The following is a 44,755-nucleotide window of genomic DNA, read 5'->3' as shown; positions in this document are numbered from 1 at the left end:
CTGAAGGTCGCAGGTTCAAATCCTGCTCCCGCAACCAGAAAAACCAAAGGCCGTCCATCAGGGCGGCCTTTGGTTTTTCTGCGCGCGGGGTCGAGGAGTTGATCCTGACGGGGTCCCCGGAAGCACAGCTATGCCCGACGCAACGGGGCAGAAAACATCAAATCCTGCTCCCGCAACCAATAAAAAAAACCCGGCCCCGCGCCGGGTTTTTTGTTGGCCAAAAGCCAAACAGCACAAAAAATACAAAATCATCGCGATACAAACAAAACCCCCGGCAGCGAAAGCTCCTGGGGGTTTTGTCGTTCTGGGCTCGGCACGGAAAGCGGCGATCGAATCCGTGCGCGCTCATGCCGCGTTCCAGTCCATTCGCATAAAGCTCCCGTCAGGATGTATCGGAGGTCGACCCCGAAATATCAAAACAATGTGCATCGGCGGCGGACAGAGGATCGCCCTGGAGGTGGAAATCTGGCGGCGGTTCACTCGCATACAGGGCCGAAAGTTAGCGAACTCTATTCAGAATATGAATTTTCTCAGGCTGCAATATCATAGACAGCTATATTCCAACCCGCCGGCAACTGCCCTAGCCTTTGTCTTCAATCATCTGGAGACTGTTTATGGGCGCTCTCGACGGCATTCGTGTGCTGAGCTTCAATCATTTCTTGTCCGGACCCGCGGCCGCCCAGCATCTGGGGGATCTGGGTGCGGATGTCATCGCTGTCGAGCCGCTGACCGGTGCTTTCCAGCGGAACTGGGCCGTCGCGAACCGGTATGTCGATGACACCTCCGTCAATCACATCACGACCGGCCGCAACAAACGTTCCATCGCGATCGATCTGAAGTCGCCGGAAGGCATTGCCGTCGCCAAACGCCTGATCGCGGGCGCCGATGTCCTGATGGAAAACTTCCGCCCTGGAACGCTCGACAAGCTCGGTCTCTCCGAGCCTGAAATGCGCAGGATCAACCCGGGGATCATTTATGCGGCAACGACGGGATACGGTGCGGACGGACCCTATGCCAAACGCCCGGGACAGGACGTGCTGCTGCAGGCAATGGCAGGCCTAGCCGCTCACTCGGGGAGCATGGAACATGGCCCCGTCGCTGTTGGCTCCGTGCCGATCGATCATCACGCGGCGGCTCTCACGGTTGCCGGGATCATCGCCGCCCTCTTCGAGCGCGAGCGCAAGGGCGTTGCCCGGCGTGTCGAGGTCAACATGCTGCAGGCCGCCATGGATCTGCAGGGCGAGTCCATCACGGCCTGGATGAACGGTGCCGACCACGCCGGTCCGCGCGGATCGGAAGGCATGGCCAACTGGTTCAGTCCGGCGCCCTACGGCATCTATGCGACGTCCGACGGTCATGTAATGATTTCCATGTCGACGCCTCCGGATCTGGCCAAGGCGCTGGACCTGCCGGCGCTTCAGGAGTTTTCCGAAAAGGACGGTTTTGACCGGCGGGGAGAAATCTCCACGAAGGTGTGTGAGGGCATGGCGCGCCTCAGCACCGGAGAGGCCATCCGCAAACTCGGCGAAGCCGGCGTCTGGCATGAGGTTGTTCAGGACTACGACGGACTCAGATCGAATCCCCAGGTCGGGCACCTGAAAGCCTTCACCGAGATGCCGTCCAGATCCGGCGAACCCCTGGTGATGCTGTCGCATCCGGTGCGTTACGACGGCGAGACCCCGCCGGTCCGGAGGCTGCCGCCTGCACTCGGCGGCGAGAGCCGGGAAGTGCTGGCCGAGGCCGGATACGCGGACGAAGAGATCGAGCGGCTGCTCGCGGATAGCGTTGTCGTCCAGTCCGACAAGATGCGCACGTCCTCATAACAACAAGAAGAACAGGAGCATTCGATCGATGGATTTCTCGATCTCCGAAGAAATGAAGATGGTGACCGATGCGGTCGGCCGGTTCGTGCGCGAAAAGGTCCAGCCGCTCGAGACCGTCACGGAAGAAAACGCGCAGATCCCTCCCGAGGCGCTCGCGAAGGTCAAGGCCGAGGCGCAGTCGCTCGGGTTCTATGCGCTCAACATGTCCGAGGAGGTCGGCGGCGGCGGCCTCGGCGTGCTCGACATGTGCCTGGTGGAAGAGCAGCTCGGCCAGACATCGGACGCCCTGATCCGGCGTATCTTCGGTCAGGTGTACCCGATGCTCGAGGCCTTTGAGGGGGGCCTTCGCGACAAGTATCTCTATCCCACGGTCAGGGGGGACAAGATCTGCGCCATGGCGATCACCGAGCCGGGGGCCGGGTCGGACGCGGCCGCGATCAGGACGACTGCCACCCTCGAGGGCGACGCCTGGGTGCTCAACGGCACAAAGCACTTCATCTCCGACGGCGACATCGCCGACTATGTCATCGTCATGGCGGTGACGGATGCGGAAAAGCGGGCCCGGGGCGGCATCACGCTGTTGATCGTCGACAGAGATACGCCCGGGTTCACAGTCGCCCGCAATCAGCCGATGATGGGCCATCGCGGGTATGGCCACGCGGAACTGAACTTCGATGACGTGCGCGTGCCGAAAGCCAATGTGCTGGGTGAGGTCGGCAACGGGTTCAAGGTCATGATGGCGAACGTGGGCGGTATCCGCCTCGGGCACATCGGCGCACGGGCTGTCGGCATGGCCAGCCGGGTCCTGGAAATGATGCGCGAGCATGCGGCGACCCGCCAGCAGTTCGGCCAGCCCATCGGCGATTTCCAGATGGTGCAGCAGATGATCGCCGACAGCGCGATGGAGATCTTCGCGACGCGGATGATGGTGCTCAACACCGCCTGGGAAGTCGACCAGGGCCTGGATCCGCGCGACAAGGTCTCCATGGTCAAGGTGCAGGCATCCGAAATGCTCGGCCGCGTCGCCGACAGGGGCATCCAGGTGTTTGGCGGCTACGGCTTCACGAAGGAGCTGCCGCTGGAGCGTATCTATCGCGATGCCCGCGTGACGCGGATCTACGACGGCACCTCCGAAGTCCACCGCATGCTGATCGCGCGCTCGGTGATCAAGCGCGGACTGACGCTCTGATATCCAGCCCTTGCATAGATCTTTTCGGAAAATCAAGAGACGACGATGACTCAGGACACTCTGACAAAAGGTCAGTCGATCACCTTCCGCAAGACGATGAGCGTCGCGGAACAGGGATTCTTTACCGGCATTTCCGGCAATCTCGGCGGGCTTTACGTGGACCGCCGGCAGGCGCAGTCGCAGGGCCTTGCTGACATGGCCGTGTTCGAGCTCGCCGCCGGCGCGCTGTTCACCACCGCCCTTTCCCGGCTGGCAGGCCCGGGCTGGCGCATTTCGGCGATTTCCTTCCGCTTCAGCCGCGCGCTCGTCCTCGGCGAGACCGTTGCCGCGACCGCGACCCTGGAAACGGTCGGAGACACGCTTGCCTTCGTTCTGTCCGGAACGGTGGGTGACGACACCGTAATCGAGGGCGAGGCGTCGATGGCGTCTGTATCCGCCGATGTATGACATCCGCCAGATCGATGAGCTGAACGTCGGTGACAAGGTGTCCGTCACCAAGACCGTGACGGAGGCCGACGGCGCGATGTATATCGCCGCGACCGGGGACTTCGGCCCCGTTCACGTGGACGAGGACTACGCGTCGGGCACACGGTTCGGCGAACGCCTGGCTCCGGGCATCCTGGTGGCCGGCATATGCACTTCCGTGCTGACGGCGGAACTGGTCGGAACGCTTGGCGTCTCGATCCGCGACAGCTTCTGGTTTACCGGCGCCGTGCGCTACGGCGACACGATCACCTTCGAGATCTGGATTTCTTCCAAGGACGAGGAAAACCGGACCGTCGATTGGCAGGCATCGGCCAGAAACGAGGAAGGCCTCGAGGTTCTCAAGGCCGATGCCACCCTGAAATTTCCGAGAAAGAAAGTAACTACATGACCCTGACCGGCAAGGATCTTCGCGGCATCACCGTGGCCACCGTTCTGCCCTTCGACGAGAGCGGGGCGATCGACTGGGATGGCTACGCCGCGGTTCTCGACCATTGTGCGCGGCCCGAGACGACCGACTGCATCTTCGTGAACGGTCATGCCGGGGAAGCGACCGCCCTGACCGACCAGGAACGGGACGACGTCATCCGGCGCACGCGCGATCACATCGGCAAGGACCGGCCGTTGCTTGCCGGTGTGGTGCCGACCGGCCTGCCGGATGCGCTCCGCCAGGCCGAGGCCGCCCGCGAAGCAGGCGCGGACGTCGCGGTGATCTTTCCGGCCGAAGCGCTCGGCGGCGGCAATGCCGGAACCGTGGCGGCCGTAAAGCTGTTCGAAAGGCTCGGCCGCGAGCTGCAGATGCCGCTCTCCCATTTCCAGTTTCCGATTGCCTCCGGCTTCGGCCTGTCCACGCCCGTTCTTGCCGAAGTCGCGAAAGTGCCGGAGGTGATCGCGGTCAAGGAAGGCTCGGCGACCATGCTCGCCTATGACGAGAACCGACGGGCGTTGAAGGATGCGGCACCGGACGTGGCCTTGCTTCCCTCCAATTTTCACTGGTTCTTCTCCCAGGTGGCCCTTGGCGGCGACGGCATCCTGTCGGGGCTCGCAAGCCTCGTTCCAGGCCTGCTTGCCGATCTCTGGAAGGCGTCGGAAGCCATGGACCTCGCTGCCATGCGCGCCGCCAACGACCGGCTTTATCCGGTGGTTCGCGCCATCTATGGGCCGGCGCCGGTGATCGACATGCACACGAGGATGAAGGACGGGCTGGAGATGATGGGCATCATCAAGAACGCCGCTCCGCGCCTGCCGCTGCTGCCGCAATCCGGCGAGATACGCGATGGCCTGCGCAAGGCGCTCGTTGCAGCGGAGGTCATGTGATGACGGCGGGAGAGAGCGGCGGGCTCTACGCGGCCACCATCTGCCCGATGCTTGAAGACGGGACCTTGGATCACGCGAGCCTAGAGCGTCATTTCACGCAAGTTCTGGCGGACCCCGGCCAGGCCGGACTGCTCTTGAACGGTCATGCCGGGGAAGGCATCCACCTGACACGCTCGGAGCAGAGCGACGTGGTGCGGGTGGCGCGCTCGGTTGCCCCCGGCCGGCGCATTCTCGTGGCCGTCAGTTCGGAAAACACCCGCTTTGCGGCCGAAGACGCCAGGGCGGCCCTGGCAGCCGGTGCGGATGCCGTCATGGTCTTCGCACCTTTCTCCTGGGCTCTTGGAGCCGATCCCCGGTCCGTCGTCGACCATCACAGGGGCATTGCCGAGCTGACCGGCGCGCCGGTCTACCTCTTCCAGGGCTCAGTCGGCGCCGGCCACACGGCCTACAAACCGGACGTGCTGCGCCGCCTTCTGGAAATCGAGGCGGTCGTCGGCATCAAGGAAGGCAGTTGGGAAACCAGGGCCTATGAGACCACCCGCAGGATCGCGCGCGAACTTCGTCCCGATGTGGCCGTGATGGCGTCCGGCGACGAACATCTCTTTTCCTGTTTCATGATCGGCAGCGACGGCTCCGCGGTCAGTCTTTCGGCCGTCGTGCCGGAGCTGATCTCCGCATTGGACAAGAATGTGCGGGAAGGGCGGATCGAAGCTGCGCTCGGGATCCACTCCGCTCTCTTCGATTTCGCCGCTCTTGTTTACAAGGCGCCGGGCCATCTGGCCGCCGCGCGCCTGAAGGCCTGCCTTCATGAACTGGGGCGGATCTCCAGTCCCGCCTGCCGCCGTCCGACCCCCCGGATCGAAACCGCCGAACTGAGCGCCCTGATGAATGCGCTGCGCCCCTGCCTGGACCTGATCCCATGAGCGAAACCCAGACCCACATCGTCTTTGTCGATATCGATCCCGAGCATGAGGCGGCCTTCGACGAATGGTATGAGACCCGGCACATACCGGACATCCTGGCCTGTCCCGGCTGGCTGGATGCGCGCCGCGAGAAATGCATCGAGGGCGGGCCCCGCCACGTGGCGATCTATACGATCACGGGCCCGGAAGCCTATGAAACCCCGGAGTTCAATGCTATTAAGGGCTTCGGGCCCTTCAGCGACAAGATACGCAACTTCCGCCGTATCCGGCTGACGCAAAGTGAAGCGGCTTCTCTGTAACAGGGATACCGGTTGCGAACATGCTGAATCTCAGACAGCTCGAAATTCTGCGGGCCGTGGTTCAGTACCGCACAACTGTGGGGGCGGCAGAGCGTTTGGGCATGTCCCAGCCGTCGATCTCCAACACCATCCGCCATATCGAATCGGTGCTTGGCTTCCCTCTCTTCGAGCGGGTGAGCAATCGGCTGTCGCCGACGGAAGAGGCCTTGATCCTGCTGGAGGAGTCCGAGCCGCTCTTCATGCTGCGCGACGCGGTAAACCAGCGTGCCTCGGACCTGCGGCTCGGCAGGATCGGACGCATCCGCGTGGCCTCGACCGCCGAATTGAGCGAGGCCCTGCTGCCGCGCGTCATCGCGGAATATGCCGAAGAATACCCGCGCATCCAGATTTCGCTCGAGACCCGGCCGCTCGACAGTGTTCTGCAGGTCGTCGAAAACGGATTGGCCGACGTCGCCTTTGTCATGTCCGCCTACGAGCGACAGGCACTCGACTACGAACTGATCGATGAACTGAGCGCGGTGTGCCTTTGCAGCGAGAACGATCCGCTCGCGAACCTCGATGTGATCACGCCGCGCGATCTCCGCGACCGCCCGCTCGTCGGACCCCAGACAGCCAACCGGGTCGGCCTGATGCTTGCCGACAGCTTCCGTGCCAGCGGGTTCGAGTACAGCCCGGCGATCGAAACGCGTTTCATGAACGCGGCTGCGCGGATCGTGAGCGAAGGCTGGGGTGTCACCGTTGTCGACGAACTGTCCGCCTTCAGCGCGATGCGGCAGGGGCTTGTCGTCCGTCCATATGAACCTGCCTTGCGGTTTGAGCTCTCGGCCGCCCTGTTGAAGACCAAGCCGCGCTCGCGGCAGATCCTGCGGTTCATCAGTGCTTTCCGGGAACACGCGGCGAACAGGATCACCGAGGTCAGGACGGTGAGCCAGCGTTCCGGTTCATGATCCGACGTGCCGCGGTGCGTTTTTGCGACCCTGGAGCCGGTGCGTGCAGATCGGTCAAGGGGTGACCCGGGAGACCGTCTCCCGGCGCAGTCCGTCAAGCAGCAGGGCGCCGCCCTCCGCAACGAGATTCGTTTCGTTCGTGGCGACGACAAGCGTGGCCCCCAGGTCGAGGGCGTGCGATCGGACCAGGTCCCTCGGCAGTCCCATGATGCCGTAGGTGCAGCCGTTCGCCAGGGCCGCTGTCGAGATGCGCGCGCAGGCGGAAAGAAAGTCCGGATGGTGAAGCTGGCCGCGCAGGCCGATGCCATCGGCAAGGTCATTGCTGCCGATCATCAGTCCGTCGATGCCGGGCGTTGCGGCGATTTCCTCAACGGCATCGAGGCCGGCCGCACTTTCGATCATCGCTATGACCTGAGTGCTTGTCTCGGACCTGTCGCAAAGCTCCTCGGCGCGCAGCGCGTGATACTCGAACGCGGGCAAAGGGCCTGGAAGCGCGCGCGCGCCGGTTGGCTGGAACCGGCAGGCGCGGACGACACGCCGGGCATCCTCCACGCTGTCCACATGAGGCACGATGACACCGGTTGCGCCGCAATCCAGAACGCGCGCCACGTCAGGCGAACCAGGGCCCGTCACGCGCCCGTACACGGGAAACCGGCTCGCGAGACCTGCGGCGGCCATCTGACCCAGTTCGGATATGCCGAGCGGCCCGTGTTCCATATCGACGACGACGAAGCTGAAGCCGGCCCCGCGCGCCAGAAGCACCGCTTCCGCCCGGCCGAACAGGCAGAAGGCAAGACCGTAATCGGGAGAAACGACGCCGGGTTCCGGACGTTTTGATGCTGCAAAAGTCATCAATTGCCTATATTTTGTACTTACGATGTTTGATTTACTCATCATTTATCGAAGCGAGCGAGTAATTGCCAAAAAAATCAGAGCGATAAATACTTGCTATCAGTTTATTTATAGTTTGCCGTCTTTCTCGCGCCGTCATTGTTGGTAACCTGCCACAAAGTTGAGCGGTGCTAAAAAATGCCCAGAGCGTGATTTGGCAACTGCCTTGAGATGAATTCCGCTCGCCGTCGTGCGAGCGGCAGTGAGCAAGCGGAGAAAAGATGGTCGCGAACCGCACCGGCACGCCCGGGCCACTCGCACTGTTGCGTGTCTGCCTTAATATCCTGCGCCGGCTGGTCGATGTGGTGGCCTTGATTCTGCTCGCGTATATGGCCCTGGCCATTCTCGCGCAGATCGTCGGTCGCTACTTCTTCAACTATTCGATCGCGTGGAGCGAGGAAACGGCGACCTTCGCCCAGGTGTGGCTGACGCTTCTGGGGGCGGGCATCGCCATGCGATACAATCAGCATGTCGGCGTCGACCTGCTGATCCGAAAGGCGCCGCTTGTCATCCAGCGCATCTGCATCGGCGCGGGGCTGCTGCTGAGCCTCTGGTTCCTGGGAGTGGTCGTTGTCGGATCGTTGTCCATGCTGGCGATCGGTTTCATCGTGAAGTCGCCCGCCTTGCAGATCCCCATGGCGATCCCCTACATGGCCCTGCCGGTCGGCTTTGGCTACTTCCTGATCGAGACGGCGATCGTTACTTTCCCGCGGGTGCTGCATCCCGGCCGGGAGGCTGCCTCGGAAGACGAAACCGGAGCCGCGGCATGATCTGGGCAGCATGCGGTTTCCTTCTTCTCCTCGTTTCCGGCGTTCCGATCGTTCTTGCGCTCGGCATCGCGGCGCTCGTCGCCATCGAGGTCACAACGACGGCCCCGGTTTCGATCGTCGCGCAACGCGTCTACGGGGGCATCAACTCGTTCACGCTGATGGCGATTCCCTTTTTCGTCGCCTCCGGTCTCCTGATGGACGCCGGCGGGATCGCGCGCCGTTTCGTCAATCTTGCCAGTGCGCTTGTCGGCTGGATCAGCGGCAGCCTTTATCTGGTCTCGATCGTCACAGGCACCGGGCTGGCTGCAATCTCCGGGTCCGGCTCCGCCGACACGGCCGCGATCAGCGCCGTCATGACACCGGAAATGCGCAAGAGGAACTACAATATCGATCTTGCCGCTTCGGTCATAGCGGCTTCCGGATCTCTGGCATCGATCATTCCGCCATCCATCGTCATGATCGTGATCGCCATCACCTCGAACCAGTCCATCGGGGCGATGTTCCTCGGCGGGATCGTGCCCGGCCTGATCGTGATGGTCAGCCTCATGGCCGGTTGCTGGATCTATGCCAGCCGGGGCGATGACGAGGCCTATCGCGACACGGAACCCTTCACGCTGAAGCGTCTTGGCGACGGTTTCGTGGAAGCCGCGCCGGGCCTGCTGGTGCCGGTGGTGATCATCGGCGGGATTGTCGGCGGGATTTTCACGGCCACCGAGGCGGCCTGCGTTGCGCTTTTCACGACGCTGTTCGTCACGATGGTGATCTACCGGGAACTTCACATCCGTGATCTGCCGGCGATCTTCCTGAGGGCGATCAGCCTCTCGGCCACGGTGCTGATCATCATTTCGACCGCGTCGGTGTTCACCTGGATCATCGCGACCCAGGGCTTTCCCGCCCTGCTGAAGGGCTGGCTGACGGGCGTCACCGACAGTCCGGTCGCGTTCCTGCTGATTGTGAACATCCTGTTGCTGGTCGTCGGCATGTTCATGGAAAGCATCTCGGCGATCCTGATTCTGCTGCCGATCCTGCTGCCGATCGCCCAGAGCTACGGTATCCACCCCGTCCAGTTCGGCGTGATCACCGCGCTTAACCTGTCGATCGGTCTGATCACGCCTCCCTATGGCATCTGTCTCTATGTCGCCTCGTCCGTCGCGGGCCGGCGCATCGAGCAGGTGTCCCGAAAAGTCTGGCTGCCCCTGGCCTGCATGCTGATTGCACTGGTTCTTGTGACCTTCGTGCCGGCGGTCTCGCTCTGGCTTCCCTCGCTTCTCAACTGAGGCGGAATCCAACCTTCCTTCCAACCAAAGAAAGTGAAAAGCAAATGTACAAGAGGGTAATTGCTACCGTTGCGGCGCTTGCCGCATTCACCGCCACGCCTGTCATCGCCGCCGACTATACGTTCAAGGTGGCACACACCAACGCCGCGGACGAGGTGCAGGACAAGGGCCTGCAGAAGATGAAGGACCTGCTGGAGGAAAAGACCGGCGGCGCCGCCACGCTGGAGATCTATCCGGGCGGACAGCTCGGCGACGAGCAGCAGACGGTCGAGAGCGTCATGCTCGGCTCGCTCGACATGGGCATGACCTCCAACGCGATGCTGTCCAACTACGTCGAGGACTACAAGGTCTTCGACCTGCCGTTCCTGTTCCCGTCGATCCCCGCGCTCGGCGAGAAGGTCGACGCCAACTGGGGCATGCTTGAGGACTCCGCCAACGGTTCCGGTTTCCAGCTCATCGCTGTCTTCTCCTCCGGCATCCGTCACCTGATGACCTCCAAGCCGATCAACAGCATCGACGATCTTTCCGGCATGAAGATCCGCACCATGCAGAACCCGGTCCATGTGGAAGCCTTCCGTGCCTATGGCGCCAACCCGACGCCGATGTCCTATTCGGAACTCTATGGCGCGTTGCAGTCCGGCGTCGTCGATGGTGCGGAAGGGGCTTCCACAGGCTACGACGGCATGAAGTTTTACGAAGTCGCACCGGATTTCGCATTGGTCGGCTGGCTCAACATGACCGCGCCGGTAACCATGAAGAAGGATACGTTCGACGCCCTTCCGGAAGAGATCAAGACGGCTCTCATGGAAGCCGGTTCCGAAGCGGCCAAGTGGCAGCGCCAGTATGTCGTCGACATGGAGCAGCCGCTGCTCGACTCCTTCAAGGAGCATGGCGTGACGATCACGACGCCCGATACAAAGCCGTTCATTGAAGCGTCCCAGCCGCTCTATGAAAGCCAGCTCACGACCGACGGCCAGAAGGCTCTCTTCGGCGCCCTGACCGGAAAGTGATGCAGCCGGGGCCCGCTGCGTCTATCTATGATTGCGGCGGGCCCCTCCGTCATACTCAGCACCGCGTTGCACCGCCGGACGCGTGAAGCGCGGTTTGGCGTGGCGGCCAATTCATTCCCAGCTTCGGAAATCAGAACATGCTCGACACCGTCATCCGCAACGCGGAGATCGTAACCGCCGCAGACCGCATCCGGGCGGACATCGGTATCCGGGACGGCCGTATCGTCGTCATTGCGGAGGATGCCGGACCGGCGCAAAACGAGATCGATGCGGAGGGGCTGCTTGCGCTGCCCGGCGGGATCGACGCTCACGTGCACCTGGAGCAGCCGCAGGGTGGCGGGGTCGTCATGGCGGACGGTTTCGAGAGCGGGACGCGTTCGGCGGCCGCCGGCGGCAATACCACCGTCATGCCCTTTGCCCTGCAGCAGCGCGGACAGTCACTGCGGGAAGCCGTGGAAGCCTACCACGCGGCGGCGGAAGGCAAGTGCCACATCGACACGTCCTTCCACCTGATCATCACCGACCCGACGCCCCAGGTTCTCGGCCAGGAGCTGCCCGCACTGGTCAAGGCCGGATACACCTCGTTCAAGGTGTTCATGACCTATGACGACATGGTGCTGAACGATGCTCAGTTGCTGGACGTCTTCGACCTCGCCCGGCGCGAGCGGGCGATGGTCATGGTGCATGCCGAAGGCTACGACGCCATCAAGTATATGGCCAAGCGCCTGGAAGAGGCCGGCAAGACAGCGCCCTACTATCACGCCGAAAGCCGGCCCCAGAGCGTGGAGCGCGAGGCGACGCATCGCGCCATCTCGCATGCGGAACTGACCGATGTTCCGATTACCATTGTCCATGTCTCGGGCCGCGATCCCATGGAGCAGATCCAGTGGGCGAAGAAGCGGGGCATGAATGTCTTTGCCGAGACCTGCCCGCAGTATATCGCGCTCACCGCGGAGGACCTGAAAGGTCTCAACATGGATTTCGAAGGCGCGAAATACGTCTGTTCTCCGCCGCCCCGCGACGCGGACAGCCAGAAGGCCATCTGGGAAGGCCTGCGCGACGGAACCTTCGACATCTTTTCCTCCGACCACTGCCCGTTCCGTTTCGAGGACAGCAAGGGCAAGGATGTGGAAGGCGCGCGCACATCGTTCCGCTGGGTGCCGAACGGTATTCCCGGCGTTGAAGCCCGGTTGCCGATCCTTTTCTCCGAAGGGGTTTCTAAGGGACGCATTTCGCTGGAGCGGTTCGTTGCGCTGACGGCGACCAACCCGGCGAAGCTCTTCGGGCTTTATCCGCGAAAGGGAACGATCGCGGTCGGTGCCGATGCGGACATCACGCTCTGGGATCCGGAGCGGGAGGTAACCATGTCGCAGTCGCTGATGCACCATGACTGCGACTACACGCCCTACGAGGGGCTCGAGATAAAGGGATGGCCGGTCAGGACGATCCTGCGCGGGTCGACCGTGTTCGAAGACGGCGAGGTGACGGGCAAGCCCGGCGAAGGCGTCTATCTGGAACGCGGCACGAGCCGGGCGTTCCAGAACTGATGCCTGGAGCAAATCGCGCTGCAGGAATTTTCCGGCTCGGCGCGACGCGCTCTAACCGGCCGGGGTGAACCGCGAAATCAGATCTTCCATCATTGCCGCGTTCTGCATGCGCAGGATGGCCTCGGCGACGGCGGCATCCTGGCGGCGCAGTGCGTCGACGAGCAGCTGCATCTCTTCCGCCATGACCCGGCGGCGCCCGGTGCCGTAGCCGTAGCCCCGGCGAAAGGCGAAGATCGTGTCCCAGCCGCGCAGGAAGACCCGGAGCGCTTCCCTGTTGCCGCCGAACTCGACCAGCCGCGCGTTGAAGAGCCGGTTGGTCTCGATTGCCTCGATATCCTCTCCGGCGGCCAGGTGCTCCCGGTATCTGGCGGCGAGTGCCTCCAGCTCGCGGATCCTTTCCAGCGTTAGCGAAGCCATGCCGCGCCGGACCGCGAAGATCCTGAGTTCCGTGTTCAGTTCGAAGAGATCGGTGATATAGGCGCGGTCGAGCTGGCGGACAGCCGCACCGCGGTTGGGCTCGATCTCGACGAGCCCCTCCCCCTCGAGTTTCCGGAGAGCCTCGCGCAGCGGCATGGTCGAGAAACCGAGCCGCTTCGCCAGTTCCGCCGTTTTCAGGCGCTCACCGGGCGCAAGGCGGCCCGCGAAGATTTCCTCGCGAATGAGGGAGGTTGCCTGGTCGACGGAGTTCTGCGGCGCATCCAGAGGCTGGGATTCATCTGACATGCGGCGATATTTCATGAAGGTGCCATGCGGATCAAGGAGATATGCTCGGCATCGATCAGCAGGGCGCCATCCGCGTCCAGAAGCCGGACAGCTTCGGTGATCACACCGGCCGGACGGGAGCTGCTTTCGCGCTTGGCGATGAACTCCATCTCCACATGAACCGTGTCGCCGGCCAGGATCGGCTTGACGAAACGCACGTTGTTCCAGCCGAGCGAGGCGATGGAACTGGTCTCATAGTGGCGCAGTTCCGTTTTCAGGCCTTCCATCAGCGCGAGGCCGTAAAGGCCATGCGCTATGATGGTCGGGAAACCGGCAGCCTTCGCAAAGGCTGCGTCGGTGTGAAGCGGATGGTGGTCGCGGGTAAGCCGGCAGAAGTCGGCGATATCCTCCGCGGTGATCGTGTGAGCCGGCGTGGTGTAGCGCGCGCCGATCTCTATGTCCCGGTAATAAAGGTTCATGCGTAGGCCTTCTGCACCTGGCGCGCGATGATCATGCGCTGGATCTGGTTGGTGCCCTCGTAGATCTGGCTGAGACGCACGTCGCGGAACAGCCGTTCGACCCGGAATTCCCGGGAATAGCCGTTTCCACCATGGATCTGCAGGGCATTGGAAATGTGAACCTGGGCCATGTCGGTGGTGAAGAGCTTGGCCTGCGCGGCTTCCAGGGCAATGGGATGGCCGGCATCGTAGAGCCGTGCCGCGTGATGGATCAGCAGCCGGGCCGCCGTGATGTCCTTGGCCATGTCGGCGATCATGAACTGCACGGCCTGGTGCTCGAAGATAGGCTTGCCGAACTGCTTGCGGTCCTGAGCGTAGGCGACCGCGTCCTCCATCGCGGCCTGGGCCATGCCGAGCGCCATGGACGACATCATCAGGCGGGAGAAGTTGAAGTTTTCCATGGCCATCTTGAAGGCGCCGTGCTCGGGTCCGATCAGATTGCCGGCCGGAACGCGCACATCGTCGAAGGTGATCATGCATTCGGCCAGCCCGTGCATGCCGAGCAGGTCTTCAGACTTGCCGCGGATGACGCCGGGGCGTTCGGTCTCGACAAGGATGCAGGAGATTCCCCGGTGACCGGCATCTGGATCGGTCTTGGCGAAGACCATCACCACGTCCGCCACCTGGCCGAAGGTGACCCAGGCCTTGGTTCCCTTGAGGATGTAATCGTCGCCGTCCCGGCGTGCCGTGGTCGTCATCGCGGCGACATCGGAGCCGTGGTCCGGCTCGGTCACGGCGGTTGCCGGAATCAGTTTTCCCTCAAGGATACCGGCAATCAGCTTCTTGTGGTCCGCCGTGCCGTGATGATGAAGGAAGAGGGCTGCCTCAACCGGAATGGCGAAGGCATTGCCGACCGCGCCGGAGCCGCGGGCGACTTCCTCCATCACGATGCAGGCGGTGGCCGCGTCCAGCCCGACGCCTCCGGCCGCTTCCGGGAGCGGAATGCCGAAGAGGCCTTGCTCCGCAAGCGCCTCGTAGACGGCGCGGGGAAAGACGTCGTCACGATCGATGGCGGCGGCAGCCGGGGCGACGATGTCGTCGGACAGTTTGCGGGCGGTCTCCCGGACCATGCGCTGGTCATCGGAATAGAAGTGATCCAATTTGATCTCCAATTGGCAGTTAGATCCAATATTTGATCACAACGTAATCGAGCCCGGAGGGAGTGGTCAAGCCGAGGGGAGGCCGGCGTGAAAGGCATCCGAGGGTTCCCTGTCGCAAAAATAGACGATGATGTGTTTCGGGTCGATGCCGTAGGCCCGTTCAACAGCCTCGGTCATGGTCCTGGCGGCTTCGTTCTTTGACGCTTGCGGCCGGGGGAAGGCGTGAACCTTGATGAACATGCGAAAATTTTCAGCATTTCTGCCAAATTTTGAGGCATGTCCATAGGAATAGTTGGGGGCCGAAAAATAATAGCAGGTCACGATTTCCGGCTTTATTTTGAAGGCGTCGCAGAGGGCTTCCGTCATTCCGGACGTTGCAAGTTCGCGCATTTCCTCGGTTGCGTCTTGGTCGATGACTTCGATGAACGGCATGTTTCGTCTCCTTCGATACAGGCTTTGGCGGCAGTGTCGCCGGGGAAGCGAGTTGACTCAATATCTGATTGAGTAAATGCTCATTTCAGAGATTTTAGATACAATCAAGATGCCGGAAAGGGCGCTGATGACGTTCAAAGGGAGCTACACCGTCTGCGTGACGCCGTTCGATGCCGAAGGGGCTGTCGATCTCGCGGCGCTGCGTGGATATGTCGACTGGCAGATCGAGGAAGGCGTGCACGGGCTGATTCCGCTCGGCAGCACGGGCGAGTTCCTGTCGCTGACCCGGGAAGAGCGCACCGCGGTGGCCGGGACCGTGATCGAGCAGGCCTCCGGCCGGGTGCCCGTTCTGATCGGAACCGCGGCGGAATGGACCGATGAGGCCGTCGATCTCAGCCGCGAGGCCGAGGCGCTGGGCGCGGACGGCGTCATGGTGGTGCCACCCTATTATTCCTCGCCGACGCACGAGGAACTGATTGTCCATTTCACGCGCATCGCCGAAGCCATCTCGGTTCCCGTGATGCTCTACAACAATCCGTTCACGGCCAATGTGGACCTGACCGCGGATCTGGTCGCACGGCTCTCGGAAGTCGACAACATCTCCTACATCAAGGACACCTCCAAGAACGTCCACCGGGTGACGGAACTTCTGGAAGCCTGCGATGGGCGGATGACGGTTTTCGCGGGCTATTACCCTTGGGAAAGCTACCTGGCCGGCGCCGAGGGATACAGCTCGGTCATGGCCAACATCGCTCCGCGGCTGTCGGCCGAAACCTATGAACGCACCGTGGACGGGTCCGGCGAGGGCCGCGCGCTCTACGTCAGGAGCCTGCCGCTCATCAACGAACTTGCCGGGGACCTTTACGTCGCGGCCACCAAGGCGGCGATGGAGATGATCGGCCGGCCCGCCGGAACGCCGCGTCCGCCCCGTCTGCCCCTGCCGGAGGCAAAGCGGGCCGGGCTGATCGCCATCTTGAAGAACACAGGGCTGCTGGCGGAGGCCTGACGCCGGTCGCGTACCGGAAGAAAACACCGCCCAACCGGAGAAAATCTCCCCTCCTCCCAGAGTGAAACACTGACAAGGATCGACAGATGAAGATTACAAACCTTGCCCTTTGCCTCGCCCTCGGCGCGAGCGTCATCTCCATGCCCGCGATTGCGCAGGAAGTCACCCTGAAGGCCAGCCACAACGCCAATGCTGACGAACCCTATGGCGTCGGCATGCGCGAGATGGCCGAGATCCTGAAGGAAAAGACCGGCGGCAAAGCCGTTATCGAGGTCTATGACAACGCCACGCTCGGCGACGAGATGGAAAGCATCCAGGGAACCCAGATGGGCACGGTGGATATTGCCGTAACGGCAAACTCCACGCTGGCGAACTTCGTTCCGGACCTCGCCGTATTCTCCCTGCCGTTCCTCTTCGAGAACGCCGAACAGATGGACCGGGCGCTCAGCAACCCGGAAGTCCTGGCTGAAATCCAGGCCGCCCTCGACGAAAAGGGCTTTCACCTTTTGACGGTCTTTTCCGCAGGCACCCGCCACATCATGACCAAGAAGCCGATCGAGACGATCGACGACATGTCAGGCCTCAAGATCCGCACCATGCAGAACCCGGCCCATGTGGACACGTTCGCGGCTTTCGGCGCCAACCCGACACCGCTTGCCTACACCGAGCTTTACGGCGCTCTTGAAACAGGCGTGGTCGACGGCGCGGAGGCGGCCAACACCAACTTCTTTTCCCAGAAGTTCTATGAAGTTGCGCCGGACTGGGCCGTGGTCGGCTGGCTGGAACTCGTCGCACCGGTCGTGATGGGCAAGGATGCCTATGAAGCGCTTCCGGATGACATCAAGGCTGCGCTCGACGAGGCCGGGCTTGCTGCCGGCAAGGCGGAGCGTGCGGCCTATCTCGCCAGTGACAACGCCCGCTTCGCCGATCTGGAAAAAGTCGGCGTGAAGATGACCCATCCGGACACGGCGCCCTTCCGCGAAGCGGCCGTCGCCGTTCAGGAAAAGTATCTGGAAACCGACAAGCAGAAGAAAATCTTCGAAATGCTGAAGTCGGTCCAGTAAGGCCCCCATGTCTGCATCTGTCCGGCCGTTTTCGCGCGGCCGGACAGCCATCTGACGAAAGCCGCGCATGTTGACGCTCCTGAAACGCCTTTGTCTTGCCCTTCGCCGCGCGGTCAGCGCCGTCGTCATCCTGCTTTTCGCGGTGATGATGGTTGCGGTCCTCGTGCAGGTGGCCGGGCGCTACCTGTTCAACTATTCCATTGCGCAGGCCTCCGAAATCGCGACCTTCAGCCAGATCTGGCTGGTTCTGCTTGGCGCGGGGGTCGCGCTTGCAAAGGGGCAGCATGTCGCCATCGATATCCTGCCGGCGAGACTGCCGCTGCCGTGGGCGCGAGCCGCGCTGGTCGCGATCGCGCTGGTGGTCCTGTCCTTTCTGGCGGTTCTTGCCTGGGGCAGCCAGCCACTGCTGCGCATGGGAGAGTTCCAGACATCTCCGGCCCTGCGGATACCCATGAAATACATCTATCTCTGCCTGCCGGTCGGTGCGGCCTACATGGCTCTTGAGCTGCTGCTTTCGGTGATGCTGCGCTGGAACGATCCGTTCCCGCCACCCGAGCCGGATGCGGAGGAGATAGTCTGATGGTGATCATCGCAGCCGCTTTCGTTCTCCTGCTCGCTCTTGGGGTGCCTGTCGTCTTTGTCCTGGGCTCCTCGGCGGTGCTGTCCCTCGTTCTGACAACCAACGTGCCGGTGGCCATCGTCAGCCAGCGGGTCTTTGCCGGGCTGAATTCCTTCACCCTGATGGCCATTCCGTTCTTCGTCTTTGCCGGGGTGATCATGGATGCGGGCGGCATCTCCCGCCGCATCGTCGATTTCGCCTCCGCGCTGATCGGCTGGGTGGTCGGAAGCCTCTACCAGGTGTCCTGCGTCGCGGCCGCGGGTCTTGCCGCTATTTCCGGGTCCGGTTCGGCCGACACGGCGGCAATCTCCGCGATCATGCAGCCGCAGTTGCGCCGCCGGGGCTATGACATCGATTTCGGTGCGGCGCTGATCGCCTGCGCGGGTTCGATCGCCCAGGTGATCCCGCCGAGCCTGACCATGGTCATCCTGGCGGTGGTTTCGAACGTGTCGATCGGCGCGTTGTTCATTTCCGGCATCCTGCCGGGGCTCCTGTGTATCGTGATGCTGATGGTCATCTCGTACCTGAGGGCCCGCAACGGCGGGGCGGCGTACCGGGAGACCGAAGCCTTCACGCTTGCCCGTCTCGGAAGGACCGCATGGGCCGCGCTTCCCGCGGCCGGCATGCCCGCCGTCATCCTGGGCGGCATTCTCGGTGGGGTCTTCACACCGACGGAGGCTGCCTCGGTCTCCGGGTTCTATGGCCTGCTGATCGGCGCCTTCGTCTACCGCGACCTGAAGCTGTCCGCCCTGCCGGGCTTGGTGTTGCGCACGGCGTCGCTCTCCTCGGCGGTCATGCTGATCATCGGCACGGCGAGCGTCTTTTCCTGGCTGATCGCCAATGCCAACGTGCCTCAGGTGCTTGGCGGCTGGATCGCCAGCGTTTCCACCAGCCAGGTGGTCTTCCTGATCATCGCCAACATCCTGTTCCTCTTCGTCGGCATGTTCCTGGAAACCATCGCGGCCATTCTCATCATTGTTCCGGTCCTGCTGCCGATCTCCGCGCAGATGGGGGTGGATCCGGTGCATTTCTCGCTGCTCGTCATCCTCAACTGTGCCATCGGCACGGTGACGCCGCCCTACGGTGTTTCCCTCTTCGTGGCCTCCAGCGTTGCCGGACGCTCCGTTCTGGACGTGTCGCGCAAGCTTCTGTGGCCGCTGGCCGGGCTGTTCGTCATCCTGATCGCGGTCACCTTCATTCCCGGCATCTCTCTGTTCCTGCCGCGGCTGTTCGGGCTTATCGACTGAAATCTCAAGGAAAAGAAGAAATCATGGCAAATCTCAAGATCACCATCGCCGGTGTCGAATTCGACGCGCGTTTCGAAGAGGAGAAGGCACCCAGGACCGTCGCGGCCTTTCGCGCGCAACTGCCCTACAAGAGCCAGGTGGTGCATGTGCGCTGGAGCGGCGAGGGAGTCTGGATCCCGCTCGGCGAAACCGACTTCGGGGTCGACTACGAGAACCACACGAGTTTTCCCGCGCCGGGCCAGTTCATCCTCTATCCGGGCGGCATTTCGGAGACGGAAATCCTGCTCGCCTACGGTGGCGTGCATTTCGCTTCCAAGATGGGCCAGCTTGCCGGCAATCACTTCATCACGCTGACCTCCAATCTGGACAAGCTTTCCGAAATCGGGCCAAAGGTCCTGTGGGAAGGCGCTCAGGAAATCCTCTTCGAGGAAGTGTGAGCAACAGGTGTGGAGTGAAGGCATGACCGGGTCGCCAATCAGCTACGGCGCGCGCCTGCGCCAGCTCGCGCAGGAGCGCGGTGCGGCGGAAGCCGTGCGCTTCCTGGCAGCCGGAGGCGGCGAAACGTCCCTGAGCTGGGCGGACCTCAACGCGCTGACCGACCGTTTCGCCCAAGCGCTGCTGGAGCGGGGCGTCGGTCAGGACGACGTTGTCGCCTTTGCGGTCGGCAACGTTCCCTCGCATCTGGCGCTGGCGCTTGCAGTCTGGCGCTGCGGCGCCACGACCATGGTGCTCGACCCCGGCATGCGGCCGGAGGCGGTCCGGGCCATGCGGGAGCGGAGCGGCGCGCGGCTGGTGATTGCGCCCGATCCGGCAGCGGGGGACATGACGCTCGAGGCCTTCGAGGCGCTTGCCGCCGGTATGTCCGAGGCCCCGGTGGACGATCTCGTCTCGGCGCCGGGCAAGATCGTCCTGTCGGGCGGCTCCACCGGTCTGCCGAAGATGATGGCGGACGACCGGCCCTTTACGCGTATTCCGGGACAGAGTTGGGGCCGCGTCGCGCCCCGGCTCGGGTTCCGCTGTGACCAGGTGCAACTCGTTTGCGGAGCCATGTCGCACAATGCGCCCTTCACCTGGGCCCAGAACGGCCTCTTCGAGGGCAACACCCTGGTGCTGATGGAACGCTTCGATGCGGTGCGCGCCCTTCAGGCCATCGACCGGTTCAAGGTCGGTTTCGCCATGCTGGTTCCGACGATGATGGTCCGCATGCTGGACCGCCTGAAGGAGAGCGGCGCGACGCTGGAAAGCCTGCACGCGCTTTACCACACCGGGGCGCCCTGCGCCTCCTGGCTCAAGGAAGCCTGGATCGAGGTGCTTGGCCCCGAACGCGTTACCGAAATGTACGGCTCGGGCGAGAACACAGGGCAGACAGTCATCTCCGGTGTGGAATGGCTGTCGCACCGGGGCTCCGTCGGCCGGGGCTTCGAAACGCAAATCCGCATCTATGGCGAGGATGGTCAAACGCGTCCTGCCGGCGAGAGCGGCGAGATCTTCATGCTTCCCGACGACACCGCCGGCCGCAGCAGCTACATTGGCCCGGAGGCCCCGGAGCCGAAACGGGATCGTGACGGCTACCAGTCCATCGGCGACACCGGCCGGCTCGACGAGGAGGGATACCTCTATCTCGGTGGGCGCCGCGACGACGTGATCAACACCGGCGGCGTCAAGGTCCATCCCGAGACCGTGGAAGCGGTGCTGCATCGCCACCCGGATGTTCTCGACGCGGTTGTCTTCGGCATCGCCGATCGCGAGTGGGGACAGAAGATGGTCGCCTGCGTGGTGTCCAAGAAGGGGCGCAGCCTCGACAGCAAGGCTTTGCACGACTTCTGTGCCGGTCACCTGAGCTCCCAGGAAATTCCCAAGGTCTTCCGGTTCCACGACAACCTGCCCCGGGACGGCTTCGGAAAAATCCGGCGCAAGGCTCTGCGCGCCGAATTCGAACCGGCTATTTGAAACCTCCGGGCTGATTATCGGTTCTCGTCGACGCCTCGCTATTCGCGGTTTACGCCACGTCGAGAAGATCCGACGTTTGCAGGAACTCCGCTGCAAACGTTTCGGCGACCGCGAGAATGGCCGCATGGACAGGGCCGGAGGTCAACGTGGGGAGGACAGAGGCGTCGACGATGTGCAGATTGTCGAGCCCATTGACCTTGAGGTTGCCATCCACGATCGCCTCCTCGTCCGCACCCATGCGGCAGGTGCCGATCGGGTGGTGATGGGTGATGGCGGCCCGTGCGATAAACGCGTCGAACTCTTCAGCGGTCCGGACGTCCTTGCCGGGCAGCACTTCCTCAAGCCGCCAGTCGGACATGTTCTCGCTGTGACCGACCGCCCGGGCATATTCCAGCGCGCGGCGGAAATGCGCCCTGTCGACCTCCGTCTGCAGATAGGCGGGATCCAGCACCGGTTTGTCGGCAAGGCCGGCGCCGGTCGGTTTCAGGAAGCCACGGCTCGTCGGGTGGGTGACGCCGAAGAGGAGCGTATAGGCCTCACCGGGCGCCGGTGCCTCGAAGCATTCCGAAACGCTCGGCCCGGTCACGCAACCGAGTACCACGTCGGGCTTGCCGTCCGATTTGGTCATGTCTTCCGCGCTCAGATACATGAGCGATTCTGAAAGCTGCAGTTTCGAGGGCGGAACCGGTTTTTTGGACCGGTAGACGTTGCCCGCTCCGAGCAAGTGGTCCTGAAGGTTCTGACCCAGGGCTTCGCGCCGGAGCTGGAGCGGCACGCCGATGCGCGCGAGATCCTCTTCCGGGCCGATCCCGGAGCGCATCAGAAGCAGGGGATTGGCGATGGTGCCACCGCTCAGGATGTATTCGTCGGCGATGAGCGTCTGGACCTTGCCGTCCCGCAGGACGTCCACGCCGCTCACGCGGCCCTTGTCCATCAGAAGTTTCAGGACCGACGTTCCGGACAGAACCGACAGGTTGGAGCGGCCCATGATCGGAAACAGATAGGCATCCGCGACACTCACCCGCTGTCCATTTCGGATGGTCAGCGAGTTGGGTGTGGTCCCGATCAGATTGGGGCCGTTGTGATCGCTCAGTTTGGGAACGCCCAGGGATTGCCCGGCCTGCATATAGGCTGAGACCACCGGGTTGACATCGGCACCTGGAAGATAGACGGGCAAGGGGCCTTCGGTCCCGTGATAGGCGGTTCGCCCTTCCGAGAAATTCTCGCTTTTGATGAAGCCCGGCAGCAGGCCTTCATAGGACCATCGGGACGAGCCGGTGGCTTCCGCCCAGGGCTTGAAGTCGTCCGGATGGCCCCGGACATGGGCCATGGCATGCAGGCAGCTCGATCCGCCGAGAACCTTGCCGCGCGGCCAGGCGTGACGCCGGTCTGCCGTTCCCGGCTGCGGCACGGTCTCGTAGCACCAGTCAAAATCCCGCCCCTGGATGAACGGCCACATCTGCGGCACTGCGATGTCCGGATCCGTCGGTCTGCCCCCTGCTTCCACGAGGGCGACCGACGTTTGACCGTCTGCGGAAAGCCGGTTCGCCAGAACGCATCCGGCTGACCCTCCGCCGACAATAAGGACATCGTATTTTTCCATGGACCATGAACCTCTGCGGTTGGGAATGGGACCTAAGCGGCGTCGACGGAACCGACGCCAAGGCGGCTGATGATCTTGCGTTGAACCACGGCCAGGTGCTCCCACATGGCTTTTTCCGCACTGTCCGGGTCTCGCCGGGCGATGGCGCTGGCAATCTCTTCGTGCTCCGCGTCACGCGCCGCGACACGTTCCGGCGTGGTCTGGCTGTCGCTGTCGGCGAAGCGGAGACGGCTGTCGTTCTGGACCTGGTGCAGCAGGACGTGCAGTTCGCTGGCCAGGCTGTTGCGCGACCCGGCCGCAATCGCCCGGTGGAAGAGCTGGTCGGCCTCGCTCGGATTCATGCCGGCCGGAGACTTCGCCGCACTCAGGATCCGCTCGATCTCCGCCGGAGACGCGCGCAGTGCCGCCAGCCGCGCCAGGGCGGGTTCCAGAAGCATGCGCATTTCCATGACTTCCAGCGGATTGGTCGACTGGGCGATGCGTCCGCTCTGTACCGTACCGTTCGGAGAATTGGCACGCCGCCCGGTCTTGGCCGGTTCGACCTCCCCCAACTCCCGCAACACCTGCAGGGCCTTGCGCAGCGTATGCCGCTTCACGTCGAGTTTCTCGGCCAGTACACGCTCGGGTGGAAGTTCTCCTTCGCTGCGCTGGATGTCGCGCAGGCTCTCGATCAGGTTTCCGAGCTTCTTCGGGACTGCGTCGGGGGCATTGGAGGTGCCGTTGTCTGAAGATTGAGTACTTTTTTCCATGCTCAAATTAGTCAAGTGTTTCCTCCCGCGGAAATTTTTCTTTTAAAGATTCGATATTGCCTTTGGTGAACGAGGCAAATTCCTCACGCAGTTCTGTTGAATAAGAAGAATAATTCATCTTCTTTTCAATCGGTTGCGAAGTGGTTGTTAAGGCCATCCGAACTCCATTTTGAACTGAGCTAGAAAATACCGAATTTATCCTGAGTAGGGAACCTTTTGAGCATTCGATCCAGAAAATCCAACCAAAAAAAGTCCGGTTCCACTGATTTGGTCAAGAGGCAGCGGCAATCACCTCCATAGCGGCGGTGACACCTGCGCCGACATCGTAGGCCTTGCCGGTCAGCTCCGACACCGCGCCGCCGAGCGCGGTCAGGGCCACAATTGCGTAAAGCGGTTCCGCCGTCGGACCCATGTGGCCGATCCGGACGAGCTTGTCATGGGTTTCTCCCCGGCCGGAGGAAATCATGACGCCGAACGTCTCCCGCATCTTTCCACGGAGCGCGGCATCACTCACACCTTGGGGCAATGTCACGGACGTTGCGGTCGGCGAAGCAATATCCTCCGAGGCCGCCCAAAGGCTGAGACCCATGGCCGTCACTCCGGCCCGGCAGGCCCGGGCGGTCAGCGCATGGCGGGCCCAGACCGTCTGCGCTCCTTCCTCGAGGTACCGGTCGACCGCGGCCTCAAGACCGTTGATCTCCGCGACCGACGGTGTGAAAGGGAACGGGTCGGTCGCCTTATGGGCGGTCTTCCAGTCGGAAAGGCTCAAAATGGAGGCCGACGGCGCGGTCGGATTCGTCTCGATCTTCTTCCAGGCCGCATCGGAGACAGACAGCAGCGACAGGCCGGGAGGGCAGCCGAGGCACTTGTTCGGGCCGGTCACGAAAATATCCGCCTTGATGTCGTTGGGCAGGACGTCCATGCCGCCGAAGGAAGAGACGGCGTCGACGATGAAGATAGCGCCGCTCTTCGCCACGATCTCACCGATCTCCCGGACCGGATTGATGGTGCCCGACGGCGTGTCGTGGTGGCAGACGGCGACAACCTTGATATCCGGCCTCTCGGCAAGCGCTTTTTCCACGCTGGCGGGATCTATGGCTTCGTTGAAGGGCACGCGGATTTCCATAAGCTCCTTGCAGTAGCGCTGAAGCCAGAAGCCGTAGCCTTCGCCATAGACGCCGGAGACGAGATTGAGCACGGTGTCCTCGCCGGAGACGGCGGAAGCCGCCGCCGCTTCCAGCCCGAGCACCGGTTCGCCCTGCAGGATCAGCGGCGGTTCGTCGGTCGCCATGACCTTGCAAAGCTTGCGCGAAACCCGCTCGTAAGTCTCCTGAAACACCGGGTCATAGTCGTAAAGCACCGGACGCGCGAGGCCCTGAAGGACTTCCGGGTAGCAGTTCACCGGACCGGTGGTCAGCGTAAAGGTCGGCTGTCTGAGCTTGGACATGGATCTCGGGTCTTTGTTTCAGGGAAGAGGAGAAAGGAGCGGCATTTTCGTCAGCGCTCCCCCCGGGCGTAGGCCGTGCCGAGCGATACCGGCAGGTTCGCCTTGCTGCCGAGCACGATCAGTACGGCCATCACGGCGGCAAAGGGCAGCATCTGGATGACGTCGGTCGGAATGTCGATGCCGGCGACCTGCAGCGCGGTGGTCAGGGAGAGACAGGCCCCGAACAGCGTTGCGCCACCCAGCACCCAAAGAGGCCGGCCGCGGGCGAGCATGGCGAGAACGATGCCGATGAAGCCGTTGCCATGGGTCATGAAGGGCACGAAGATACCGGCACCGACAATGGCCATGAAGGCGCCGCCGAGACCGGCCAGCGCGCCAGTCGTCAGGACCGCCACGGTCCGCACCTTGAGAACGTCGACGCCCGAGGAATCGAGAGCCGCCGGCTTGTCGCCCGCGGCCTGCAGGGCGAGGCCGAAATGGGTGCGGCGGTAGAGATAGGCGAAGACGGCCACCAGAATCAGCGCAAAATAGACGACCGGTTCGCGGCCGAACAGGGCCGGGCCGATCACCGGGATGTCGTGCAGGACCGGAATGTCCCATTTCAGGGTGGCCGGCAGGCGCGGATAGGTGCGGCTGAACTGGAAGTGATGAAGGATCGCGGTCGCACCCTCGGCACCGAGGGTCAGCGAGATGCCGATGACGATCTGGTTGAGGCCCATGCGTACGCACAGAACCGCCATGAACAGGGCGACGAACATGCCGCCCCCGGCACCGGCGATAAAGCCGAGTCCCATGGATTCGGTCTTCCAGGCGATCAGGAACCCGGTATAGGCGCCGGCCAGCATCATGCCTTCGATACCGATATTGAGAACGCCGGATTTTTCCGACATCTGCTCGCCGAGCCCGACCAGGAGGAGGGGAATGCCCGCCGAGATCGCCCCGGCCAGAAGAGCCGTCAGGAATGCTTCGGTGAAGAGCGCCATCTTAAACCGCCTTTCCCTTGCTTCGGCGCTGGTCGATCATTTCGGCAACCGCCATCAGAATGAGCAACGTCGCCATGGTGACGAGGGTGAAGTAATTGGGAACGCCGAGCCGCCGCGCAGCACTCTCGCTGCCGATGGAAAGCACGGAGAACAGGAACACGAAGGCGATGGTGGCGAAGCCGTTGAAACGAGCCAGGAACACCAGCGGCACGATGGTCAGCGTGTAGGCCGGGTTCCAGTCCGCGCGCACATTGCCGTTTTGTCCGAGCACGGAGACGGCGCCGGCCAGGCCGGCAAGCCCGGCGGAAATGGAAAAGACGATGACGGTCAGGGTCGCGACCGGCAGCCCGGCGTGCACCGCCGCCTTGGCGTTGGCGCCGACGATGCGCAGACGCAGGCCGAACGCTGTGCGGTTCATCGTGAAATGAACGATCAGAACCGCTGCCAGCCCAAGCAGAACGCCGCTGGAAACGGTCGTGTCGAACAGTCTCGGGAGGCGGTCCGGAACGGCCAGGGTGCGGGTTTGCGGGACGGTCGTTTCCGGATCGAGAAAAACGAGCTTGACCAGGACGTTCGCCAGCGACCCGCCCAGGAAGGTCATCATCATCGTGGTGATGATTTCGTTGATCCCCTGATAGGCCCGCAGAAAGGCGGGGACGAGGGACCAGACGGCGCCTGCCGCGGCACCGATGGCAAGGCAGAGAAGCAGCATCAGCCAGGCAGGCAGAGCGTCGACCAGTTCAGGCCCCGCGGCGGCCACAAAGACGGCGCCAAGAATGAACTGGGCATCGCCTCCAAGGTTCCAGATGCCGGCCCGGAAGCAGACAATCAGGCTGGCGGCGATCAGAAGCAGCGGCCCCATCCGGGTCAGCGTCGCCTGCACGCCGGATGGCGACATGACCCCGCGCTGAAAGATGTAGCCGTAGTAATCCAGCGGGCTGACGCCCATCGCCAGCAGAATGAGACTGGCGATGACAAGCGTTGCCAGCACCGGTCCGATCGTGATGATGAGAAAGTGAAGCCGGTCGTCGTGCATGTTCAGCCGGACCTTGCGTTCCTTTCCGCCCGATTCAGGCGCGATTGCTGTCTCGCTGGTCATTCGCCAACACCACTCATCAGTTCTCCGACGCGCTGGCGCGCCGTTTCGTTGTTGTCCACGATTCCGACGATGCGCCCCTGCGACATGACGGCAATGCGGTCGCTCAGCTCCAGCAGCTCATCGAGTTCCGTGGAGATCAGCAGAACCGCCTTTCTGGCGTCCGCGGCTTCGCGGATGCGGTTTCGCGAGGCGGCGATATTCTGAAGGTCGAGCCCGTAGGTCGGTTTTGCGAATATGACCGCCCGGGTCTTTTCGCCGAGTTCGCGGGCAAGCAGGAGTTTCTGGATATTGCCGCCCGACAGCTTTCCGGCCGGCGTGCCGATGCCGGGTGTGCGAATGTCGAACGCCGCGACCTTTTCGGTCGCGTTTCGGGCAATCTCGGCCGGCTGCTCCAGGCCATGCTTCCAGAAGGGCGCGTCCCCAATCTGTTTCAGGAGGAGGTTCAGCGACACCGGGAAAGCGCCCACGATGCCCTCGCCGAGCCTATCGTCGGTCACATAGCTGAGCCCCAGGTTGCGGCGGCCGCCGATGGACTTGTCCTCGATCGACACGCCGTCCAGATAGATGCGTCCGTTTCTGACCGGGCGCTGGCCCGCAAGGGCTTCGGCAAGCTGCACCTGACCGTTGCCGTCGATACCGGCGATGCCAACGACCTCGCCGGGGCGGATCTTGAGTTCGATGCCGGAAACCGGCGTCGCTTCGTCATCCACTTCCAGCGCAAGGATCTCCAGGATCGGCTTTTCGGTTTCGTCGAGTTTGTGCTGGGGCGGCGGCGTGTTTTCCGTTGCTTCGCTGCCGGTTGTCCGGGTGCCGAACATCAGCCGGACGATCTCGTCGTGCGCCTCGGTCTTGTCCATGGCGCGGAGCTGTTCAGGCGGCAGACCGCCGACCTTCTTGCCCAGGCGCAACACCGAAATCCGGTCGCCATAGGCCACGGCTTCATTGAGTTTGTGGGTAATGAAGACGACACCCCGGCCGTCCTGCGCGATCAGCCGCATCAGATTGCCGAGCTTTTCCGCATCCTTCGGCGTCAGCATCGCGGTTGCTTCATCGAGGATGAGAAACCGGCTGCCGCGCATGAGAGCGCGGACGATTTCAGCCTGCTGGCGTTCGCCAAGCGAAAGTGCGCTTGTCAGGGCTTCGGGCCGGATCGTGATGCCGACCGAGTTCGCGGTCTTGCGCATTTCATCGGCAATTCCGCGCCTGTCGGGTTTTTGCCACCAGGGCCGGCCCAAAGAGACGTTTTCGGCCAGGGTTAGGGTGGGGGCCAGCATGGAATGCTGGTAGACCGCGCCGATTCCGAGGTCGAGCGCGCGCTGGGGCGAGGAGAGGTCCTGCGGGACACCGGCGACCTCGATCTCGCCTTCACTTGGCTGCTGAAACCCGGTGAGCATGCTGACGAGGGTCGATTTGCCCGCGCCGTTCTCGCCGAGCAGAACATGAACCTCCCCGGGCCAGAAGTCGATCGAGATCCGGTCGTTGGCGACGATGCCGGGAAACCGCTTGGTCACATTCTTGAGGGATACGAGCGGACCGTCTTGGTCAAGCGCGGTCGCGGCTGCTGAGGTTCCGGCCATTCGTCTTGCCTTGTTGGGGAAAAAGTGCCGGGCGAAGGATCGCCCGGCCAGTCGGCTACAAGTCGGTTTCAGTCCAGCTGGGTTACCAGCGCGTGCACCGAGTCCGCGTCGAACTTGGGCTCGACAACGATCTTGCCGTCGATGATTTCCTGACGCAGATCCATGACCTGGGCCCAGATATCGTCCGGGACGTGCTCGGTCTTGAGAAGGGAAACGGAACCGTCCGCGAGGTTGATGTCGTAGTTCCGGGTGCCGAACTTGTCGGCTTTGATGTCTTCGATCATCGCGGTGTAGACCGGTGTCAGGTTCCACAGCACCGAACTCAGGAGATAGCCCTTGTCGATCGAGGTCTTGTCGCCGATCACGTCGATGAAATAGACCTTGCCGCCATCGGTCGCCTTTGTGGTTTCCACCGCCTGCAGCATGCCGAAGGAGGAGCCGTTGCCCTGGCCGAAAATGATGTCGGCACCGGCCGCGATGAGGGATTCGGTCACGCGTTTGCCGCCTGCGGCGTCCGCATAAGCTGCCGGGCCGATCACCGCGTAGCGGATGACAGTCTCGGGGTTTTCCGCCTTGACGCCTTCGGCGAAGGCAGCGGACTGGGAGTTCCACGAGGGCGGCTCACCGGAAACCACGATTCCGACCGTGTCGAGACGGCTCATCTTGGCGGCAAGACGTCCGGCCAGATAAGCGCCGGCGTGACCGCTCGCCGTATAGTCGGCCACGGCGCCTTCTTTCAGGGCGGAGGGGCTGTCGACGATGGCGACCTTAACAGCGGCTTCACTGCCGATTTCCGGCGCCGCCGTGTTGTAGCCGCTGGCGTGAGCGATCAGGAGGCCATGACCTTCTTCGGCCAATTCCCGCAAAGTGGCGCGAACGTCGCCATAACCGAGGTTCTCAGCAGTCACGACTTCGACGCCGGTGGCTTCGCCGGCAGCCTTGGCGCCGTCAACACCCTGCTGGTTCCAGCCGAAATCGGTGCCCTGCTCGGGGGTGAGAATTGCGATTGATTTGATGTCTTCTGAGTAGCTTGGCGTAGATGTAGCGGCAAGCAAAGATAAAACACCTGCCATTAAAGTATATTTACTTTTCATGCTGTTCCCCTTTGTTGAGATTTCAAGCTTTACATTATTTTTTATTTATTTTAGGTCTGTAAATAACGAAAATTGAAGGGTGATCTATGAAAAAGATCTTGTTTGTTTTTCTGATGGTTCTCTCCGGGTCCGGCATCGCCGTGTCTTCGGAGGATCTCGGTCACGGATCCGATGGCCTGACGGAGGTTCCGCTGGACATCGCCAACGCGGGTGAGGAAGCCATGGCCTGCAAGGTCAGTCTGGCGCATTGGTTCTCCGAAGAAGTCGGTCGCGCGGCTCCGGGCGAACAGGTGTTTGGCGCGCTTTGGTCGGATTCCGACAGCGGCACCGTCTACTACCTCAACGGCTCCGGAGACCGGATGCCGGTGGAACGGTTTTGGTGTGGTCCGGCTGGCCGCACCTGGAAAAACCGTTTCGAAATTTCTCTCGATAGAAAGGCCGGTAAAATGGTTGAGCCAATTCAGCTGAAATGTTCGGAAACAAAGACCGGATTTTCCTGCGTGGCCGGTTGAGCTGCACTGCGATGCACTTTTTCGAGCCTTTGCAGGTTCTGCCCAACCTGAGGCTCTGGCGATCTGTTTTGAGAGCAAGTGAATGAAAATCATGTACTTTCTCTAAAGTGAGCAGAAGCGCCGGGAGCGCTTCTATCGCCAGGGAGCGGCTATTTGCATCAACTATAGTCAGGCACATAATTTGGTCAACAAAAATCAACCAAAAAAAATGGTTGATTTTTTTTGGTTGGAATGCGTAGCCTTGAAACAGATGTTCGCAGGTGCGTTCGAGCGCCGCGGAATCGCGAAGAACAAACGGCGCAACGCCATTCCAGTGGGTTTACGGCAGGCCCGTCCGGGTCGGTTTTTAGGAGCAGCAGTATGGACGCATCAGTGTCGAAAATGTCGGAGGCCGTCACCAAGCGGTTGAAAACAGGCGAGGAATTCAAGGCCTCCCTCGACGACGGCCGCCAGATCTGGGTTGGTGGCAGAAAGCTGGACAAGGTCACCGACGAGCCCGCGCTGAAGGCCGGTGTCGACCTGATCGCCTCCATGTTCGACGATCAGTTCACCGAGGAACATGCCGACGAGACGACCTATCTGGAGCCGGCCACCAACGAGATCGTCAGCCGCGCCTGGCAGGTGCCGACCACGCCGGAAGAGCTCGCCGACCGGCGCAAGATGATCGAATACACCAGCCTCAAGACCGCGGGGACCTTCGGCCGTCCGCCGGATCTTTCCCCGGCCATCGTCGCGGGCCTGATGGCGCACCGCGCGGCCTTCAAGGAAAAGAAATCGATGATCGACGGCTGCTCGCCGGATTTCGTCGAGAATATCGAAGCTTACATGGAGTTCGGACGGACGAACAACCTGACCGCCTCCGAAAGCCTGGCCGGTCCGCAGACCGACCGTTCAAACCCGAAAGCGGCGGAAATGGCCTTTCTCCGGGTCAAGGAAGCGCGCGCGGACGGTATTGTCGTGTCAGGCGCCAAAACCGTGGGCTCCATCGCCGCCCAGGCCAATGACATCTTCTTCACCAACCTCGGCGGCCTGACCACGACGCCGCCCGAGGCCTGCATCTGGGGCGCCGTGCCGATCAACACGCCGGGCATCAAGATGATCTCCCGCGAGATGGTCTCGCAGCCCGGTGCCGACAAATTCGATCATCCGATTTCGTCCATGGGCGAAGAAGCCGATCAGTTCATCATCTTCGACAATGTCTTCGTGCCCAAGGACAAGATCTTCAACCTCGGCGATCCCACCGGCATGTCCTGGTACGGCCCGGTCTGCGTCTTCGCGCACTGGCATGTTCTGACCCGCCTGGCGGTCAAGGCGGAACTCTTTGTCGGCGCTGGCCAGATGGTGCTCGACGTCCTCGGTACCGGCAAGATCCCGGCCGTGCAGCTGATGCTGGGCGAACTCATCGAATACGCCCAGACCCTGCGCGCCTTCGTCATCGCCGCGGAAGCCCAGGCCACCCTGACGGAAGCCGGCGTGCTGACGCCGGACGTGTCGATGCTCACCGCCGGCCGTCTCTACTCGATCGAGAACTATCCCAAGATCATTCATGTCCTTCAGGAAATGTGCGGTCAGGGTCTTGTCATGCGCTTCGGCAAGGACGCTTTCGAGAACCCGGAAATCGGCCACTATCTGGCGGATCTTCTGCCCGGCCATGGCGTTTCGGCCATGCAGAAGGAGCTTCTGATGAACTTCATCTGGGATATGACGACGGGCAGCCTCGCCGGCCGCGTCGCGCTGTTCGAAAACGTCAACGCCAGCCCGGCGCCGCGCCTGCGGGCGCGCCTCTATGATGAGGTCAACCGCGAAGGCTATGTCTCCCAGGTGAAAAAACTGGCCGGCATGGACTGGTAACAGCGGCTCGGAGACGGCGCCCGGTGCGCCGTCTTCTCTTCCATCCTGTTCTTCTCAAAATACGGTTTCCGATTTAGCCATGTCTGACATCGACCGGATCGTCAGCGCGTTTTACAGCGCCTACAACGCCCATGACGCTCATGCCGCCACCGAGCTCTATACGAGCGGGGGCTGGCACGAGGAAATAGCCATGGGCGGCCGCCGGGCGGGCCATGAGGCCCTGCGCGCGGGGCTCGAAGGCCTGTTCCGCATGTTGTCGGACGTTCGCTGGCAGGAACGGCAGCGGATCCGGTCCGCCGAGAGCGTCGTCGTCAGTTACGAGATGACCGGTACCTTCACCCCGAAGCCGAAAGAAAACGATGCCCGTCCGGCGCCGCGCAGCGTCAGGCTGCCCGGTGTCCATGTGTTTGAGTTCTCGGACGGACATTTGCAGGGGACCCGGGACTATTGGGACAAGTCGCTTTTCCTCAGCCAGATCGCGTAAGAGCAGATGAAGATTTCAGACTATATCCAGTATGACGCCCTCGGCCTCGCCGGGCTCGTCAAGAGCGGTCAGGTGAGCGCGCAGGAGTTGTTTGAGGCGGCGGTTCGTCAGATCGAGGCCTTGAATCCCGTTTTGAATTGCGTGGTTCACGCGCATTTCGACCTTGCTCAAGCCGCGCTGGACGCGGGGTTGCCGGACGGTCCGTTCTCCGGGGTCCCCTTCCTGATCAAGAACACCGGGCTCGACGTCGAGGGCATGCTGCTGTCCACCGGATGCGACCTGTTCCGGGACATGGTGTCCGCGCGCGACTGCACCCTTGTCGACCGCTACAAGAAGGCTGGGCTGGTCATTCTCGGCAAGTCCAATACGCCGGAATTCGCCTTGAGTTTCGCGACAGAGCCCCAGGCCTTCGGCCCGACCCTCAATCCCTGGGCCTTGGATCGTGGTCCCGGCGGGTCTTCCGGCGGGGCGGCCGCCGCTGTGGCCGCCGGGATCCTGCCCTTTGCCAATTCCTCCGACGGAGCCGGGTCGACCCGCCTGCCCGCCGCTCATACGGGACTTTTCGGCTTCAAGCCCAGCCGTATGCGCAATCCGCTGGGTCCTGTCGCGGTCGAGGCGATCGCCGGCATGTCGACACCGCACGCGCTGAGCTGGTCCGTGCGCGATAACGCGGCCCTCCTCGATGCGACGGCGGGAGCCGACGTCGGCGATCCCTACGGCTGTCCGGCGCCGGAAACCACCTTTCTCGAAGCAAGCCGCAGAGATCCGCGTCCCCTGAAGGTCGCCATGACCCTGAAGTCACCGGTTGGAACCCCGGTGGATCCCGAGATCCTTGAAAGGACACGCGAGGCCGCGCGATTGCTGGAAGACCTCGGGCACACCGTCGAGGAAGTCGACGACGCGGGTTATGACGCTTACGCCCTGAAGGCCGCCTGGCGGGTGATCGCCGGCGTGAATGTGGCACCGGCCGTGGCCGCGAGAGGCAAGGTGCTGGGGATCGACGATCCGGCCGCCCGGCTGGAACCGGTCAATGCCGAATGGGTTCGCGAGGGTGCGGGAAAGACCGGCACGGACTATCTCGCGGCGGTAAACCAGCTGCACGCGACGGCGCGTGCCCTCGGGCACTTCTTTACCCGTTACGATATTCTCCTGACCCCGACGACGGGCGAATTGCCGCCCAGGATCGGCGAGATGGCCGGTGTCGGAACCTCGCTTGATGCTTTCTACGACCGCTTCTGGTCTCACGGACCTTTCACTTGCGCCTTCAATGCGTCCGGGTGCCCGGCCATGAGCGTTCCCTTTGGCCTGTCTTCTGGGGGATTGCCGATCGGCGTCCATTTCGGCGCCGCTTATGGTCAGGAAGCGCTGCTGTTTTCGCTGGCAGGCCAACTCGAGCGCGCCAGACCCTGGTCTGCCACGCGCCCCGCCCTCAATGAGGCCGGCTCTGCGGCCGAAAGCGGAGTCGCCGAATGACGTCCGAAACCGCCACATCCATTTTGAAACTGAGTGCCCGGGATACGGCGCGCAAGGTGGCGACGGGAGACCTCAGGGCCGTCGACGTCGCTGCGGCTTTTCTGGAGGTCTGCGAAGCGCGCGAGCCGGCCGTCCAGGCCTGGAAGCACCTGTCGGCGGAAGAGGTCCTCGCCGAGGCGACTCGTTTGGACGAAGCCGGAGCCTCCGGCCCGCTTGCCGGCGTCACCGTCGGGGTGAAGGATGTCATCGACACGAAAACCATGCCGACCGGATACGGTTCGGAGATCTACGAGGGATTCTATTCCTATTGGGACGCGCCCTGTGTCGTCCTGTCCCGCTCCGCCGATGCCCTGATCATGGGCAAGACCGTCTCCACCGAATTCGCCATGTCCCATCCGGGCAAGACGCGGAACCCATATAACCCGGAACACACACCGGGAGGGTCTTCCAGCGGCTCCTGCGCGGCGGTTTCCGCCGGGATGGTCCATGTCGCCTTCGGCACCCAGACCGCCGGATCGATCGTCCGTCCAGCCGCCTATTGCGGCGTTACCGGCTACAAGCCGACCTTCGGCACACTGGATGCTTCCGGAGTGAAGGTCCTGTCCCATAATCTCGATACGCTCGGCCTGATCGGCCGGGACGTGCGCGACGTCGCCTGGGTCACGGCGCAAGTCGCCGCACGGCCGGGGCTCGAGGTCCAGGGAGAACCGGCAAAACCCGTCGTGGGCCTTTTCAGGACCTCCCGCTGGGAGCTTGCGGAACCTGCCGCCGTCGCGGCGATGGAAACCGCGGAGCGGCGTCTGAAGGATGCCGGCGTCACGGTCAGGGTCGTTGAGGTGGCGGACGGGTTCGACCGGCTGCACCAGGCCCATCACGGGATCATGGGCTGGGAAACGACCCAGGCGATTGCCTACGAACGGCTGCACCACTGGGACCGGCTCGGCGGCAACACGAAGGACTTTCTGACCCTTCTCGGGACCGCCACGCTGGACGACTATGAAGCGGCGAAGGCGGAGGTGATCCGACAGCGCGAAACGCTCCATGGATTGATGGACGGCCTCGATGTGCTTGTGACACCACCGGCGCCCGGAACCGCGCCGGAAGGTCTGTCGGTCACCGGCGCACCGGTCTTCAACACGCCCTGGACCACGATGCAGGTTCCCTGTCTCAGCCTGCCGGTGGAGCTTCACGGCGGATTGCCCACCGGAATTCAGGTGGTCGGACGCTACGGCGAGGACAGCAGGATGCTCTACGCGGCGGCCTATATCGAGGCGGTGCTCGGCTTTTCGGACAGGCTCTATTGATGGTGTTCCCGCGCGATGGTGTCCTGACGGAGCGAAGCTACCTGCAGCAGATGGCCGGCTGGGGGGGGCTGCTTTCGCTCGCCGCCGTCTTGTGGTTTTTGCTGTCTCTTCTGCAGTTTCCCGCTTCGGCTCTGCTGGGGTCGATGATCGCGGGTATCGTCTTCGGTATCAACGGCTCGGGCATGGCCATGCCACGTCCGCTCTACCGACTTGCCCAGGGCTTCGCCGGGGTCTTCATCGCGCGCAGCATGACGCCGGACGTTCTCATAGATGCGATGGCCTATTGGCCGCTCTTGATCCTGGTGACCGCGCTCACTCTTATCGTTTCCTTCGCGGCCGGCTGGGGGATCAACCGGCTCGGCAAGGTCCCGGCTTTGCCGGCCATTCTCGGCAGTCTGCCGGGCATGTCGGGCGCAATGGTCGTCATCGCCCTGGAACGGGGCATCGACGGCCGTGTCGTGGCGCTCATGCAATATGCCCGCCTGGCATCCGTTATCCTCGCGGTCTCGCTGATCTCCCATTTCGGGGCGGGTGAAGCCTCCATCGAGTTGCTTTCGCCGGAAGCGGGGCCCGAGTCCCCCCTGTTTCCGCTCCTGATTTCGGCCGCGATCGCTTGTCTCGGCATTCCGCTCGGGCGGCTCACGTTCATTCCCGCCGCCTCCATGCTCGTTCCCCTCATCATCGGCTCGGTCCTGGAAGCCAGCGGCAGCTTTCATATCGTCCTGCTCGACGAGGCGATCGGCCTGACCTTCGCGATCATCGGCCTGGAGATCGGGCTCAAGTTCACCAAGGCCACGCTGATCAAGGTGATCGGCTATGTTCCGGTCATCCTGGTGTCCTGCGTCGCCCTGAACCTCGCGGGTCTCTTGCTCGGCGGACTTTTGATGCTGTTCCTGCCGGTCGATCCGCTGACCGCCTTCCTGGCGACGGCGCCCGGCAGCATCGAGACGGTTGCGCTGGTCGCGGTCGCCAGCCATGCGCAGGTGCCCATCGTGCTGACCTTCCAGACTGTCCGCCTGTTCGTTGTCGTCCTGCTGGGGCCTTACATCATGGAGCAACTGGCCAAACTGCCGATCTGGCACAGGGTTTCAGAGGAGGAGCTTTGACGTGACATCTCCCGTGCGCAAACCAGCCGTTTCCGAAACGCCGCCTCCCGCCGGTACCGTTGACGCCTTCAAGAGCGCCATGCGCGTGTTGGCCTCCGGCGTGTCCGTCATCACCGCCGGTGCAGGCGACGGCCGCAGGGGCGTGACCGCCTCCGCGGTCTGCAGCGTCACCATGGAACCGCCCACCCTGCTTGTCTGTGTCAACCGGGCCGGGGAAAGCTATGAGGCGATCCGCGAGGCGGGATCGTTCTGCGTCAATCTTCTGGGAGGCGACGGCGAGGCCGCGGCGCTCTGCTTCGCCGGTCAGACCGAGCACAGAGGCGTCGAGCAGTTCGCGCCGTTTTCCTGGACGTCCCTGAAGACCGGAGCGCCCGCCCTGGAGGGCGCGCTCGCCAATGTCGATTGCGAAATCTCGGACACGATCGACAAGGGGACGCACGCGGTGTTTTTCGGAACCGTCCGCGAGGTGCGCGTCCGTGAAGGCACAGCCGCCCTCGTCCATTTCAATCGAAGCTTCACATCGGTCTAGCCGATGTTCCCCTTCCCATAGCCGGAGACGTGAAAATGGCCATTAGCGATGCAGACCTTGTGATTGCCTGGAAGCAGGTGCTGGAAATGTGCCGGGTCAAGGACGGAGAGCAGATCGCCATCCTCACCAGTGACGATTCCAATCCCCAGATCGTGCGCACCTGCCGCATCGCGATCGCGCAGCTCGGCGGTATCCTGACCATGATCAACCTGCCGCCGATCAATGGCGAGAAGGCCCTCAGCCGGGACAAGTCCGGCTATGTCGGCAAGACCCCGCTCGCCTTCAACACCGCCGCACTGGCGGGCCTGATGGCCGCCGACATGATCATCGACACGATGCAGTTGCTTTTCTCCAAGGAACAGGAAGACATCCTGAAGACCGGCACGCGTATCCTGCTGGCGGTCGAGCCGCCGGAAGTGATGATGCGCATGCTGCCGACCGCGGAGGGCAAGACGCGGGTTCTGAATGCCGAGAAACTCATGTCGGCCGCCAGGGTCATGACGGTCACCTCCGACGCCGGCACCGATTTCACCTGCAGTCTCGGACAGTATCCGGTTCTGACCCAATACGGACTGGCCGATGAAGCGGGCCGCTGGGATCATTGGCCGAGCTGCTTTGTTGCCCGTTGGCCTGATGAGGGATCCTCCAACGGGACCATCGTCATCGACCAGGGCGACATCCTGCTGCCCTTCAAGATGTATGCGCGTGAAAAAGTCACTCTGACGATCAGGGACGGTATCGTGACCGACATCGACGGCGGGTTCACGGCCGAATACATGCTGCGCTTCATGGAAAGCTTCAACGATCCGGCCGCCTTCGCCATGGCCCATGTCGGCTGGGGTCTGGAGCCGCGCGCGCATTGGACGACCCTCGGTCTCTATGACCGGGAGGCCGGTCTCAGCATGGATTCCCGCTCCTTTGCCGGCAACTTCCTCTTCTCCACGGGACCGAACACGGAAGCTGGCGGCGACCGGGATACGCCGTGCCACCTCGATATCCCCTTGCGCGGCTGCTCCCTCTCCCTGGACGGCGAACCCATGACGGTGAAGGGCAAGGTGGTGCGCGCGGACCAGCAGTAGTCCGATCAGGGCCGGTCCGTGTTCGTTGCGAGGAAAGGCGTGTTATCTGACAGGCATTGAGGGGTCACACCCTACTGGCAGGTCTCAGGCCTTCACCTTTTCCATCTTTGGATCGTAAAGCGGAGCGAGCGAGACGCTGCAGGAGAAGCGCTCCGTGCCGACTTCCAGCTCATACGCGCCTTCCTTGATGTAGTCCGCGGTAACGCCTTCGGGGTTGCGGATGTAACCCATGCCGATCGATTTGCCGACGGTGTGACCGAACCCGGCCGAGCTGAGCCAGCCGACGCGTTCGCCGTTGCGGTAGATCGTTTCGCGGCCGAGCAGGATGACATCCGGGTCTGTGACGAATGTGGCCATCTTCTTCTTCACACCGTTCCCGCGCTGTGCCTCGACAGCGGCACGGCCTTTGAAGTCGATGTTCTTCTTCAGCTTGACCGCCCAGCCGAGGCCTGCCTCGTCTGGTGTGTGATCGGGACCGATGTCGGAGGCCCAGGCGCGGTAGCCTTTCTCGAGGCGCAAGGTCTCGATCGCCCGGTAGCCGGCGTTGATCAGGCCATGTTGCTTGCCCGCTGCGTGCAGGGCTTCGTAGACGGCAATCGCATATTCCACCGGGACATGAAGCTCCCAGCCGAGTTCGCCGACATAGGTAACCCGCAAGGCGGTGACCGGGCAGCCTGCGATGCCGATGACCTTCGCCTTGCCGAACGGAAAGGCTTCATTGCTGACGTCGTCCCGGGTCACCGCGCTCAGAATGTCACGCGCCCTCGGCCCCATCAAAGACAGCACCGAATTGGAGGAGGTAATGTCGACCAGCTGGGCGTTCATGCCCGCGGGTATATTGCGCGAAATCCAGTCGAAATCGTGCGTGGCGAAGCCTGTGCCCGTAACGATGTAATATTCGTCGGTCTTCATCCGTACCACCGTCAGGTCGCACTCGATGCCGCCCCGGTCATTGAGCATCTGGGTATAGACGAGGCTGCCGACTGGCTTGTCGACATCGTTGGATGCAATCCAGCTCAGGGCATCGCAGGCATCCGGACCCTTGAGGACGAATTTTGCGAAGGACGTCTGGTCGAAAAGCGCGGCGGCTTCGCGACAGGCCTTGTGTTCGCGTCCCACCGCGGCGTGCCAGTTCGGTCTCTGGAAGGTGTAGATGTCGCCTTGCTGTTCGCCGCCGGCAACGTCCGCGTACCAGTTGGGTCGTTCCCAGCCGAGCTTTTCACCGAAGACCGCACCGTCGGCGAGCAGTTTGTCGTAAAGGGGCGACTTGCGGCAGGGGCGCGCCGAGTGATGTTCCTCCGACGGCCAGGCCATGGTGTAGTGCTTGCCGTAGGCTTCGTAGGTGCGCTTGCGGATCCAGTCCTCGTCGAAATGCGGTCGGCCGAAACGACGGATGTCGGCGGGCCAGAGATCGAACGGCGCTTCTCCGTTCCTGACCCATTCCGCGAGGGCCATGCCCGCGCCGCCGCCCGCGGCGATGCCGAAGGCGTTGAAACCCGCGCCGACAAAGAAATTGCGCTGTTCCGGTGCCTCGCCGAGAATGAACATGCCGTCGGGAGTAAAGCTTTCCGGACCGTTGATCAGTTCCTTGATCCCGGCGGTCTCGAGCGCCGGTACGCGGCCGAGCGACAGTTCCATCAGCTGTTCGAAGTGGTCGAAATTGCTGTCCAGAAGCGTATAGTGGAAGCCCTTTGGAATGCCGTCCTTCGCCCACAGGATCGGGTTCGGTTCGTAGCCGCCCATGACCAGACCGCCGACTTCCTCCTTGTAATAGGTCAGCCGATCGGGGTCGCGCAGCGTCGGCAGGTCGGCGTCCACACCTTCAATGCGCTCCGTCACCATATACTGGTGCTCGACGGGAACGAGCGGAACGTTCACGCCGTATCGCTTGGCAAAGACCCGGGTCCATTGCCCGCAGCAGGCGACGACCTTTTCACACTCGATACGGCCGTGCTCGGTTTCAACACCCTTGATGATGCCGTCCTGGATATCGACGGAGAGCACCTTGGTGTCCTCTAGGATCTTTGCGCCGTTCATCCGGGCTCCGCGTGCGAGGGCCTGCGTGATATCCGAGGGGTTGGCCTGGCCGTCGGTCGGAAGGAAAGCCGCGCCGACGAGGTCGTCGATATTCATCAGCGGCCAGAGATCGAGCGCTTCCTTCGGAGTGAGCAACTGCATGTCCAGGCCGAAGCTGTGTGCGGTCGTTGCCTGACGCTTGACCTCGGTCCAGCGCTCTTCGGAGCAGGCGAGCCGCAGGCCGCCATTCATTTTCCAGCCGGTCGCCAGACCCGTCTCCTGCTCGAGCTTGTTATAGAGGTCGATGGAATACCCAAGCAGCTGGGTCACATTCGCGTTCGAGCGCAACTGGCCGACAAGGCCGGCGGCGTGAAACGTGGTGCCGGACGTCAGCTTCTTGCGTTCGAGAAGGGTGACCTCGACCCCTGCTTTGGCAAGGTGATAGGCCGTGGAGCATCCAACGATACCTCCGCCGATGACAACGACTTTTGACGAAGAGGGGATCTCGCTCATGGGGTCCTCATTTTTAAACGGGCCGTTCTCGACCGGGGCCTTCTGTTCACGCGCATGCTCATCCCAGGCACTGCCTTTCGAAGACAGGAAACGGGGTACGCCCTTGGAATCCTTGACGATCCACAGTTTGATCGCCATTAAATCCACAATTGCCATGCAAATATGCACACAATACCCCAAAAGTCCACATAACGGCTATGTGATTATGTTGTTTCGTGTGAAGTCGATCTGAAATCCACAGCAGCTGTGGCCTTGCGTGGAGTTTTCTCTTAGTTTGGCGGACCGGTTTGTTGGTGGAGAATGACTCGAATGGAACCCTATGCGAACCATACACAGAGGCAGATCCTCAACGAGCTGCGCAAGGCCGGTGGCCTTCAAAAGGTTAGCGTCCTCGCCGAGGTCCTGGATATTTCCGGCGAAACCGTCAGGCGAAACGTCAAGCGGCTGGTTGATATGGGTGCTGTGGAGAAGTCCCACGGCAGCGTTCAGCTCGTTGACGAACATGAGCAGGAAGAGGGCAATCTTCAGGAGCGCCTGAGCCTGAACGAATCCGCCAAGAAGCGGATCGCGGCCTATGTCGCGACGATGATCCCCAACGAAAGCTCGTTGTTTCTGGATATCGGCAGCACCACGGCCTATATCGCAGATGCGCTGCGAAGCCACCGCAAACTGATGATCGTGACCAACTCGGTCTATGTGGCCTACCGGCTTTCCATGCGCAATGACAACCGCGTGTTCATGGCTGGCGGCGAATTGCGCGGCGAGGACGGCGGTGTGTTCGGAGTGGATGCGATGGCCTTCGTCGCCAACTTCAATACAGATTTTGCCATTTTGTCGACGGCAGGGGTCGATGCACAAAACGGTTTCACGCTGTTCGACCTGGAAGAGGCCATCTTCTCTCGACATATCATGGAGAAGTCGGGCACCCGGATCATGGCTTGCGATTCCAGCAAGTTCGAGCGCGAAGGGCCGGTGACGATCGGGGACCCGGCGTTGGTTGATCATCTGGTAACGGACGCGATGCCGACGGAAAACCTGAAAACGGCATTGCAGAACTGGGGCGTGGAATTTCATCTCACCGACCAGCCCAGGACCCCACTATCCTCTTTTTGACTTTTCAGGCGGCGCTTTTAAGCGTGCCTGACGTGACCGGGCGCGAACAGTCACATGGGCGGGGATTGCATCCCCGGCCATGCTGTCATGCCCGGGTGTGAAGATATGGCTTCGCACATTTTTCTTTTCCCCATTCGCCTTTGCGCCGCTCACTCAGGTTTCTTTGCCTTCTGAGTGAGGTGGTCCAACAAGGCTCATTTCCACAAAAGTCGACTTTTTATGTTGAAATATGTGGAATTCATCTGATTATTGGGGTCAAGTCTTCTTGATTGAAGGCCAGCGCATGCAATCAGCGAGGATATGTGAATGAGCCGGTTTGAAACCAAGTACCTGATTATCGGTGGTGGCATCATAGGATGTTCGATTGCCTATCATCTGGCGAAAAACGGCGAAAAGGACGTCACCCTCCTTGAAAAGGCCAACCTGACCGAGGGCGCGACCTGGCATGCGGCCGGGCTTGTCGGTCAACTCCGGTCCTCGCGAAACACGACGAGAATGCTGAAGCGTTCCGTTGCCATGTACGACAGTCTCGAGGAAGAGACAGGCATGGCATGCGACTGGAAGAAGGTCGGCAGCCTGCGTCTCGCCGCGACCCGCGAACGCCTTTTGGAAGCCAGAAGGCTGACCACGATGGCGCGCAGCTTCGACCTTGAAATGCACATGATTTCCGCTGAAGAAGCGAAGAGCCTGTTTCCCTATATCGATGCCAGCGGCCTTCAAGGCGCGGCTTATATTCCCTCCGACGGGCATGTCGACCCGGCCAGCCTGACACAGGCGATCGCCTCAGGCGCCCGTATGCATGGCGCGACGATCAAGCAGGGTGTCAAGGTCGAGGACTTCGAGGTCACGGAGGGCCGGATCACCAAGGTGATGACGTCGGAAGGTGAGTACACCGCCGACGTCGTTGTCATGGCCGCAGGAATGTGGAGCCGTGAGCTTGGCGCGAAACTCGGGATACGGGTGCCGGCCTGTGCGGTGGAGCACCAGTATATCGTTACCGAACCACTTCCGGATGTGGAACTGGTCAAGCGTTTGCCGACCCTGCGCGACCCGGAACGGCTGGTTTACTACAAGCCGGATGCCGGTGGGCGCCTGGTGATCGGCGGGTATGAGGAAGGCACGCTCCCCTTTGGCGACAAGGGCATTCCCGGTGAGTTCGTTCGCCAGTTGCTGCCCGACAACCTTGACCGTTTCGGACCGCTGGCCGAACTTGCCGCCGAAGTTACACCCATCCTCAACGAGGTCGGTATCCGGACGGTCATCAACGGGCCGATTCCGTATTCGGCGGATGGCGATTTTGTTTTGGGCTGGGCCCCGGAAGTCGAGAACCTGATGATGGCAACCGGCTTCCTTTATGGAATTGCCGCCGGGGGCGGCGCAGGCGAGATGATCGCCGAATGGATCACCGAAGGAAAGCCCAGTCTCGATCTGTGGCCGCTCGATATCCGGCGCTTCGGACCGCATCACGGCACCAAGGCCTTCATGTATCCCCGGGCTGTGGAACATTACGCGCACCATTACAAGATGCGCTATCCTGGCCAGGAGCACGGCAGTGCACGCGAGTTGCGGCTGTCGCCGCTCTACGCGATCCTGAAGGAGCGCGGCGCCGTCTACGGTTCAAAGAACGGCTGGGAAAGGCCGCTGTGGTTCGCACCCGAAGGAGTCGAACCTGTCGACCAGCTCGATTTCCTTGAGCCGGGCTGGCACAAGTATGCCGCCGAAGAGCATAAGGCTGTGCGCGAAGGCGTTGCCCTGATCGACCAGTCGAGCTTTGCCAAGTTCGAGATTTTGGGTCCAGGTACACTCGATCTCCTGCAAAAGCTTGCCGCCTGCAACATGGACCGCCCTGTCGGATCGGTTATCTATTCGCAGCTCTGTAACGAGCGGGGCGGGATAGAGGCCGATCTCACGATCACCCGGCTCGGCAAGGAACACTTCTACATCGTCACGGGTTCCGGCTTCGGCACCCATGATGCCGACTGGATCCGCCGACACATGCCTAAGGACGGTTCGATCCAGCTGATCGAAATGACCTCGGCCCGGGCCGTCATCAACATCTGCGGCCCAAGGGCGCGCGACGTCCTGCAAAAGGTCTGCGAACAGGATGTGTCCAACAAGGCCTTTCCGTTCGGCACTTCGCAGGAGGTCGAGATCGGCGCCGCGCCGGTGCGCGCCGCGCGCATCGGCTTCGTCGGTGAACTTGGCTGGGAGCTGCATGTGCCGACCGAGTTCGGAGCACATGTCTACGCTCTATTGCGTTCCGCCGGTGAAGCTTTTGGGATCCGGGATGTCGGCTACCGGGCCATCGACAGCCTGCGGCTGGAAAAAGGCTATCTCTACTGGTCCGGTGATATCTCGCCCGATTACACGCCGATCGAGGCCGGTCTTGGTTTCCGAGTACATTTGAAGTCGGGTGGTGATTTCATCGGACGCGGCGTTCTGGAAATGCAGAAGACGGAAGGCCCGTCGCGCAAGCTCTGTACCTTCGTTACGGAAGCGAAGTTGCCGCTATACGGTGGGGAAACGATCCTTCACGAGGGCGAAACGGTCTCTCTTGCGACATCCGCCGGTTTCGGCCACACGGTGGGTAAGACCATTATCTTCGGATATCTTCCGTCTGCCCTGTGGGGGCAGGAAGTGTTCGAAGTCGAGGTGTTTGGTGACCGTCACGCAATCCAGCGTGTTGACGGGCCGCTCTATGACCCGGAGAACGAAAAACTGAAAGCCTGAAGGAGAACCGATGACGGAATATGCAGACAAGGTTGTTTCGGCACTTCGTAACGCGCCGGGGTTCAGCGATGTCCGGTTGGAGGACTGCACGATTACCCGGCTTGGCGGTATGACCAATCTGGTGCACCGGGTCGAGGCGCCTCAGGGGGACGTCATAGTCCGCATACCGGGAGAGGGGACCGAGGAATATATCGACCGGGCCGTCGAGCTGACCAACGCAAACGCGGCCTACTGTGCTGGCGTTTCGCCGGAGGTTCTTTGGGGGGATGCCAAGACCGGTGTCATGGTTTCGCGCACCGTGGACGGCATCACGACGATGACGCCGGAAATGTTCAAGAGCCTTGCCGGATCTCCTCGCAGGGCGGGAGTTGCGCTGGCG

The 44,755-nt window shown here is 62.3% G+C and carries 42 protein-coding genes (1 of these 42 cut by a window edge); 29 read left to right on the top strand and 13 right to left on the bottom strand.

Annotated elements, in window-relative coordinates; translation table 11 throughout:
* The first annotated feature begins 614 nt into the window (after positions 1 to 614).
* The 8 genes from JF539_RS26475 to JF539_RS26440 are packed head-to-tail and all read left to right on the top strand — an operon-like array spanning position 615 to position 6,981.
* Positions 615 to 1,823, top strand: coding sequence for a CaiB/BaiF CoA transferase family protein (locus JF539_RS26475; RefSeq protein ID WP_207144229.1), 1,209 nt, complete (start codon positions 615 to 617; stop codon positions 1,821 to 1,823).
* Between the two features lie 28 nt (positions 1,824 to 1,851).
* Entirely contained in the window at positions 1,852 to 3,012 is a 1,161-nt protein-coding gene (locus tag JF539_RS26470) for an acyl-CoA dehydrogenase family protein (protein WP_207144228.1), read from the top strand.
* Between the two features lie 45 nt (positions 3,013 to 3,057).
* A complete protein-coding gene (locus JF539_RS26465) occupies positions 3,058 to 3,459 on the top strand; it encodes a hotdog domain-containing protein (RefSeq protein WP_207144227.1) in 402 nt (133 codons plus the stop codon).
* Positions 3,452 to 3,886 (top strand): MaoC family dehydratase, encoded by a 435-nt coding sequence (locus tag JF539_RS26460; protein ID WP_207144226.1) that lies wholly within the window; start codon positions 3,452 to 3,454, stop codon positions 3,884 to 3,886. The genes JF539_RS26465 and JF539_RS26460 overlap by 8 nt, the downstream gene beginning before the upstream one ends.
* Entirely contained in the window at positions 3,883 to 4,812 is a 930-nt protein-coding gene (locus JF539_RS26455) for a dihydrodipicolinate synthase family protein (RefSeq protein WP_207144225.1), read from the top strand. Before JF539_RS26460 ends, JF539_RS26455 begins: the two co-directional genes overlap by 4 nt.
* Complete coding sequence (locus tag JF539_RS26450) at positions 4,812 to 5,735, top strand: dihydrodipicolinate synthase family protein (RefSeq protein ID WP_207144224.1); 924 nt, start codon at positions 4,812 to 4,814, stop codon at positions 5,733 to 5,735. The genes JF539_RS26455 and JF539_RS26450 overlap by 1 nt, the downstream gene beginning before the upstream one ends.
* Positions 5,732 to 6,034, top strand: coding sequence for a DUF4286 family protein (locus JF539_RS26445; RefSeq protein ID WP_207144223.1), 303 nt, complete (start codon positions 5,732 to 5,734; stop codon positions 6,032 to 6,034). Before JF539_RS26450 ends, JF539_RS26445 begins: the two co-directional genes overlap by 4 nt.
* Before the next feature lie 20 nt (positions 6,035 to 6,054).
* Positions 6,055 to 6,981, top strand: coding sequence for a LysR family transcriptional regulator (locus JF539_RS26440; protein WP_207144222.1), 927 nt, complete (start codon positions 6,055 to 6,057; stop codon positions 6,979 to 6,981).
* Positions 6,982 to 7,035: 54 nt separating this feature from the next.
* Here JF539_RS26440 and JF539_RS26435 read toward each other — a convergent pair whose 3' ends face one another.
* Positions 7,036 to 7,833 (bottom strand): HpcH/HpaI aldolase family protein, encoded by a 798-nt coding sequence (locus tag JF539_RS26435; protein WP_209017613.1) that lies wholly within the window; start codon positions 7,831 to 7,833, stop codon positions 7,036 to 7,038.
* Positions 7,834 to 8,093: 260 nt separating this feature from the next.
* On the opposite strand from JF539_RS26435, the gene JF539_RS26430 reads away from it, so the two are divergent.
* From JF539_RS26430 to hydA, 4 genes are all read left to right on the top strand, one after another.
* Positions 8,094 to 8,642, top strand: a complete 549-nt coding sequence (locus tag JF539_RS26430; RefSeq protein ID WP_207144221.1) for a TRAP transporter small permease — start codon at positions 8,094 to 8,096, stop codon at positions 8,640 to 8,642.
* Entirely contained in the window at positions 8,639 to 9,919 is a 1,281-nt protein-coding gene (locus tag JF539_RS26425; protein WP_207144220.1) for a TRAP transporter large permease, read from the top strand. Before JF539_RS26430 ends, JF539_RS26425 begins: the two co-directional genes overlap by 4 nt.
* A 44-nt stretch (positions 9,920 to 9,963) precedes the next feature.
* Positions 9,964 to 10,929 carry a TRAP transporter substrate-binding protein gene (locus JF539_RS26420; protein WP_207144219.1) on the top strand — a complete coding sequence of 322 codons (966 nt, stop codon included), beginning with the start codon at positions 9,964 to 9,966 and terminating at the stop codon, positions 10,927 to 10,929.
* A gap of 137 nt (positions 10,930 to 11,066) precedes the next feature.
* Complete coding sequence (hydA, locus tag JF539_RS26415; RefSeq protein WP_207144218.1) at positions 11,067 to 12,476, top strand: dihydropyrimidinase; 1,410 nt, start codon at positions 11,067 to 11,069, stop codon at positions 12,474 to 12,476.
* 51 nt (positions 12,477 to 12,527) lie between these two features.
* On the opposite strand, the gene JF539_RS26410 is transcribed toward hydA, so the two are convergent.
* From JF539_RS26410 to JF539_RS26395, 4 genes are all read right to left on the bottom strand, one after another.
* Positions 12,528 to 13,199 (bottom strand): GntR family transcriptional regulator, encoded by a 672-nt coding sequence (locus JF539_RS26410; RefSeq protein ID WP_207144217.1) that lies wholly within the window; start codon positions 13,197 to 13,199, stop codon positions 12,528 to 12,530.
* A gap of 11 nt (positions 13,200 to 13,210) precedes the next feature.
* A complete protein-coding gene (locus JF539_RS26405; protein ID WP_207144216.1) occupies positions 13,211 to 13,657 on the bottom strand; it encodes a MaoC family dehydratase in 447 nt (148 codons plus the stop codon).
* Positions 13,654 to 14,796 (bottom strand): acyl-CoA dehydrogenase family protein, encoded by a 1,143-nt coding sequence (locus JF539_RS26400; protein WP_207144215.1) that lies wholly within the window; start codon positions 14,794 to 14,796, stop codon positions 13,654 to 13,656. The genes JF539_RS26405 and JF539_RS26400 overlap by 4 nt, the downstream gene beginning before the upstream one ends.
* 66 nt (positions 14,797 to 14,862) lie before the next feature.
* The gene (locus JF539_RS26395) at positions 14,863 to 15,228 is read right to left on the bottom strand and encodes a hypothetical protein (RefSeq protein WP_207144214.1); all 366 of its coding nucleotides are present in this window, start codon (positions 15,226 to 15,228) and stop codon (positions 14,863 to 14,865) included.
* Between the two features lie 127 nt (positions 15,229 to 15,355).
* On the opposite strand from JF539_RS26395, the gene dapA reads away from it, so the two are divergent.
* The 6 genes from dapA (at position 15,356) to JF539_RS26365 (ending at position 21,114) form a co-directional block, all read left to right on the top strand.
* The gene (dapA, locus tag JF539_RS26390; protein ID WP_207144213.1) at positions 15,356 to 16,234 is read left to right on the top strand and encodes a 4-hydroxy-tetrahydrodipicolinate synthase; all 879 of its coding nucleotides are present in this window, start codon (positions 15,356 to 15,358) and stop codon (positions 16,232 to 16,234) included.
* An 86-nt stretch (positions 16,235 to 16,320) separates the two neighbouring features.
* The gene (locus tag JF539_RS26385; RefSeq protein ID WP_207144212.1) at positions 16,321 to 17,298 is read left to right on the top strand and encodes a TRAP transporter substrate-binding protein; all 978 of its coding nucleotides are present in this window, start codon (positions 16,321 to 16,323) and stop codon (positions 17,296 to 17,298) included.
* A 67-nt stretch (positions 17,299 to 17,365) separates the two neighbouring features.
* Positions 17,366 to 17,878, top strand: coding sequence for a TRAP transporter small permease (locus JF539_RS26380; protein ID WP_207144211.1), 513 nt, complete (start codon positions 17,366 to 17,368; stop codon positions 17,876 to 17,878).
* Positions 17,878 to 19,164, top strand: coding sequence for a TRAP transporter large permease (locus tag JF539_RS26375; protein ID WP_207144210.1), 1,287 nt, complete (start codon positions 17,878 to 17,880; stop codon positions 19,162 to 19,164). The genes JF539_RS26380 and JF539_RS26375 overlap by 1 nt, the downstream gene beginning before the upstream one ends.
* 23 nt (positions 19,165 to 19,187) lie before the next feature.
* Positions 19,188 to 19,601 (top strand): DUF3830 family protein, encoded by a 414-nt coding sequence (locus JF539_RS26370; RefSeq protein ID WP_207144209.1) that lies wholly within the window; start codon positions 19,188 to 19,190, stop codon positions 19,599 to 19,601.
* 22 nt (positions 19,602 to 19,623) lie between these two features.
* A complete protein-coding gene (locus tag JF539_RS26365) occupies positions 19,624 to 21,114 on the top strand; it encodes an AMP-binding protein (protein WP_207144208.1) in 1,491 nt (496 codons plus the stop codon).
* Positions 21,115 to 21,163: 49 nt separating this feature from the next.
* Here the strand turns inward: JF539_RS26365 and JF539_RS26360 are convergent, their stop codons facing one another.
* From JF539_RS26360 to JF539_RS26330, 7 genes are all read right to left on the bottom strand, one after another.
* On the bottom strand, positions 21,164 to 22,717 hold the full coding sequence (locus JF539_RS26360) for a GMC family oxidoreductase (RefSeq protein WP_207144207.1): 1,554 nt from the start codon (positions 22,715 to 22,717) through the stop codon (positions 21,164 to 21,166).
* A gap of 32 nt (positions 22,718 to 22,749) precedes the next feature.
* A complete protein-coding gene (locus JF539_RS26355; RefSeq protein WP_207144206.1) occupies positions 22,750 to 23,466 on the bottom strand; it encodes a FadR/GntR family transcriptional regulator in 717 nt (238 codons plus the stop codon).
* A 271-nt stretch (positions 23,467 to 23,737) separates the two neighbouring features.
* Entirely contained in the window at positions 23,738 to 24,913 is a 1,176-nt protein-coding gene (gene ppaT, locus JF539_RS26350; protein ID WP_207144205.1) for a pyridoxamine--pyruvate transaminase, read from the bottom strand.
* A gap of 50 nt (positions 24,914 to 24,963) precedes the next feature.
* Positions 24,964 to 25,896, bottom strand: coding sequence for a putative B6 ABC transporter permease subunit 1 (locus tag JF539_RS26345; protein ID WP_207144204.1), 933 nt, complete (start codon positions 25,894 to 25,896; stop codon positions 24,964 to 24,966).
* Between the two features lies 1 nt (position 25,897).
* Positions 25,898 to 26,995, bottom strand: coding sequence for a putative B6 ABC transporter permease subunit 2 (locus JF539_RS26340; protein WP_207144203.1), 1,098 nt, complete (start codon positions 26,993 to 26,995; stop codon positions 25,898 to 25,900).
* A complete protein-coding gene (locus JF539_RS26335; RefSeq protein WP_207144202.1) occupies positions 26,992 to 28,572 on the bottom strand; it encodes a putative B6 ABC transporter ATP-binding protein in 1,581 nt (526 codons plus the stop codon). The genes JF539_RS26340 and JF539_RS26335 overlap by 4 nt, the downstream gene beginning before the upstream one ends.
* A 68-nt stretch (positions 28,573 to 28,640) precedes the next feature.
* On the bottom strand, positions 28,641 to 29,627 hold the full coding sequence (locus tag JF539_RS26330; RefSeq protein WP_207144201.1) for a putative B6 ABC transporter substrate-binding protein: 987 nt from the start codon (positions 29,625 to 29,627) through the stop codon (positions 28,641 to 28,643).
* Between the two features lie 125 nt (positions 29,628 to 29,752).
* On the opposite strand from JF539_RS26330, the gene JF539_RS26325 reads away from it, so the two are divergent.
* The 8 genes from JF539_RS26325 to JF539_RS26290 all read left to right on the top strand — a co-directional run bounded on the left by JF539_RS26325 (position 29,753) and on the right by JF539_RS26290 (position 38,004).
* The gene (locus JF539_RS26325; RefSeq protein ID WP_207144200.1) at positions 29,753 to 30,178 is read left to right on the top strand and encodes a hypothetical protein; all 426 of its coding nucleotides are present in this window, start codon (positions 29,753 to 29,755) and stop codon (positions 30,176 to 30,178) included.
* 360 nt (positions 30,179 to 30,538) lie between these two features.
* Positions 30,539 to 32,029, top strand: coding sequence for a 4-hydroxyphenylacetate 3-hydroxylase N-terminal domain-containing protein (locus tag JF539_RS26320; RefSeq protein WP_207144199.1), 1,491 nt, complete (start codon positions 30,539 to 30,541; stop codon positions 32,027 to 32,029).
* Between the two features lie 79 nt (positions 32,030 to 32,108).
* Positions 32,109 to 32,513, top strand: coding sequence for a nuclear transport factor 2 family protein (locus JF539_RS26315; protein ID WP_207144198.1), 405 nt, complete (start codon positions 32,109 to 32,111; stop codon positions 32,511 to 32,513).
* 6 nt (positions 32,514 to 32,519) lie between these two features.
* Positions 32,520 to 33,986: an amidase gene (locus tag JF539_RS26310; protein WP_207144197.1), complete on the top strand. Its 1,467-nt coding sequence runs from the start codon at positions 32,520 to 32,522 to the stop codon at positions 33,984 to 33,986.
* Positions 33,983 to 35,290 carry an amidase gene (locus tag JF539_RS26305; RefSeq protein ID WP_207144196.1) on the top strand — a complete coding sequence of 436 codons (1,308 nt, stop codon included), beginning with the start codon at positions 33,983 to 33,985 and terminating at the stop codon, positions 35,288 to 35,290. The genes JF539_RS26310 and JF539_RS26305 overlap by 4 nt, the downstream gene beginning before the upstream one ends.
* Positions 35,290 to 36,396, top strand: coding sequence for an AbrB family transcriptional regulator (locus JF539_RS26300; protein ID WP_207144195.1), 1,107 nt, complete (start codon positions 35,290 to 35,292; stop codon positions 36,394 to 36,396). Before JF539_RS26305 ends, JF539_RS26300 begins: the two co-directional genes overlap by 1 nt.
* A gap of 1 nt (position 36,397) precedes the next feature.
* Complete coding sequence (locus JF539_RS26295) at positions 36,398 to 36,925, top strand: flavin reductase family protein (RefSeq protein ID WP_207144194.1); 528 nt, start codon at positions 36,398 to 36,400, stop codon at positions 36,923 to 36,925.
* A 35-nt stretch (positions 36,926 to 36,960) separates the two neighbouring features.
* Positions 36,961 to 38,004: a 2,5-dihydroxypyridine 5,6-dioxygenase gene (locus JF539_RS26290; RefSeq protein ID WP_207144193.1), complete on the top strand. Its 1,044-nt coding sequence runs from the start codon at positions 36,961 to 36,963 to the stop codon at positions 38,002 to 38,004.
* A gap of 84 nt (positions 38,005 to 38,088) precedes the next feature.
* Here JF539_RS26290 and JF539_RS26285 read toward each other — a convergent pair whose 3' ends face one another.
* The gene (locus tag JF539_RS26285) at positions 38,089 to 40,533 is read right to left on the bottom strand and encodes a GcvT family protein (RefSeq protein ID WP_207144242.1); all 2,445 of its coding nucleotides are present in this window, start codon (positions 40,531 to 40,533) and stop codon (positions 38,089 to 38,091) included.
* Between the two features lie 309 nt (positions 40,534 to 40,842).
* On the opposite strand from JF539_RS26285, the gene JF539_RS26280 reads away from it, so the two are divergent.
* The 3 genes from JF539_RS26280 to JF539_RS26270 form a co-directional block, all read left to right on the top strand.
* On the top strand, positions 40,843 to 41,646 hold the full coding sequence (locus JF539_RS26280) for a DeoR/GlpR family DNA-binding transcription regulator (RefSeq protein WP_207144192.1): 804 nt from the start codon (positions 40,843 to 40,845) through the stop codon (positions 41,644 to 41,646).
* A gap of 306 nt (positions 41,647 to 41,952) precedes the next feature.
* On the top strand, positions 41,953 to 44,376 hold the full coding sequence (locus JF539_RS26275) for a GcvT family protein (protein ID WP_207144191.1): 2,424 nt from the start codon (positions 41,953 to 41,955) through the stop codon (positions 44,374 to 44,376).
* Positions 44,377 to 44,386: 10 nt separating this feature from the next.
* Positions 44,387 to 44,755, top strand: partial view of a phosphotransferase family protein gene (locus tag JF539_RS26270; protein WP_207144190.1) — the start only. It continues 561 nt past the right edge of the window; the window shows 369 of its 930 coding nt (coding positions 1–369); the start codon lies at positions 44,387 to 44,389; its stop codon lies off the right edge, out of view.

The organism is Roseibium aggregatum, assembly GCF_017309185.1.
Classification (GTDB): Bacteria; Pseudomonadota; Alphaproteobacteria; order Rhizobiales; family Stappiaceae; genus Roseibium; species Roseibium aggregatum_B.
This window is presented reverse-complemented; position numbering and strand designations above follow the sequence as displayed.

Excerpts from the sequence above, each read along its gene's own strand:
- JF539_RS26475 (WP_207144229.1), top strand. The coding sequence starts at position 615 with ATGGGCGCTCTCGACGGCATTCGTGTGCTGAGCTTCAATCATTTCTTG.
- JF539_RS26470 (WP_207144228.1), top strand. The coding sequence starts at position 1,852 with ATGGATTTCTCGATCTCCGAAGAAATGAAGATGGTGACCGATGCGGTC.
- JF539_RS26465 (WP_207144227.1), top strand. The coding sequence starts at position 3,058 with ATGACTCAGGACACTCTGACAAAAGGTCAGTCGATCACCTTCCGCAAG.
- JF539_RS26460 (WP_207144226.1), top strand. The coding sequence starts at position 3,452 with ATGTATGACATCCGCCAGATCGATGAGCTGAACGTCGGTGACAAGGTG.
- JF539_RS26455 (WP_207144225.1), top strand. The coding sequence starts at position 3,883 with ATGACCCTGACCGGCAAGGATCTTCGCGGCATCACCGTGGCCACCGTT.
- JF539_RS26450 (WP_207144224.1), top strand. The coding sequence starts at position 4,812 with ATGACGGCGGGAGAGAGCGGCGGGCTCTACGCGGCCACCATCTGCCCG.
- JF539_RS26445 (WP_207144223.1), top strand. The coding sequence starts at position 5,732 with ATGAGCGAAACCCAGACCCACATCGTCTTTGTCGATATCGATCCCGAG.
- JF539_RS26440 (WP_207144222.1), top strand. The coding sequence starts at position 6,055 with ATGCTGAATCTCAGACAGCTCGAAATTCTGCGGGCCGTGGTTCAGTAC.
- JF539_RS26435 (WP_209017613.1), bottom strand. The coding sequence starts at position 7,833 with ATGACTTTTGCAGCATCAAAACGTCCGGAACCCGGCGTCGTTTCTCCC.
- JF539_RS26430 (WP_207144221.1), top strand. The coding sequence starts at position 8,094 with ATGGTCGCGAACCGCACCGGCACGCCCGGGCCACTCGCACTGTTGCGT.
- JF539_RS26425 (WP_207144220.1), top strand. The coding sequence starts at position 8,639 with ATGATCTGGGCAGCATGCGGTTTCCTTCTTCTCCTCGTTTCCGGCGTT.
- JF539_RS26420 (WP_207144219.1), top strand. The coding sequence starts at position 9,964 with ATGTACAAGAGGGTAATTGCTACCGTTGCGGCGCTTGCCGCATTCACC.
- hydA (WP_207144218.1), top strand. The coding sequence starts at position 11,067 with ATGCTCGACACCGTCATCCGCAACGCGGAGATCGTAACCGCCGCAGAC.
- JF539_RS26410 (WP_207144217.1), bottom strand. The coding sequence starts at position 13,199 with ATGTCAGATGAATCCCAGCCTCTGGATGCGCCGCAGAACTCCGTCGAC.
- JF539_RS26405 (WP_207144216.1), bottom strand. The coding sequence starts at position 13,657 with ATGAACCTTTATTACCGGGACATAGAGATCGGCGCGCGCTACACCACG.
- JF539_RS26395 (WP_207144214.1), bottom strand. The coding sequence starts at position 15,228 with ATGCCGTTCATCGAAGTCATCGACCAAGACGCAACCGAGGAAATGCGC.
- dapA (WP_207144213.1), top strand. The coding sequence starts at position 15,356 with ATGACGTTCAAAGGGAGCTACACCGTCTGCGTGACGCCGTTCGATGCC.
- JF539_RS26385 (WP_207144212.1), top strand. The coding sequence starts at position 16,321 with ATGAAGATTACAAACCTTGCCCTTTGCCTCGCCCTCGGCGCGAGCGTC.
- JF539_RS26380 (WP_207144211.1), top strand. The coding sequence starts at position 17,366 with ATGTTGACGCTCCTGAAACGCCTTTGTCTTGCCCTTCGCCGCGCGGTC.
- JF539_RS26375 (WP_207144210.1), top strand. The coding sequence starts at position 17,878 with ATGGTGATCATCGCAGCCGCTTTCGTTCTCCTGCTCGCTCTTGGGGTG.
- JF539_RS26370 (WP_207144209.1), top strand. The coding sequence starts at position 19,188 with ATGGCAAATCTCAAGATCACCATCGCCGGTGTCGAATTCGACGCGCGT.
- JF539_RS26365 (WP_207144208.1), top strand. The coding sequence starts at position 19,624 with ATGACCGGGTCGCCAATCAGCTACGGCGCGCGCCTGCGCCAGCTCGCG.
- JF539_RS26360 (WP_207144207.1), bottom strand. The coding sequence starts at position 22,717 with ATGGAAAAATACGATGTCCTTATTGTCGGCGGAGGGTCAGCCGGATGC.
- JF539_RS26355 (WP_207144206.1), bottom strand. The coding sequence starts at position 23,466 with ATGGAAAAAAGTACTCAATCTTCAGACAACGGCACCTCCAATGCCCCC.
- ppaT (WP_207144205.1), bottom strand. The coding sequence starts at position 24,913 with ATGTCCAAGCTCAGACAGCCGACCTTTACGCTGACCACCGGTCCGGTG.
- JF539_RS26345 (WP_207144204.1), bottom strand. The coding sequence starts at position 25,896 with ATGGCGCTCTTCACCGAAGCATTCCTGACGGCTCTTCTGGCCGGGGCG.
- JF539_RS26340 (WP_207144203.1), bottom strand. The coding sequence starts at position 26,995 with ATGACCAGCGAGACAGCAATCGCGCCTGAATCGGGCGGAAAGGAACGC.
- JF539_RS26335 (WP_207144202.1), bottom strand. The coding sequence starts at position 28,572 with ATGGCCGGAACCTCAGCAGCCGCGACCGCGCTTGACCAAGACGGTCCG.
- JF539_RS26325 (WP_207144200.1), top strand. The coding sequence starts at position 29,753 with ATGAAAAAGATCTTGTTTGTTTTTCTGATGGTTCTCTCCGGGTCCGGC.
- JF539_RS26320 (WP_207144199.1), top strand. The coding sequence starts at position 30,539 with ATGGACGCATCAGTGTCGAAAATGTCGGAGGCCGTCACCAAGCGGTTG.
- JF539_RS26315 (WP_207144198.1), top strand. The coding sequence starts at position 32,109 with ATGTCTGACATCGACCGGATCGTCAGCGCGTTTTACAGCGCCTACAAC.
- JF539_RS26310 (WP_207144197.1), top strand. The coding sequence starts at position 32,520 with ATGAAGATTTCAGACTATATCCAGTATGACGCCCTCGGCCTCGCCGGG.
- JF539_RS26305 (WP_207144196.1), top strand. The coding sequence starts at position 33,983 with ATGACGTCCGAAACCGCCACATCCATTTTGAAACTGAGTGCCCGGGAT.
- JF539_RS26300 (WP_207144195.1), top strand. The coding sequence starts at position 35,290 with ATGGTGTTCCCGCGCGATGGTGTCCTGACGGAGCGAAGCTACCTGCAG.
- JF539_RS26290 (WP_207144193.1), top strand. The coding sequence starts at position 36,961 with ATGGCCATTAGCGATGCAGACCTTGTGATTGCCTGGAAGCAGGTGCTG.
- JF539_RS26285 (WP_207144242.1), bottom strand. The coding sequence starts at position 40,533 with ATGAGCGAGATCCCCTCTTCGTCAAAAGTCGTTGTCATCGGCGGAGGT.
- JF539_RS26280 (WP_207144192.1), top strand. The coding sequence starts at position 40,843 with ATGGAACCCTATGCGAACCATACACAGAGGCAGATCCTCAACGAGCTG.
- JF539_RS26275 (WP_207144191.1), top strand. The coding sequence starts at position 41,953 with ATGAGCCGGTTTGAAACCAAGTACCTGATTATCGGTGGTGGCATCATA.